We start from the raw sequence: 57,533 nt of genomic DNA, 5'->3' as shown, positions 1-57,533 counted from the left end.
GAACGTGGTGGCCATAATCCGCTGGAAGCCATGGCCTTTGCCAAACCTGTGTTAAGCGGTCCGCATGTGTTTAATTTTGCCGTGCTGTTCAGCGCGCTGAAAAAACAGCAGGCGGTGCAATTTGCTGCCGATGCGCAAGCTATTGCAGCTGTTTTAACAGAGTGGCAGCAGCAGCCAGAGCAGGCTGTACAACTGGGGCAAACCGGTTACCAGCTGTTTTGTAAAGAGCAGGGCGTGGTCACCAGGCTGCTGCAACGCAGTCAGCAGTTACTTGAGCAGCAAGCTTTTGTTTGCCAGGAAAAAAGCTCTAATGTTATTTGGGCGGATGCGAAGTTTTTCTCCGAACTTTCTGCCGACGGTTTGCTGGCCAATAAAACGGAAATAAATGCCGATTTGCTCAGGCCGCACTTCTGGCAACAGCAACAGGCGGTGGTGGGTAGCAGCAAAGGTCGTAATACCGTTTGGTTTGTCAAAGCCGCTGGTCGCGAATGGGTGCTGCGGCATTATTACCGCGGCGGTTTGGTCGGCAAACTGAATAAAGACTGGTTTTGCCCTGTGCCTGTGACACAAAGCCGGGCCATGGCGGAATTTCGCTTATTACGCCAGATGCATCAAGCCGGTTTACCTGTACCTTTACCTGGGCTGGCGTTGTTTCAGCGCCGGGGCTTTGGCTACAGTGCCGATATCTTGTTGCAGCGCATTGAAGGCGCTCAGGATTTAAGCCAGCTGCTGCAACAGCGCGCACTGACAGCGGCTGAATGGCAGCAGGTAGGCGCGATGATCCGTGCCTTTCATCAGCAGCAAATCTGGCACTCAGACCTGAACTGCCACAATATTTTGTATGCCGCGGGCCAGTTTTACCTGATTGATTTTGATAAGTGCGGTCAGCGTGGCGGCCAGCAGTGGAAAGCGGCAACTTTGGCCCGCCTGCTGCGCAGTTTACGCAAAGAGCAGCAGCAACTACCGCAATTTCACTGGCAGGATGCCGATTTCCAGGCCCTGATGCTGGGCTATGATTTAACGCAAAACCCGACAGAGCACAGCTCTTCGAACCAAAATTAAGGCAGACAGCGGTGCAGGAATTTGATGTGATTGTGCTGGGCGCAGGGGCGGCCGGTTTATTTTGTGCCATTGAAGCGGCTAAACGTGGCCGTAAAACCCTGGTGCTGGACAACGGCAAACGCATAGGTCGCAAAATCCTGATGTCAGGGGGCGGTCGTTGTAACTTCACCAATATGTACGCCAGTCCGGCCAACTACCTGTCCAACAACCCACATTTTTGTAAATCGGCGTTAAGCCGTTACACCCAATGGGACTTTATTGCGCTGGTGCAGCAATACGGCATTGCGTACCACGAAAAAACGCTGGGCCAGCTGTTTTGTGACGACAGCGCCAAAGACATTGTCGATATGTTGCAGCAGGAATGTAATAAAGCCGGGGTGCAGATCGCCTTGCAGCAGGACATTACGGCGGTAAAGGCGTTGGAGCAAGGCGGTTATCAACTGGATACGGTCGCTGTATCACGCCGCTGCCACAGTTTGGTGGTGGCAACAGGTGGCCTCAGCCTGCCTAATTTAGGCGCCACCGCCTTTGGTTTTCAGCTGGCTGAACAGTTTGGCCTGAACGTGCTGCCGGTGCGGGCCGGTTTAGTGCCACTGACCTGGCAACCGGCTGACAAAGCGGTGTTTGAAGAAATCAGTGGGGTGTCATTGCCTGTCACTGCTGAAGCCAACGATGTCGTATTCCCGGAAGATATGTTGTTCACCCACCGTGGCTTAAGCGGCCCGGCTATTTTGCAAATCTCCAGCTTCTGGCAACCCGGTGATGATCTGATTATTAACCTGTCACCACAGCAAGACCTGCATGGCTTTTTGCAGGAGCAGCAGCAACAACACCCGGACCAGGAGTTAAAAACCATTTTGTCCCGCCTGCTGCCAAAACGCCTGGTGGAAAAGCTGCTGGAAGTAAAGGTGTTTACCAATCAGCCAATTAAAGCCTTGCAGGGCAAAGCACTGCAAAAGCTGGCCGACAGCCTGACCCATTATGTGTTTAAACCCAACGGCACCGAAGGCTACCGCACCGCCGAAGTCACTTTGGGCGGCGTTGACACCAACGAGTTATCCTCCAAAACCATGGAAGCGAAAAAGCAGCCAGGCCTGTATTTTATCGGCGAAGTGGTGGACGTAACCGGCTGGCTAGGAGGCTACAATTTCCAATGGGCCTGGGCTTCTGGCTGGGTAGCCGGGCAGTACTGCTAGTTGACAAGACTTAATTACAGCGAACAAATTCTGAATTGTGCGAACAGATTTCGCGAAGGTGATACAGAGGCAGTGCATCAGCTTTGGTAAAAGAACCACTTTATGCTGGCTAACGAGCAAAATCCTGCGACTGCACTGGGTTATGAAAGAGGTAGTGAGTGATCTTCCATTGCACTAAAAAGCTGTATACAAAGTTACCTGTTAACACCACAATAAATGCACCGATGCCAACAAGTATTGACTTGCAGGCAAAGTGGCTAAACTGGCACGCTAACCTCATCACAATCCAACGCAGACAATGCGTGATCGCCGTGCATGACGCCACGCGCTACGCCGTGTTTATCTCCTGTTTAACAAAGTCAGACTTTGCCAAGCTGCAATGGCATTTTGAAGATGTGTTTATAAACAGCTTACTGAAAAGTGGTTTACCGCATGAGCTGGTCGTAACCGCCACGCAGCATTTGGCAACGTTACAGTTCGACACCGAATGTAACCGCTCTGTGCAGGGTACAATGAACCAAATAGCGCAAGATATTGATTATGGCCTAGGTTACACCAACACTGCCGTATCAGATATTAGCCCATACCGTTACAGTGCCGAGTTAAGCCATAGGCCATGCACCATCAAAGGGCTAAAAGACTACCAATGGCCAGACAAAGCCATGGCGGAATTACTATCTAACTTACAAAACAAAGGTTAACGCTATAGTGAGTTAATTCGTTCAGGAATGATTTACTAAGGAATCGTTATCCAAATGAAGCCTCTTATCTGCAGCAAGTGTGTGACGCCTGCGATTTATTGTTGGCAGAGGCGGAGCAATATGGCGGCCGACTGCTGGCGCTGAATATTCACCCCTGGTTATTGGGGCAGCCGCACCGCATTGCTTATTTTGAGCAGCTGCTTGCTTACCTCACCAGCAAGCAAGACATTTGGCTGGCCAGTGCCAGCGATATTTATTCGGCGTTTAGCGGGCAGTCCGAGTAGACTGCTGAAGGCCTTTACCAGCCAAAGGCCTGTTGTTTCCTTCTTCAGACGAGCACTTTGCATGAAAACGGTATTTTTGGATCGCGACACTTTTAGCCCTGGCATTCACTTTTCAGCTATCGAAAAGCAAGCTAGCAGCCTGACCTGCTACGGCATCACTCAGCCAACCGAAGTGGTAGAACGCTGCCGCGACGCCGACGTTATTATCTCCAATAAAGTGCTGTTAAACGCCGACACCTTAAAGCAATTACCCCAGCTGAAACTGGTGTGTATTGCCGCCACCGGCACCAACAATATCGATTTAAAAGCGGCGCAGCAGCTTGGCATTGCAGTCACCAATGTGGCCGGTTACGCCCGCCACACTGTGCCGCAGTATGTGTTTGCACAAATACTGGCGCACTACAGCCAAACCGAACACCACAACCAAAACACCGCCAAAGGCCTGTGGCCACAAAGCCCGACTTTTGTGGTGCTGGGCAACCCGATGTATCAGCTGGCAGATAAAACCCTGGGTTTAGTCGGCTACGGCGCTTTGGCCAAAGGCGTGGAGAAAATCGCTTTGTCTTTTGATATGAAAGTAATTATTAGCGAACACGCAGGCGCGACAGAGATCCGTCCGGGCCGCGTTAGCTTCGACGAGCTGCTCGCAACATCTGACATTATCAGCCTGCACTGCCCACAAACGCCGGACACTGTTGGGTTAATCAATGCTGCTGCGCTTTCAAAAATGAAACCAACCGCCATGCTGATCAACACAGCCCGCGGCGCTTTGGTTGACAACCAGGCGTTACTGAGCGCCTTGCAAAGCAAGCAAATTGGCTACGCCGTGCTGGACGTTTTAGAGCAAGAACCGCCACCAGCCGAGCATATTCTGCTAAACGCCAAACTGGATAATCTAAAAATCACCGCCCATATCGCTTGGGCCTGCCAGGAAGCCCAGCAAGATCTGGTCAATATTATTGGCCGCAATATCCAAAGCTTTAAAGCCGGCGAGCGGGATAATCGAGTGGTGTAGGGGAAAGTTGTTTCCGGAATTTAAGTACGGTGGCTGGGAAACCAGCCAAAGGCAACTACTGCGTTCGCCCGTTCGCACCTCCCGCGCTCACTTTTATATCGCTCACTACGCAGTTACCACTGTCTGTTTTGCTGGTGGCTGCTTTGTACCAAAAGTGGAAATTCACAGAGATTCGATTCAATCGGTGCTTTTCACTGAAAACGGACTTGCTTGAAAACCAACAAATCACTGTTCTCGAAAATTTCGAGACGTCAAAGCATTGCCAGAACGTTAAAAAACGTACCTTATCCATGTCATGATATTGCCAGATACCAGTATTCAGACGACAACCATGTGGCCAAATTCGGTGTGCCAGCCGAAGGCGAACATTTTTTCAGTAGAAACAACCATAAGCGCAATCAGGCTAAGTTGTCACCAGCCAATTGACAGCATCAAGCCAGAGCAAAACCACGACAAAACCACGACAAGCTTTGCATTAACTTCAGGTTTTTGAAGGAGACATTTATGCAAAAGTTAATACAAAGATTCGCCACATATCTCATCATCCTCTGTGCGCTATGCTTGGGAGCTTGCACTCAATCACATCTGCAAATATTCCCGGAGCTGGCAAATCCGGCTTTGCCGCAGCAACCACTCAGCGTTGCACAGATGCACGCCGATATCGATCATTTGCTTGAGGTTGTCGTTGCCTGGCATCCAGAGCTTAGCGAATACGCCGATCTGGCGCAGATAGAACAACACGCAGAGCTATTAAAGCAGCAGATTAACAAACCACTGCTGCGTACTGAGTTTTACCAATTGATTGCGCGGTTAAATCAGACGTTTAATGATGGCCATACCCTGTTGTTGTGGCCCTATCCCGAGTACCGGCAATTGCAGTCGCAAGGCCATTTCTTTTTCCCCTGGCAGCTCAAGCTGGCCGAAAATGACAGTTTGTTGCTGCAGCATAGCTACCAGTTAGCCGACGGTTCGAAGGTCAGCGCCGGTAGTGAAATTCTGAGCATCAACCAAGTGCCCGTTACTCAATTACTCGATACATTACAAGCCTATGGCAATGGTGAAACTGCAGCGTTGCGCCAGGAAATGCTAGTGTCACGTTTTGGCCTGAGTTTGTGGGCGTCGCTTGGCTGGAAAGATCAGTTTGAAGTGACACTCAAACCCATGCATCAGCCAGTGCAGACCTTGCAATTGCAACTGGGACAAGATTGGCAAATGGTTGACGCAGAGTGGCAGGATTATGCTTACAAGCAAATTCGGCCTGGGGTAGGTTTATTGCAACTCAACACTTTTGACCTGGATGAAGACGAGTTTGCTGATTTTCTTGATCAAAGTTTTGCTACGATGAAACAGCAACAGGTGCATTCGCTATTGATTGATTTGCGGCAAAATACTGGCGGCAATACCGATACAGTCAACTATCTGAGCCGCTATTTAAGCGTTAAACCCTTTCGTTTAGCCTCGCAGGTGCGAGAAAAACTTAACCCACACAATAACGGTTGGTTTGGTTATAAAGGCCAAACCGGTACGCTGCTGCAGCAAGACTGGAATGAATGGGAACAACCTTTTGCGGTCAATAAGCGTTTTGCCGGGAAAAGTTACCTGTTGATTGGCCCACGGACTTATTCTGCCGCCATCGTGTTTGCTACTGCCGCTCAGGATCAACAATTTGCCACGCTGCTCGGCAGTCCGACTGAAGGTTTTGCCAATCAGACGGCGCAAGGGAATTTATTTAATCTGCCACATTCGCAATTGCGGGCTTATGTCGCAACACGTATCTTGGTCAGGCCTAATGGCAAACTGCATCGTCACAGTGTTGAGCCAGATGTCCGTTTCGACGATAAAGCGTTAGCAATGCTGAGCGTCGATGACACCGACCCTGCGTTGCAGCAGAGCCTGCAACTGATTGAACAGCGACAGCAAACCGCTCAGTGAGCTATTAATCTCAAGTAAAGAAAGACGATGAATGAAAAACTGCATGTTTTAGTGGTAGAAGACAATGCCGTGCTGGCGACGCAGCTGCTGGACTTTTTGCAGGCGAAGGGCCTGGTCACCGATTATGCTGCCACCGGCCAGCTGGCGCAGTTGCTGATGCAACAGCAGCAGTTTGATTTGATGATCCTCGACTTAACCTTACCGGATCTGGATGGTTTAGTGCTGTGTCGGCAATTCAAACAAAGCGCTTATAACCCGCCGGTGTTGATGCTGACGGCCCGCGATAGCCTGCAGGATAAAATCAGCGGTTTTGAAGTAGGCACCGATGATTACCTGACCAAACCTTTTGCACTGGAAGAAGTGTATTTCCGGGTACTGGCTTTGTGTCGTCGCCATCGGTTGCATCAAAGCCCGACGCTGTTGTTGGGCGATTTAACCATCGACCGCGCAGCGCGGCAGGCCAGTCGATGCGGAGTGCCGCTCAACTTATCTGCCACTGACTTTAGCCTGTTGCAACTGCTGGCCGAAGCGTATCCGCATGCGGTCAGTAAGCGACAACTCAATGCTAAACTCTGGGGCGACGACGCTCCGGAAAGTGATGCAGTGCGCAGTCATATCTACACCTTGCGCAATGCGCTGGACAAACCTTTTGCCAGCGCTTTGCTTAAAACTGTGCATGGCATTGGCTTTCGGCTGGAGTTACCTGATGCCGGACATTAGGCCAATCCGCTCGCCTCATTCCATTCGCGTGGCGTTGTTAAAGCTGGTCACCGGCCTGGTGTTGCTGCTGACTCTGGGCTACAGCCTGTTGGTGCTGGTGTATGCCTGGGTGGTGGAGGACAATATTTTTAACCGGCTGGTCAGCGAAGAAGCCGCGTATCTGCAACAACATTATCAGCAATCCGGCATGGTAAACCCGCCAAGACCGGCCTTTATGCAGTTGTATCAGGGTTGGCAAGCACTACCCGAGACTTTGTATCAAAGTTACCTGCGTGAACCCATGCGGGTGGAATATCGGCTGGAGGAAGGCAAAACAGTGCATTTGCAGGTGCTGCAGTTGGGTGGGCAACCCTATGTGTTACTGGCGGATGTCGCGGCTTTTGAAGTGAGCCGCGAGTTATCGCCACTGTTAGCCGGTGCTTTGCTGTTATTGTTGTTGTTATGTTTGCTGGTCGTGCTGCCGGTCGCGCTGCTGTTAGCCAGACAGATTACCGATCCGGTGCTGCGCCTGGCCACGGCGGTGCAGGATCCGGCTTTACCGGTGCTGGCGCCCGGATTTGCCAGCCAGTTTCCAAAGAATGAAATCGGTACTCTGGCGCAGGCGATTGCCGACAATCAACAGTTTTTGCAGCAGGCCTTGTCGCGTGAAAGTAACTTTACCAAAGACATCAGCCATGAAATCCGCACACCGCTCAGCGTGCTGAAAAATCTACTGTCTGATCCCTCAGCTGGTACTGCGCTATCTGTGCCAGAGCAGCAGGCCTTTGCGCAAGCAGTGTTGACGCTGGAACAAACCAATGAAACTTTATTGGCTTTGGCAAGGGCTGAATCGGTACCGCAGCAGCGGTTTAATCTGACCGAGCTGCTGGAGCAAACCCTGCTCCAAAATTTTGCTTTAAATCACAGTGATGCCGGCCAGCGCTTACAGCTAGATTTAGAGCTTGCCGGAGAGGTCTGGGTTGTCGCTAACCCCAGCCTGTGTCAGATGTTGCTGCAAAACCTGCTAACTAATTTGCTGCAGTATGCGTCAGAACCCGAAGTCGGCATTAAACTCAGCGCGATGCAATTGGTGATCAGCAATTGCTTTAGCTTGCCGTTACCAAGCGATCCACTGCGAAGTGGCCAGCGCACTACGGCGAGTAAAGGTATTGGCCAGGGATTGAGCCTGATCCAGCGCATTTGTGAGGTTCAACATTGGCAATTGCAGCTTGCGGACGATGGGCAAAAATTCGAAATCACCATCCGGTTTGATGCAAATTCAACCCTTGTCTGAGCGGTTGCCGAAAAATACGTAAAGCATTTTCACTAACTCTCTGGAAAAACAGCGCTTCACAAAAACACGACAAGCACCAAGGTAACTTCAACTTGAATCAACACCAAGGAGTAGAAGATGAAGTTACCATTGATGATATTCGGCTTGATAGTGGGCATATTCTTGGCGCCAGCCAAAGCAATACAACAGCCTGCGACGCAGCCTGTCAGCAACCATAAAGTTGCCTTGCTGATTTCCGGTTATGGCAAGCAAGGCGATCCAGCCATCAGTTATGATTTGGAAGAGCTGGCCCAGGCTTATCTGGTGCTGCAACAAAATGGTTTGAGTCTGGATATCTTGTCACCCAAAGGCGGCACCGTACCAGTGCACAACCGCAAAGACGATTTGCCCTATATGCAGCAATTTAAGCAGCAGACGCCAGCGCTCAGGCAACTGAAACAGACCTTAGCTCCAACCGCTGAACTTGCCACTCAGTATGAGGCGGTATTTATTATTGGCGGTGATGGCGCCATGTTTGATTTGCCGGTAGATGCTGGCACGCAGCAGTTTCTGCAGGCGATGGTGCAACAAAAAAAACGGATTGCCGCGGTTTGTCATGGTTCGGCGGCACTGGTCAATCTGAAAAATCCGGATGGCAGTTATTGGGTTGCAGGCAAAGAAATGAACAGTTTTACGCTACGCGAAGAGCAGGCTTTTAGTGCTGAGCTGCTGGATAAGTTCCCTTTTATCCTCGAAACCCGTTTACGCGAACTTGGTGCCTTGTTTGTCGCGAACCAACCGATGTTACCTTTTGTGGCGCATGACGAGCTGTTGATCACGGCGCAAAACCCAATGTCTGTGCCTGCCGCAGCTGATCTCTTAGCGCTGCAACTGGGTCAAACACCCCGCACCCGCACGCCTTTTCCGGAGGAAGCGACGATGACGTTGCTGGCAACCGCTCGCAGCAACGGGGTTGCCCATATTGATATCGCTCTGGCGCAACAGCCCGGTCTTTATGATCTGAACTATCTGGCTTTGTATGGCATGTACAGTTATCGTCTGGCGCAAACGCCCGCCGACAAAATCACCGAATTGCGGTTGATGGCAAAAATTGCTGAACATTTTCAGCATCCACAATATCAGCTAGCGTTATTGCAAGCCTACCTGGCTGAGCAACAGCTGACACCTGCGCGGGCTTTGTATCTGGAGCTGCAAGAGCAAGCACCAAAATTACTGGAACAGGCAGGCATCAGCAGCTTTTGACGAGCAAGGGTGAAAACCTATCTTTTTAGCGGATATAGGAAGAACAATGCCACATTTTATTGTCGATTGCTCGGTTGAGATACTGGATAGTCACTCTGAGGAATATATTGCGGAGCAAATTCATTTGGTTGCTGTAGCCTCTGATTTGTTTGATATCGGTGATATTAAAGTTCGGATAAATCCCTACAATAAGTATTTGGTGGGCGCGAAGCGAGAGCTTTTCATCCACGTTTTTTCGAGCCTTATGCAAGGCCGCACTACTGAGCAGCGAGCAAAATTGTCACGGTCGGTTGTTGAGAGGTTAGTAGCCATGTTTCCGCATGTTCCAAATATTGCTATGAATGTCAGTGAGTTTGAAAAGGCAACTTACTGTAATCGGACTATGCTTTGACCAACATTGCTAACAAGGCAAGTCAGCATCGCACCTTCGGTGCTGGACTCGCTAACGCTCGCCGCTGCTTGCGGCGTTATGAGTTTTGAATATGCGAACCCCAACGGCCGTTGAAGCTCGAATCCTAAACGAGCTATTTTTGCGTGCAGATCTAGCGTATGACGCAAAATCGTTACAAGTGGAATCAATGGATGATGGCAAGATGGGGAGCTTAAAGATTGGAATCAATCATTCAGAGCGTAGCTTTGGCTCAGCTTGCGCAGAGTTTGAACTAACCGATGATGACGGAAAACCAGTGCTATTTTCGCTGTATCTTGATAAAGAAGGCGAACCTTATGAATTGGATGCATTCAAGAGTGATTTTAGTGAAACAATCCTGCTGCAAAACAACTCATAAAAAACTCGGGGTATGGCCTTGCTCCGTACCTCCACTCGTTGGAATTTCGTAAAACACATTTGAAACAGGGGGGGGGGCACATCTCTCTGATTTGGCAGGCACGAATATATTCACCAATAACGGTGAATATAGTGCTGTAGTGGCGGATTTCGTTAATTAATCACCGATAGTGGTGAATAATTGATTGCTCATGCGGGCTCAAAATAACAAAGGGGCCAAACGGCCCCTGCAATCTCAAGCTCTACTAAAACACCACTCAATCACCATACCTCAGCAACACTCCATCACTCCACCAGCAGCGATTCGCGTACGCAGTTGAGCATGCCGCGTTCCATGATAAAGGCTTTGGCTTTGACGGGGTCGGCGGCGGTTTGCATAAAGTGTTGCTGGCGCTGCTGTTGAATGTCGGGGTCGGTCGGTAATCATTCCGCAAGTTGATTTTGCTCCATTCGTTGAAAAATTGCGAAAAGCAGCCGTTCGAGAATGGAAGCAAGATTCCAGTGAAGGGCATTCGGTTTACTTTTTGGATCCGGATGGAAATAAACTTGAAGTGCACAGCGGTAACTTAGAATCCCGCTTAACTTCGTTAAAAACCAAACCTTATGCAGGTTTGATTTGGCTGTGATCCAAATCTGGCTGGTTCGCCTGTCGCAGAGTAGGGCAGTGCTGAGGTAGAAAAATTAAGGGAGCCTTGGCTCCCTTTATCTTCAGAAAAAATGCTGCTGGACCCTCAGCAAGCCCTAGTTCAGCGCTGCCAAAACATGCTCAGGGTCGCGCTCAATAGCTCGCAACAAGGCTTTTGCCGGACCTGTAGGCTCACGACGGCCCTGCTCCCAATTACGCAGCGTGCCTAGCTGAACATCAATCAGCTCCGCAAAGGCCGCTTGGGTCAGGTTAGTTTTCTGCCTGATTTCTTTCACCTTCACTGCCGCAACAAAAGTCTCTCGGGAAGGTTGGCGTTCGCCGCGAACAATTTCATCCATTTGTTGCACGCTTTCCAGCAGCTCATTAAACAGGCTGTCTTTCATATCACCACCTCTCAACAATATTTCTCAATAACTTCAGTTGTTTATCTGTCAGGTTGTCTTGCTCGCTTTTCGCGTAAATCAGCAGTAGCCTTATATGACTATCAGGTTCCACATAATAATAAATGACCCTCGCACCACTGCTTTTGCCGTGAGAACCGAGGGGCGTACGTATTTTCCGTAAACCACCGCTGTTTTTTATCAATTTCCCACTTTCTGGGTTATTCGCCAGAAACTGCTGAAATTCACGGTATTCATCGTCTAGCATCAATTCATTCAGGCGTTTCGTGAAAATGGATGTTTCGACAAATATCACGGGCTGCTCACTTTGAGTGCGTCATTGGCGTACTTTGTGATTCTTTCATAAGTACAAATAATCGTCAATTGCCAACTTCATTTTTTAAAATTGTGCGCAAGTTTTCAAATCCGCTTTCCAGCAAAATAGATAGGAGTAACTGCGTAGTGAACAATTTAAAAGTGAGCGCGCGAAGTGCGAACACAGTAGTTGGCGATGGCTGATTTACCCGCTACGGAATCCGTGTCTCAGTGAATAATGTCGAATGCCTGCAATAACGCTATTAATCAATAGACGTCAGATTTAGCTGCTGCTCGACCGGTTGGTCTGCAATCTGGAACGCAGCGTCTTTGTAGCTTGGTGGGCCCATGCTGCCTTTGGCGTTGTTGGAAGTGGCGACCGGTTCTTTCGGAATGCCTATCCAGTTGCTTTTCAGCTCTGCATTGCTGTCCAGATCCTGGAACAGGGAGATGGCGTAGTCACCGGCGGGTAGGTCCAGGCTGAGCTGGACGCTGGCGTCTTTCACCTGGCCTTGCAGCGGAAAACTCTGTTGTTTGAAGATTTCATCGGCTTTGTCAGACAGCCAGTGTTTTTTGTTGTTGTACACCCGCACCACCAACTGGCCTTGTTCGGATTTCACCCCGGACAAGTGGATGGTCAGGTTTTGTGCTGAGGCAGCGCCCGCAGCGCAGGTGGCGGCGAGCAGGCAGATGGCTGGCAGACTGGCGAGTTTTACGGTCATATCACTTCCATGACAAAAGGTTAAATGGCCGCAAGGCTGCAGAATGCCAGCACTGCGGGGTTATTTCATCGAAAATTCCATCTCGAACTGGTATTGGTCCGGACGGTACACAGCGTACATATGGTCGAACAGTTCGCCGTTCTTGTCGTACATAGAGCGGTCCAGCACCAACAATGGTTTGCCGGTTGGAATGCCCAGGTGCATGGCGGTATCCACGTTCGACAGGGTGGCGGTGACCGACTGTTTCACTTTGCCTAAATGCAGTTCAATGCCAGCCATGCGGAAAATATCCATACGCGACATCTTCAGCAGGTTTTCTTCGCTGTACATATCGCCAATATCGCGGGTCCAGCTGCCGTAATAACCAAAAGGGATGCCGTCAGACAAACGCACCCGTTGCGACTGGATCAGCTGCGTGTTGCCATCAATGCCAAAACGCTCCTGAATATCCAGTGGCGGAATGGTTTTGCGGAACATCAGCGACTGTACCTGCGTTTCACGGCCCATAATGGCCAGGCTTTCCAGTAACCCTATAACGGGAATGTTCAGTTGTTCAGCACGGTGCTTGTAGGTGACGTGCGAGCCTTTGCCGCGGTGACGGCTGATATAGCCTTGTTCCGCCAGATCGTCCATTGCCCGTTTAGCGGTAATTCTGGACACACCGAACACATCGGACAGCTGATGTTCTGTCGGCATTTTTTCACCGTAAGGAATTTCGCCTGAGTGAATTTTTTCCTTCAGAAATAAATACACCTGATGGTACAGCGGTGTGGGGACATCACTGGCTAAAGCGTGTTTTAACCGGGGATCAGCTAACAGTTGTTCAAATGTCATAAGCTCTTGTGGTTTTAAGGGTTCCCATCAGTACCACGGAGCGTAGCCTGGTGTACCTGACTTTGGGAAAGCGCTGTAAGAAATAACCATGTCCTATGGTATAGAGTTAGAACAATCATAACAAACCTTTTACCTTGCTCAAACCTGGGGACTGCTAGGTTCGGGCTGTTTAACAGCAAAAGCATTGCAGCTGATTGTGCCGGTTCGGACTTTAGACAACGTTGTCAAATGACTGTCATACAATGCAGGTAGGCTTGGCAGAACACTGGAATACTGGGGCCTTTATGTCTACCGCAGAAAAGCCAAATCAACAGCTAAGCCAGGGGTTGGAAAACTCCGGGTCGCTGGCCCGCTATCTGGAGCGTAATGCCAGCAAGGCCGATGCTGCCGATATTTTTCAGGAATCCATTACCCGGGTACTGGAGCAGTCGCGACAGCAGCCTATTCAGAACCCTTTAGCCTATGCCTTTACCGTGGCCCGCCATATGCTGATGCGGCTAAAAGCCACAGCAGCCGATCCGGTGGACGAACTGATTTGTCAGCGAGCCAACCCGGAAGAGCAGGTCAGTCAGCAGCAAACTGTGGCCCTGCTGGAGCAAGCGCTGCAACAGATGCCTGCGTTGCGGCGGGAAGCTTTTGTGCTGTGCCGGATGGAAGGCAAAAGTCGCAGTGAAATTGCAAGAGCAATGCAGATTAGTGATGATGCAGTGTCGAAACATGTAAGCAGGGCGCTGGCCGATATTCAGCGCCTGATTGATCAACACCGCAGCAGGTGAGTAGCAGACTTGACTGATTACCAACGAACAGAACCGGACATCTACGAGCAGGCCGCCAGCTGGGTAGAAAAACTCGCTGCGGGCGAATTGGACAGCCTGAGCAAACGACGATTCAGCCATTGGCTGGACGCTGATCCTCAACACCGAGCCGTGCTGATTGCGATGGTGGAAACCTGGAACGACCCAGCCTTAAACCAGCTATTGGCGCGTTACCCGTCCCGCAGCCTGAACCGCCTGAACACAAAGTGGCCGCAAATTGGTTTTGCCAGCGCCGCCGCATTCAGCCTGGTGCTGCTGGCCGGACTTTATCTGGGTGTGGCCTGGCGACCCGCTACTGCACCTTACGAATTACATACCGCCAAAGCCGAAAGTCGTCAGCAACAACTGACCGATGGCTCAGTGCTGGATATGGCTCCAGACACCCAGTTGACGGTGAATTTCACCACCAGCAAGCGCCAGGTGGTGCAAGGCTTGGGCGCTGCTTACTTTGCGGTGGAAAAAGACAAACAACGGCCTTTCGAAGTGCGACTGGGCCAGGCCAGCGTGGTGGCGGTTGGCACTGAATTTACTATTGACCAGGACCCGGACCTGATTGATATCACTGTGTATGAAGGCGCGGTGCAGGTGCAGGCCAGTGCGGCCGGCCCCAACCTGTTACTGAAAGCCGGTGAGCAGGTGCGGATCAGCAATCACCAATTGTCGGACGTACGCAAAGTGAACCTGCAGCAATTGGTAGACTGGCGCTCCGGTTGGATTGAAATTGAAAACGAGTCGCTGGCTTATCTGCTGCACCGGCTCAACCGTTCTGGCTCTACCACAGTCAGTGCCGGGCCTGGGCTGGACCAACTGCGGGTAGCCGGTCGTTTTGAGCTGGCCAATATCAGCCAGACCCTGCAAGCCTTACAGCAAACCTATGATTTGCAACTGGAAAGGTCTGCTCAGGGTGTGCGGCTGGTGCGCTCACCCTGACGTCAGATGAAGCGGATGTTCAGGCTGATCCATCCCTGGCTTGCATTCACAGCCGCTGTCAGCCTGAGTGTGTTGGCTGAGCCTGCCGGTGCAGCCCGCCAGCAAGATTTTGATTTACCTGCGCAGCCGCTTGCTGCGGCTCTATTACAGTTTGCCCGCCAGGTGAACCAACCCCTGTTGTTTGACCCGGCCTTGCTGTCGGGCTTGCAGGCGCCGGCGCTACGGGGCCGTTTTGCCCCTGAGCAGTTGTTGCAACTGCTGTTGCAAGGCCAGCCGCTGCAGGCGATCCCCAAAGCGCAGGGTTGGCTGATTAAAGCCAGAGCCGAGCCGCCGGCCCCTGCGCCGCTTATAGCCAGCAACAAAAATGCCAGTAAAGCTGCAGTCGAAGTGATCGCCATTCGGGCCAGCGGCAACCTGGCCGACAGCCAGACAGACCCGGCATTGTGGCCAGCGCGACTGCAGCTAAAACGCCAGGCGCTTGGTGTACAGGATTCATTGGTGGCAGCAGACATGGCCGACTGGCCGGATTTAAACCTGGCGGACTCACTGCAGCGGGTGCCTGGAATATCCATTACCCGTGAAGGCGGCGAAGGCCGGCAGATTTCATTACGCGGCTTAGGGCCGGATTTCAGCCGGGTGCAGGTGAACGGCATGGAAGCATTGGGCACTTCGTCGTCACCAATGGACTCGCGCGGGGGCGTATCCCGCTCGCGGGCCTTTGATTTTAATATTTTTGCGTCAGAGCTGTTCAACCAGATTGATGTCAAAAAGTCGTATTCGGCCGACCAGGAAGAAGGTGGCATTGCCGGCACGGTGAATTTACATACCGCCCAACCTTTCGATTACGAAAGCAGGCAGGCGACGCTGTCGGTCCAGCTGGGCACCAACAGCAATACCGACAGCACTGACCCTCGTATCGCGGCTTTATTGTCTAATACCTGGGGCGATGTTGGAGCGCTGGTGTCTGTGGCTTACAGCAACAGAGCAACCAAAGAATACGGCAGCAACACCACTCGCTGGCGGCGCGAGACAGGAAAAAAAGCAGCGGATGCCAGCGACACCGAACTGCAGGCGCTGCTGGATTCAGGCGAGTTGTGGTTCCCGCGTGGCCACCGCTATTCGGTCTGGCAGAATGACCAAAGCCGTTTAGGTGTTACCGCGGCTTTGCAGTACAAACCCAGTGCCGATTTCAGCCTGGCGCTGGACCTGATGCACGGCACACTGGAGAACCAGCTGTCAGAGCATCATCTGGCGGTGAAGGACAACTCCACCGTCAACAGCCTGGTATGGCGAGGCAGTTCTGGCCAGCAGACTGGCGACAAAGAAGTTGTTTACGCTGACTACAAAAACGCCAGCTGGCGCAATGAGAACCGGCAGGATTACAACGAGTCTGTGTTTAACCAGCTGAGCCTGAGTGCCGACTGGCGCTTGAATGAGAGCTGGCAACTGACGGCGCTGCTGGGGCACAGCAGCTCGGACTACGAGCAGCCGCAGGTGACCAAGCTGAATATTGAAGCCAGTAAACAGGTGAACATTATCACTGACTTTACCCAGGACGCCTTTTACGGCCACAGCTATTCACCTGACTTTGATATCACCAGCCTGGATGGTTACAGAGTGAAAGATTTGTACTTTCAGTCGAACTTTATTTATTCAGACTTCGATCATGCCCGGCTGGACCTGCATTACCAGCTGAATGACAACGCGAGTTTAAGTGTTGGCGTGAACTATAAGACATTCAGCAACTCTGGGTATGAGCGGATGGCGCAGGACTTTCCGAACCATGTGGCGACGCCGCAGAATCAGGGCGTAAAAACCTTGACGGCCGACAGGGTGCGGCTGTTTAGCGGGCATCCGGACCAAAGCTGGCTGGTAGGCAATTTAACCAGCATGTTGCCATTTTATGGGTTGCAGGACTTTGTACTGACTGACCACTACCTGGTGAAAAACTCTGCTTATGATCTGACCGAACAGATCAAGGCGTTTTACCTGCAACCCCATTGGCAAGGAGTGGTGGCCGGGCGTCTGCTGAAACTGGATCTGGGCCTGCGTTATTTCAACACCACACTGAGTTCACAAGGCTACCCGTCGGGTGAGTTGGTCAGCCTGCAGCGCCGTTATGCCGACTACCTGCCAAGCCTGAACCTGGTGTATGAACTGACGGACAATCTGCTCTGGCGCAGTGGCCTGAGCCAGAATATCACCCGGCCTTCGCCCACCGATATGTCGCTGTCGGCCGCCGTCAGCCAGACCTTGCAGAATGAGCAGGACAACGGCAACGTCAACCGTGGTAACCCGAACCTGAAACCCTTTGCGTCCAACAACCTGGATACGGCACTGGAATGGTACTTTGACGAGGTGGGCCTGGCGTCGGTGGCGCTGTTTTACAAAGATATCAGCAACTTGATTGTCACCGAGACGCAGCAGCTGCTGTACAGCGAACTGGGCCTGCCTGCTGAGTTGTTGCCAAAAGGCAAAACCATCAACGATATCTTTAATGTGTCATCGCCGCAAAACGCGGGTTCCTCCAGCATTAAAGGCTTTGAGCTGGCCTTGCAGCGCGGGCTGGACTTTTTACCCGCCCCTTTCAACCACTTTGGGGTGATGGCCAACTACACCTGGGCAGACGGCAAAACCTTGTACCGCAATGTGCAGAACTCGGGTGAGGATGCTGTAAAAGCTTTTCCTGGCTTATCCAGACAGAGTTACAACTTCACCTTGTATTACGACACAGAGCAGTGGGGCGCGCGGCTGGCAGCAGCCCACCGCAGCCGTTACATCACGGCGGTCGAAAGCGGCTCCATCGACGATGATGAGCGGGGTTACCATGCCAGCACCACAGTGGATTTTTCAGCCTTTTATCAGCTGAATGACCAGGTAAAGCTGAACATTGAAGGCATAAACCTGACCAATGTGCGGGATGAATCCTACAGTGATTCCAGCGACAGAGCCTATAACACGACCTTGAGTGGAAGGACTTTTATGGCCGGTGTGACAGTGCAGTTCTAACGGTCGCCTTCGTACTTGAAGCTGCGGTTTTGTTGACTGCGAACTATGGTTTCAATTGGAGGCGGGCGGGGCAAGCTCAGCTCCGGAAGCGGGTCTTCGATTTTGACCAAAAGAGCGAAGCACCCTAAGATGGCCCTCATTGAATTCACTAAAGCGAACCCCTTATGAAAATTCTGTTAGCCATTCTGGCCATTGCCTGCGTCGCCTGGTACTTCTACAACAATGCCAATAACCAGAAAATTGCCGCGCTGAACCTGGAAAAAGGCGCGGCCTTTTTAGCGGAAAACGCGAAAAAAGCCGGAGTGACCACCACCGCATCTGGCCTGCAGTACGAGGTATTGCAAAGCGGCAGTGGCGAAACTCACCCAACGGCCAGCAGCACAGTGCGGGTGCATTACCACGGCACTTTAATAGACGGCACAGTATTCGACTCCTCAGTCGAGCGTGGTGAAACTATTTCTTTCCCACTCAACCGCGTGATCCCCGGCTGGACCGAAGGGGTGCAGTTAATGAAAGTGGGCGATAAATTCCGCTTTTATATTCCGTCTAATCTGGGCTACGGCGAGCGCAGCGCAGGTAAAATCCCACCTGGGTCAGTGCTGATCTTTGATGTGGAGTTGTTTGAGATCAACTAACACAACAGGGCGGGCGTAAGGCTTAATGCCAGTCAGTTAAGCTGACTGGCATTATTTTTTATGGTGCAGTATCGGAATTTACCTTCACTAAGACAGTGAAGCGGATAAGTCCGTCCAGGGCGAGGAAAGGCAGAGAACTAAGCAGACCCTGTGAGGCATGGATGCCGAACAGGAGCCTATAGGGATATATCCACGGCGGGTCTGCGTGGGCTTTGCCTTTTCCGCTGCAGCTGAACCAACTCGAGAATAGATAAGCAGTTTTTGCATAAAAACTGCTTATCTGATCGGTATTAGGGCGTAAGGCCCGCTTTTTTGTCGTGCTAAAACCACCGCTACAGTCCACTGGCAGGCCGTAAAAAAACCTTCATAAATCTTTCTGTCCGGAAATTGCTGCTCATTGCTCTTTAGGGGAGTCGCTGTGCTTTTGCGCAGTTGTTTTACTCAACTTACAGGATGCAATGGAATAATTATGAAGACGAATCTTCGCAAGAGTCATCTGGCTTTGGCCGTGCTGGCTGCACTACCAGCGTTATATAGCCCTGTCTTACTTGCTCAATCTGCTTCAGAAGCTAAAGCTCAGGAAACTGAAGTAATTGAAGTCAAAGGCTTTCGCAGCTCTATTATCAAAGCCAAAGATCTGAAACGCGAAGCCATGATTGCGCAGGACTCGATAGTGGCTGAAGACATTGCAGACTTTCCGGATTTAAACCTGGCCGACTCACTGCAGCGGGTGCCTGGTGTCACTATTACCCGTGAAGGTGGTGAAGGCCGGCAGATTTCATTACGCGGCTTAGGGCCGGATTTTACCCGTGTTCAGGTGAATGGCATGGAAGCTTTGGGCACCTCGTCGTCGCCTATGGATGCGCGTGGCGCTGTATCCCGTACCCGGGCTTTTGACTTTAATATTTTTGCCTCAGAGCTGTTTAACCAGATTGATGTGAAAAAATCTTACTCTGCTGATCAGGAAGAAGGTGGCATCGCTGGTACGGTGAATTTACGCACCGCCAAACCTTTTGATTACGACGGCGCACAGGCTGCTGTTTCTGCTCAGGCAGGCACCAACAGCAATACCGACAGCACAGACCCTCGTATCGCGGCTTTATTGTCTAATACCTGGGGCGATGTAGGTGCTCTGGTGTCTGTGGCCTATAGCGACAGAGCCACCAACGAATACGGCACCAACACCACGCGCTGGCGCCGTGAAACTGGCAAAAAAGCGGCGGATGCCAGCGACACTGAACTGCAGGCCCTGCTGAACTCGGGTGAGTTGTGGTTTCCGCGGGGTCACCGCTATTCGGTCTGGGAAAACGAGCAAAACCGTTTAGGTATTACCGCGGCGTTGCAGTACAAACCCAGTGCCGACTTCAGCCTGGTACTGGACCTGATGCATGGCAAGCTGGAGAACCAGCTGTCTGAGCACCATATGGCGGTGAAGGACAACTCGACGGTGAACAGCCTGGTGTGGCGCGACAATAACGGCAGCAAAGAAGTGGTGTATGCCGATTACAAAAACGCCACCTGGCGTAATGAAAACCGGCAAGACTACAACGAGTCGGTGTTGGATCAGGTCAGCTTAACCGCAGACTGGACTCTGACCGACGATTTGAAAATGAGCGCTATGATTGGCCACAGCTCGTCGGATTATGAACAGCCGCGTGTGAATAAGCTGAATATCGAAGCCAGTAAAAAAGTGAACATTATTACCGATTTCACCCAGGACGCTTTTTACGGCCACAGCTATTCGCCGAGCTTTGATGTGACCCAACTCGACGGTTACACAGTGAAAGATTTGTACTTCCAGTCCAACTTTATCTACTCCGACTTTGACAATGCCAAACTGGATTTTGACTATGGCTTAACCGACAGCTCCAGCCTGAAATTTGGCCTGAACTATAAAAAATTCACCAATACAGGTTTTGAGCGGGTGGCGCAGGATTTCCCCAGTAATGCGGCGACACCACAGAACCAGGGCGTCAAAACCCTGACTGCAGAGCAGGTTGAAGTCTTTAACGGTCACCCGGACCAGAGCTGGTTACAAGGTGATATGGCCGCCTTACAGGCCTTTTATGGCCTGACCGATTTCACCTTAACAGATGCCTACACAGTGGAAAGTTCGGCCTATGATTTGGCCGAAGAAACTCAGGCGGCTTATCTGGTGTACGACACTGAATACGATGTGGCGGGCATGCCGCTGCGTGCCAATCTTGGTGTGCGTTATTTCACTACAGAGTTAACGTCAAAAGGCTTGTCCAAAGGCATTCCAACCGAAATGGTGCGTGATTATTCAGACTATTTGCCAAGCCTGAATATTGCCTACGAATTTGCTGAAGATGTGATCTGGCGTACTGGCCTGAGCAAAAACATGACCCGTCCTTCATTGGGGGCTATGGCGTTTTCGGCCAATGTCAGCCAAACCTCTTTGGGTGAAAACGACATAGGCCAGATTTCTGTGGGTAACCCACATCTGCAACCATTTGAGTCGGATAACTTTGATACGGCGTTGGAATGGTATTTTGAAGACGTAGGTTTGTTGTCTGCCGCTGTGTTTTACAAAGATATTAATAACTTTATCGTCACTGAAACCCAGCAAATTGTGTACAGCGAATTAGGTTTACCGGCCGAGTTACTGCCAAAAGGCAAAACCGTCGATGACATTTTTAATGTGTCGTCGCCGCAAAACTCCGATTCGTCCACCATCAAAGGCTTTGAACTGGCGATGCAACGGGATCTGGATTTCCTGCCTGCGCCTTTTAACAACTTAGGTGTGATCGCCAACTACACCTGGGCAGATGGCAATACCTTGTATCGCAACGTGGAAAACTCCGGCGAAGATCAAATTAAAGCCTTCCCAGGTTTATCCAAACAGAGTTACAACTTCACCCTGTATTACGAAACTGAGCAGTGGGGCGCCCGTGTGGCCGCGGCATACCGCAGCCGTTACATCACTGCAGTGGAAAGTGGCTCTATTGACGATGACGAGCGCGGTTACCATGCCACCACCAACGTTGATTTCTCAGCGTTCTACCGTGTTAGCGACAACGTAAAACTGAACCTGGAAGCGATAAACCTGACCAATGTGCGGGATGAGTTGTACAGTGACTCCAGTGACCGGGCTTATAACACCACCTTTAGTGGCAGGACTTATATGGCTGGGGTAACAGTACAGTTCTAACGGTCGCCTTCGTACTTGAAGCTGCAGCTTTGTTGACTGTGCTCTTTCGCCCCAGTCACATAGGTTGACTATGCTCCTGGGGTCTCAAGTGCTTGCCGCCTTGCTGCGGTTTTGTTTTTAATTCGAGACGGGTAGGGGCAAGCCCCACCCCGACGGTGGTCTTTCTTAGATGTAAGGTGTAGTGAGTGAAAACTTTGGTAGTGAATAAAAAGCAGATTGGTCTGGCTGGTATCGCGACTTTGCTAATGGCGTCCTGCCAACAGGTTCAGCCGGTAGCTAAGACTGAACCAGGCAAAAGCTGGCTGGCCGGTGACCACCATGTGCATACGCACTACAGTGTGAAATGGGATAACTCAGTATTTCCGCCCGCCCCAATTCTGGGTGGCGACGCCAAGTATTCGATCCCGCTAAATGCCCAAATGGCATCGCACTACGGCCTGAGCTGGATGGTGATCACCGACCACGGTGGGCCAAACCGTGCCAAGCTGGCACTGGAACAGGCCTATCCTGAACTGGTGGCTTCACGCAAAGCCTTACCGCAGATTTTGCAGTTTTACGGTATGGAGTTTGATGTGCCGGGCAATAGCCCAGGCGGTCGCCATGCCAGTTTGATTATGCCGCACCGACCTTCAGAAGCTGAGCAGCTGTACCAGATAGAAAGCCGCTACAACGGCCGTCAGGGCGTGCCGCCCGGGCCGGAAAAAGCCGAAGACGCCTTTATGCTGCAGGCGTTAAAAGCGATGGACGCCTTAGCCGACAAACCTCTGCTGTTTGTGAATCATCCGGCGCGGTTAGCCAGCGGGTTTCGCCAGTACAATAAAGTCACCCCAGCGCAATTACGCGACTGGCAGGACGCTGCGCCTGAGGTGGTGGTGGGCATGAGTGGTGCCGAAGGCCATCAGGCGGCGACGTTAAATCCGGATGGCAGCGCAGACCTGAATGCGATTCGGGGTGAGTACCCGGGGTATCCGACTATGGGCGGCTACGACCAGATGACTGCCCGTTTAGGCGGGGTTTGGGATAGTTTACTCAGCGAAGGCCGTCGCTGGTGGGTGACTGGCGTGTCCGACAGCCATGGGCATTACACAGACGGCTGGGCCGATTTCTGGCCGGGCCAATACGCCAAAACTTATGTTTATGCCGATAAAAACTACGACAGTGTTTTTTCGGCGCTCAAAGCCGGGCAAGTCTTTGTCACGACCGGCGATTTAATCGATGCGCTCTTTGTTGACGTGGCAGTAAATGGCTCAGCCAGAACCGCCTCAGCGGGTCAGACACTTACAGTCACACCTGATGATGAGCTGGTGCTTCGTGTGCGCTTTCGTGACCCCGACAGCACTAACGGCGGTGGTTTTAACCCACAAGTGGCGCGGGTGGATCTGATCCAGGGCATGATCACTGGGGCTGTGGCCAATCGCAACAGTGACGAAACAGCGGATACCAAAGTCAGCCAACGTTTTTACTCAACCGACTGGCGCATCAAAGACGGCTATAGCACCTTTGAGTTACCGCTTGGCAAAGTCAGCAAAAGCCAGTATCTGCGCCTGCGTGGCACCAATCAGGCGGCTGAACTTGAACCTCAGCCTGACCCGAAAGGCGAAGATCCCTGGCAGGATCTGTGGTTTTACAGCAACCCGGTGTTTATTGAGGTCAGTGCCAGCCAAAGTTGAACCAACGAAGCTCAGGCTGAACCAGACAGACAAAAAAGAGCCGGCATGTGCCGGCTCTTCGCTGCAAGGCTACTTAACCTTTTTCGACGGTCAGCTTGTCCACCACATCGGTGACGTCTTTGGTGTTTTTCGCTTTGGCCACCGCCAGGTCACGTTCAGCGTCTGATTTCACTTCACCGCTCAGCGTCACTACGCTGTTTTTCACATCGACATCAATACTGGTGCCGCTGGTTTCTGGTTCAAACAACAAGCCAGTTTTTACCACTGTGGCAATTTTGGCGTCGGTTAACGCACTGCCCACCTTTTGATCGGTGTTTTTGTAACGCTGGCCTGGTTTCACGGCCAACAGGTTTTCCACTTCGGTCACACCGTCCAGGCCTTCAATCAGTTCAGCGGCCAGCGCTTTGTCGACTGCATTTTCCACTTCGCCTGTTAAGGTCACTTTGCCGTCCTTCACATCGGTATTAATGGCAAAGGAATTCAGGTTGCCGTTCAGCAACAGGGTGGTTTCCGCTTTACCGTCAATCCAGGCGTCTTTCGCTTTGTCTTCCCAGCTGTTGGCCGCTACTGCAGACGCCGAAACCAGAGCCAGGGTGATCAGAGTTAATTGAATGGTTTTCATCATGTCGCTCCTTTTTAGTGAGACCCTTAGGCTATTGCCAGAACAATGCCAAAACTTAACTGATTGATTTTTATGTGTTTAGCTTATTTATTCATGAGGTGTTAATTTTTTGTATGTAAAATTTCCCTGTGCTGCCGGTAAAAGTTTCAGTGGTGCAGACGCAGCGCCAGCTGGTCGGTGGCCATCTGCAGGCTGGCGGTAAAATGCAGCAGCACAGTGTGACAGCAGCCCAGCTGCTGATTGCGTAATAAAGACTTTTGCCAGTGCAGTTGTTTATTCAGTTGCAGTTTGAGTTGCGAAAGGCATGCAGGGCTGCAGATCTCCGTGCTGCTGTTCTGGTAAAACTGCTGCAGCGTGGCCAGGCGCTGGTCATCCGCGTTGGCGGCAGGCTCAGTCGCAGGTAGCAGCAATAACACCTGCTGATGCAACTGCTGCAATTGCTGGAACTGGCGACGCAGGTTGCCACTCTGGCTCTGCTGCGCCTGCTGCTGAAAATACTGCTGAGCCATCGCAAGCAACTGTTGCAGTGCATAGAGCTCCTGGTGCGCAGGCGGCGTTGAGTTGTGGGTCAATGAAGACTGCATATCGACTCTCCTGTGGTCTTGATGGTCTGCAGTTCATTATCAATTCATGTACCAGAATGTAATTTAATGATTTCGTTGTGGTTTTAAGCCTGGCTCCGGTGCTAAACAGTTGTTTTACCGGTAAGTCTTACCGGGCACCCTGTTAAATTTACAGTCGGCTTTGCCGGCTGAAACCAAACAAAGAGGTGTGAAATGAACCAGGCCCGATTGTTTTTACATCTGCACAGCGCTGAGTTGAGTACTCAGTTGCTGTGCGCCGAGCAGGCGAAAGGTTTTGTGCTCTGCCAGAGTGAGCTGAGCCAGCCCTGGGTTGAGCAGCTGCAAGCCAGTCAGGCTGACTTGGCGCTGATTGAATACCATCAGGCAGAGGCTGAGCAGTATCAGCTATTGCAGCAGACTGAGCTGCTGAGCAGCACTGAATTTATCTTTGTCAGCCAGGGTGTGCCGGACCCGGCACTGGACCAACTGATGCGCAAAGGCGCCTGTTATCATTTTCGCCAGCCTCTGGATTTACCGGTATTGCTTGATGTATTGCAGGACTTTAAACAGCAGTTCAGCAGTGCTGCGGTAAAACCAAAGCCGCTGTGCAGCGAGCTGGATCAATTCGGTTTGCTGGTGGGCTCGTCGCCACAGATGCTGCAGCTGTACCGTACCTTACGCAAAGTCGCGCCCAGTAAGAGTAATGTGCTGATTATTGGTGAAAGTGGCGCCGGCAAAGAACTGGTTGCCAACACTCTGCATCTGGCCAGCGCACAGGCCCATCAGCCTTTTGTGGCGATTAACTGTGGCGCTTTAAGTCCGGAGTTGGTCGACAGTGAGCTGTTTGGTCATGTGAAAGGCTCGTTTACCGGAGCGCTGCGCGACCATCAGGGCGTATTCGCGCAGGCCAAAGGAGGCACTTTGTTTTTGGATGAAATTACCGAAATGCCGCTGGAGCAGCAGGTCAAACTGCTGCGGGTGCTGGAAACTGGCGAGTACCGGCCTGTGGGCAGCAATAAAACGGAGCTGGCAGAGGTGAGGGTGGTGGCGGCGACCAACAGAGATCCGCAGCAGGCCATTGCCGACGGCATGTTCAGAGAAGATTTGTATTTCCGGCTGGCGCAGTTCCCGCTGCAAGTGCCGTCATTAAGGCAACGCCAGGGCGATATTGCTGGTTTGGCACGCCATTTCCTCGCTTATTGCAACAGCAGGGAACAGCAACACAAAGCCTTGTCCACTCAGGCTGAGCAGGCCATTTTGCGTTATGACTGGCCGGGCAATGTGCGGGAATTAAAACATGCGATAGAGCGGGCTTTTATTCTAGCCGACAATGAGCTGAAGACTGAGCATCTGTTCCCGGCCGCAGTGGCTGCTGGTGCCACTGTGCCTGAACTGCCGGTGATGCCACTGGAACAGCTGGAAAAAGTCGCTATTCTGGCTGCATTGGAGCGCAACCAGGGCAATAAAACCGACACTGCCCAGCAGCTCGGTATCAGCATTAAAACCTTGTACAACAAACTGGAAAAGTACCAGCAAGCAAGTTAAAGCAATTGGGGGTCAGGTCTTGTATTTTGCGTTTCAATGCAAAATACAAGACCTGACCCCAAGGGTTAGCAGTTTTTATCTTCGGCGTCGACTTTCTCTTTGGCTGCTTCACAGGCTTCTTTCAGCTTTTGCGCGGCAGCTTCAGCGGTTTCTTCTGCTTTGTCGCCAGCGGCTTCGGCTTTGTCGGCCAAATCGTCTTTCAGTTCAGCGGCTGTATCACCAGCCTGCTCAGCTTTTTCTTCCATATCAGCTTTCAGTTCAGCGGCCTTTTGCTCAACCTGTTCGGCTTTTTCTGCCAGTTGAGACTTCAGTTGCTCCGCTTTATCTTCTGCTTCTTTGGCGCTGTCATCGCTGCAGGCTGCCACCAGGGTTGCCAGGGTGACGGCTAACAGTAATGGCAGATGCTTCTTTACTTTATTCATGGTTTCAATCCTCTGATGTTGGTAAGCAATGGGCGTCAGTGCCCGGTGTTTTAAAGTTTTGGTGTCTTGCCACGTAATGCACCGCTTAATAACGAAATCAGCAGTAACACCAAAAAAATTACAAAAATCAGCTTGGCTATCCAGGCTGCTGTACCGGCGATACCGCCAAATCCCAGCACACCGGCAATAATGGCGACGACCAAAAAGGTTAAAGCCCAACCTAACATACAAGCTCCTCAGTGCCTTGGCACAATTAATTGGACCTTGGTACTGAAGCGAAACTTATGCCAGGTTAAAAAATAATCTGTAACTTGCTGATATGTAGATGATTATGCCAGTTGAGGCTGAATGCTCACTGAAGCGAAGCGCGGATGAAAGCAGTAAAATTTACCTGATCACTGTAAGTCTTTCAGTGATCATCCTGCAGGGCGTAGACTGTCGGCAGGTAAATTTCCTCACCGGCTTTGTGTTTCATTTCGGCAAAATCGAAGAAATTTTTGACTGAGACCCCAAAGACTTTTTGGGTATTAAATTGTGGGGCCAGCTTTTCGACAAAGTCTTCGCTGAGGTTATGCGCATGGCGGATCAGCTGTAAGTCGGCATCATCGCCATGTTCAAAGTACAGCTTGATAAAAGTATGCAAGCCGGCGATTTTAAACACTGTGCGCATAATACCAGGGTGCCAGAACTTAAAATCCATCAGCGGGTGGCCAACTAAATCAAAGTCGAACTCCTTGTTGCCTTTCCAGGGGATGCAATGCACTTCAAAGCCATGTGGCGTAAAAACTTTATAGATAGACAAGCGTGGTTTGTCAGGGCAAATAACAGTCCCTAACCCATCATCAGTACCACCAAGCAGTTTCACATTCCAGTTTTGCTGATTGGTCAGAATATCCAAAGAATTGTCAAAGCCATACTTAAACATACCTTCCGCCATGCCCAACGAGGTGGCGACAGAATGGTAAAAAGGCGGAATGTTGCCAAAGCAGAGTTTGCGTTTGAGGCGGTTGATTTCGCGGAGCTGGCTGCTTTCCTGTGCAGCAGAAGTACTGTTAGCTGTCATGGACTGTCCCTGTCGTATTTGCGTTACCAGCAAGAGCATACCAGCTTGAGGCAAAAACCACAGCCGTATTTATCTGGACCAGCACTGCATTGGCCGGATAGGGTAGAATCAGCCTATCTGCAATTTGTAAGAACAAACCCATGAAAAAACTTTCTGCGGTACAGCTAAAGCAACAGGCCGCCGTCATGGCTGCTGTCACTACACTGGAACAACAAGCGCAAAGCGAGCTGACGGGGATGCTGCAATGCTGGTTTAGCCTGGAGTATGAAGCCTTTCCAGGCTCTTTATTGGTTCGCCTGCAATTTACCGATGATGCTGCGCTGGAAAGTGCCCAGCCAAACCTGTTGCACTGGCAAAAGAAGCTCAGTGGCCTGCTGCTGAAAAAAGGCATAGTACTGAAAGAGATGCGCAGACATTTGGTGATGACCACTCAAGGGCCGGATGATTAGAAAAAGCTGCAGCCAAAACTGGTTTCCGGCTGCAGCTGTACGGTTTCTAAAGCTCAGTCACCTGATACACAGTGACAGAACCAGACACTTCGTTACCAATAATCAGCAGCGGGTTGCCGTTCGGGCTGTTGCTGGCTGAAACAAACTTCACGCTTTCCGGGCCTAAGTCGCCGGTTTGTGGCACTTCAGTACAATCCATGCCTTCTGCCGGGTCACAGGGGTTGGCCAGTTCGTCGTCCAGTTCAAATTCAGTGTCAAAATCACGGTTGACGTAATGCGTGACAAAACTGGCTTTGAACGGGTTGGTCACGTCGTACACAAAGAGATCGCTGGTGCGCTCTTGCGCCACAAAGGCGTAAGTACGGCCATTGATGCTGCCGACATCGACTGCTTCCGGCTCTCCGCCTTTGTCGTCAGAGCGGTTATCGCCGCTGTTTTCGGTGTGTGCATTGTTAAAGTTGTTGCCTAATACTGCTGCACCAATACGTTCGAAATCAGAGCCTGAATCAAACACCAGGTTGCCTTTTTGATCCCAGATTGAGAAGGAACGGGCACCGTAGGCATACAGCTTGTCGACCACACCATCATTGTCCGGGTCGACCAGCGCTGAGGTCACTTTCAGCCGGCCTAAACCATTTTTGCCGCCGGTTTCGTCGTACAGCACCTGCAGCGCCGGGGTAAAGGTTTTATTCAGTTTGCTGGTACTGATCACGTCAGCCACCCGAATATCTTCCGAATAGGCTTCCCAGTCGCGTGAATCGCCTTCGTTGGCAGACACCACAAAAGTCGCGCCTTGCCACTGGTATGAAGCCAGCGTATCGGGCTGATACATGCCATAAACGCCCGGCAGGGTGCGCAGTGCCGGCTGTTTGTCTTCGTTGGTGTAGTCGATTGGCGTGGTACCCCAGTCTTTAAAGCCCAGCGCTTTGACTTCAATAGTGCCTTTTTCAAGGTCAATCAGACCAATGGCATTGGCTTCCTGAATAGAGACCCAGGCCAGTTTGCCGTCGGCAGATACAGTGATGTACTCAGGTTCTAAATCCTGCGCCACTGTGGTGCCAGCAGGGCCGGCAAACTTCACTCCTGCTTTGCTTAGCAGAGTGCGGCGTTTAGCGTCTGTGTCATAGTCTGTTGCTTTCAGTAAGCCAGAGCTGAACGCCATATTGCTGGTCAGGTTGATGCTGCTGGCCAGGTCGGCCGGCACTCCATTGGCCACTGCAATGACGGAAATGCTGCCTTCCGGGTCCACCAGATAATCGGTATCTGGTTCGCCTTCATTGGCGACCACCACTTTGCTGCCATCCGGCGTGAAGGTCAGCATATCCGGCAGTGCACCGGCTTCTACCGCTTTAATAAAGGTGCCTGCACCTGTCGCATTTAAGCTGTAAAACAACACAGCACCGTTGTCGGTTTTATTCGGCGACTGCACGGCAATGGCCAGTAAGTCATTGTGAATGGCAATGGAGTTGGCGCCGCCCAGCGCCAGGGTTTTGTCGTTACCCAGGCTGTCTTTTACGGTGACAGAAGCTGGGAAAGTGAAAGGCACAGAGGTTAAGCTGTTGTCGGTAATGCCATTGCCGACGCCAGCAGCAGGCAGATTGGTCAGCTTAATCACTTCAATTTTGTTTTCGGCGCTGTTCACTGCAAATACAGAGGCAGAGCTTTTATGGAACTGCACAATCTCTGCAGCGGCACGACCATAAATACCCGTGTTAAAACGACCAACCACTTCGATGCTCAGATCCCGCGGCGCATCCTGACCATTGCTGCCGTCGGCACCATCGGCGCCATCCGCACCGTCCTGGCCATTGCTTCCGGCAGGGCCTGTAGCACCATCGGCGCCATCATCGCCTTCCAACACACAGCCGCTTAATGCAGCCAGCAAGGAAATAGTCATCAAGGTACGTTTTAACATGTCGATTAAGCTCCTGAAGTTATTGAAATTCATTGTAAAACTTCAGGGTATGTCGAATTTGTGGCGGGAAAATGGCAACTTGATGACAACTTCGTGACGTGGCTATGCGGGAGCCTACTCCAGACTGGACACACAAAAGTTGCTTGAGCAAGGGCTGTCGGCTGAAGGAAAAGTGGCCGAAGAAACAGTGATGATCCTCAATCACAAAGATGCGATCCAGTTTCTGATTGAAAATGCTGAAGAAATTACGAACAGTGCTTTTACGGTGCGGAATATTCATTTTTTATTGTCTCAGGATCTGCTGGCCAACCCTAAATCCTGTGGCAGCATCCGGCAGACCGAAGTCCGCATTGGTAAGTCTGCTTATGTGCCACTGCACAATCCGCATCAGTTAGAAGGTTATTTCACCTTGTTACTGCGTAAGGCTGCACAAATTGAAGACCCTTTTGAGCAAAGCTTTTTTCTGCTGTTGCATTTGTCTTATCTGCAAGCCTTTGAAGATGTGAATAAAAGCACAGCACGGTTGTGCTGCATTATGCCTTTTATCCGGCACAACCTGTGCCCGTTAAGTTTTATTGATGTGCCTGAACAGCATTACGTGAAGGCTATGTTGTTGTTTTATGAAACCAATGAGCTGCAACCGGCACTAGAACTTTTTGCATGGGCTTATTTACGCTCATGCCAGCATTATGAGGTGGTAAAAGCAGCCATGGGTGAAATTGACAGCTACAGAATTCAATACAGGGCAGAGCGAAAATTGGCCATGGGGCAGGTGATTCGTGAAAACCTGCATGGCCAGGCAGCGGAGCAATACCTGGAACAGTTTTGCGTTGGGCAAGCCATTCCTGCGGCAGATAAATTTATCAGCATGACGTTAAACGATTTAACTCAGCTGCATGAGGGAGGCATTATTGGCTTGGGTATTACTGAAAGCATGTTTAAAAAATGGCAGGCTAGTCGGTAAAAAGGGTCAGAGTGCGACTCTGACCCTCAAACATTAAGCTTTTACCCGTCGGGCCAACCCTGCCACAGCCAGCACTAGCATCATCCACCAGCCCACGGAACCACCGCCGCCCCCCGAATCACCAGCGCCGGTGTCCGGATTGGTTGTTGCCGTGGAGTCATTGATAGTGATCACTATCTCGTTTGTATAGCCTATTGTACCCGCTGTTGCTCTGGAGAGGGCAGCATAGAAGAACCTGCTCCCATTATCGCCAGTGCGCTTTAACGTGTTCACAGTTACAGATGCAGTGCTTTGACCTGCTGCAAAGGTAAGTGGTTGGTCAATAGATGTGAAATCGGTGCCCGACGCCGCTGTGCCGGAAACAGTCCGTAGCTGCACTGTTAAATCGCCTTCTGTGCCATCTGTTCTTTGAACTGTCAGTTTGATTGAATCTCCCTCAGTCACTGAAGCTACAGGGCTGGAAAAATTCAGTTTTCCCGGTTCTGTAGCATCGTCGATGTTGACTCTGGTGGTGGTTAACTCTCCCAGAATGGCTCCATCGCTAACGGCTGTTAAGTTCAAGGTGAGGTGACGGCGGCCTTGTTTGCCTGCAATCATTGAAGTATCAACTTCAACAGTAGTCTCAGATTCGCCATCCCTGATTGTCCGTGTTCCGCTCCAAAACTCATAGTCGGTGCCTGCTTTTGCTGTTCCGTCTGTAGCGAGCAGGGTGTACTGAATATAACCATCCTGGCCATTTAACCGGTTAATTCTTACCTGTAACTGATTCCCTTCGATGATGGTGGCTGACTCTGTCGCAAATTGCACTGTGCCTGGCACCAGTGGCTTATCGCTGAGAATATTAATTGTTGGCCCTTCAGTCGGGAAGGTCGCACCAATAGCGCCGTGAATTTGCAGTGACAATTCAGTGTCGGCATGGCGCTTTGCGCGTGGCAGCAAAGTCAGTGTGACGGTTTTTTCGCTTTCGCCTGCGGCAAAAGCCACTTCCTTAAAGCCAAAATCAAAATCACGACCCTCCCAGGCGCTGCCATCTTTCGCTGTCATCGACAGGTACGCGGCTTCTGAGGTATCGCCGGTGCGCTTCAGCGTAATGCTGACCGTGCCTTCGGCGCGGGTCACGCTGTAGCTGTCCAGTGCAAATTGAATTTGTGAGGTGGCCGCACGCATGGTTTTATTCAGGGCAACCAAAGGCGCATTCTCTTTCACCACCCGCAGGTTGTTGGCTTCGCCAACCACGCCACAGGCGTCACCATCGACCACTGTATCGGGGTCTGAGTAGAAGCGGTGGGTTTCATCCGTCAACCAGCCGCCATTCGCCCACAAAGCTGTTGGTTTTTTGTCAGTGTCCCAGCTGCGGCGTGGGTCTTTCTTGCCGCAGGCAAATGCACGGTTGTCGTTCCCGTCTGCTGGTTCACCACTCCAGACATTATGCATGCCGCCAAACACATGGCCGAACTCATGCGTCAACGTCGACGCGTTCACATGGCCGAAACGTAGGCTATTCATATCATCGCTGGTATACAGATTTTCGCCTGCTGCGTTGGACTCCTTAATAATCCCGACGCCTCCTCGATAGGCATCAAAGATTGCCACACCTTGGAAAAAGCCGCCAAGTCCTCCTGTGCTTTGCCCATCTTTGACTTCGCGCACATAATGCATGACGTCCGCAGAACCGTTAGTAATATCGCTAATCCTGAATAAGCCTTGCGATTCACACAGCTCTTGATTCCCGTTGTTAATCTCCACCCATTTCGGATTCATCACGCAGTTGTAAACCGTCGCGTATTCATTCGCCAAGTCCAAATACTCTACTCCAGACTCCAGCGTATTTTCAGTCTGAGCAAAGTACACTGGCCGGAATACCACGGGCACTTTCTGCAGTTTCAACGATTCGTTGAAATAGGCGTACTGGGCTTTAATCCGCTCCACTGCAAACTGAGCGCCGTTCTCGTAGTATTTGCCGTTGGCGTCTTGAGTCAACTTGTCTTTCATTGCCTCAATCCATGTAGTGTGCATCAGCACTGCCACATCAATCACTGCAGGATTATCCATCGTTGCGCTGGCGTAGACGCCTTGCGTGCTACGCTGCACCAGTAGTTGTTTTTGCGCTAACTTCTTTGCCGTGATGCCTTCTGCACTGATAAATGAATCACCGTGTAAAGGGCAGCTCTGGCCTTCAATGTGTAGATGTGTAGCCGTAGCAAAAACCGCAGCGCTAAAAGCAGCAGCCATAGCTGCGGTGATGAAAGAGATCCGTATCACTATCGGTTCCTCAAGTTGTGAAAGGCAGTATATGTAAGCGACTACAATGGGATATTACTGAACTTAACCCCTTTGGTTTCGCCCTGATTAAAGTGGTCAAAATGCAGGCGTAATAAATCCAGCTGCCCGATAGCGGAATTGTTCAGTTCAAACACAAGGGTGACAGGTCGTTTAATGTTTTTGGCTAAATCAAAGCTGTCGCGTGGGCCATATTTCTTTTCACCCACTAACAATGCCTTCAGCTGCAGTGCATTGCCTTGCGGGTCAAAGGCACTGGTTTTGCTGTGAAACGCAAAGTCGGCATCTTTACCCTGGTTGATTAGCTCAAGACGACAGGCCAGCTCGGTCAATTGTTTAAAGCAACCGGAAAACTGAATATTCAGCGATGCCAGGCTGACAATACGTTGGCCGGTCAGATTGCTGGACGCATTTTCTTTGTACAGCGGTGCTTGATAGGTTTGCTGAAACACTGGGTTGTCGAAGTAATAGCCAAAGGAAAACATCAGACTGCCAAACCCAAGCAGGCTTAAAGGCAATAGGGTATGACGGACCCAGACGTTGACTCTTTGCAAAAAGGCATAAGCCATTAGCATGCAGAGTGACAAGGCTGTTGCTAATACCACCACTAAGTTCTGCCAGTTTAACCAGCTTAAACCCAAACTTGATGGGTCAGGCAATAGGTAGGTAATTAACGCCTAAAAGGCCGAAATTAAGGTACCTATTGCCGCCAACAACCAACCGGTAAATTTTTGTAGTTTTGTACTTGCGGTCACTAACGTAAATCCGTGGTCAGTGATGGGGTACCAAAACCTTCCAGGCTGGCACCGGCTTGCTCAAAGTACTGGCTCCAGAATTGCTGCAGGCTTTGAATCACCTTGCCGGATCGGTAGCCGTGTTTTACCTGGTTAGGAACCAAAGCGGCAGCATGCACATAAACCCGCACCTCACTGAAATTGGCGTTCAGCTGGTTTTTTTCAATGATGGCGAGCTCTTTGGCCACATCCAGCGTTTTGATTTGGTTGTTCTGATAAAAGCTGGTGAACTCAGAGTTTTCCAGCATATCGGACACCATAAACAGCACCTTCTCGCTGGCTTTACTCTGTTGCCAGTCTTTACCTATTTGTTGCAGGCTATAAAAAATTTCGCTTTTGGCGATGTTTTTTTCGGTGTCGCCAAAACTGGCCGCCAGACGTTTCGCTATTTGGGTCTGGAAAAACTGGTTCTGTTTTACCAGGCAGCTGTCGAGCTGGCGTAACGAGTTTTGACCTGTGCTGTCACGTTGCTCTTGTGATAACTGAGTTTCCAACTGCCCGGCAAACACCAGTGCCATATGGCTGTCTGGCAGGTAAGCAGAGAAGCGGTACAGTTTGACGGCATCGCCTGCCTGCACAAAACGTAATAGGTGGCTTAACGCCTCTTTTTTCAGCTCTTTAGTCAGTTGGGTGGTTTCGTCGATCACCATCACCAACTCGCGGCCAGAAGAGGCCGGAGCTTGTAGTTTCAGGTGCTGGTAACAACTTTTTATATCATTGCGCTCAGCGCTGTAAGCCAGGCAGCTGCCTAGCAGGCAGCAGCTCAGCACAACCAGTTTTAAGTTCATCAGGCGTTCCTGGCTTTGTTTTTAATCTGAGCCAGCCGCTGTTGTTTCTTCAGCCAGATCAAATCCAGTTTGTATTCTTCAGCCAGCAACTCTAAATCGGCGTCTTGTAAGGTGGTCAAATCCAAGCCCTCCAGATCGGCAGGCAGAGTATGCCCTGTCGCATCCACCAATTCAGCGGCTTTTTCCGGCACAGCCACTAATACGGCAGGTGAACTGGGGACTTCTGCAGCTGCAGCTGTTGCTTTGATTGGCGCCGTTTGAGCTGAGCTGGCCAGTTGTGCTGCGCTGATTTGTTTTTTCTGTTCGTGCTGCACCAGATAATGGTGGAAGGTACGATCACTGCTGCCGGATTGCAGAGCTTCACGGTCGTTCGACGAAATGACGGCGCGGCGACTCATTTTCTCCCGTAGGCGCTGCAAATAAGCCTCTGCTTGCGCTGCAATTAAATCTTTCTTCAGTTGCAACCATTCATTCAGCTCTTCGGCACTGTTAAAGTCTTTGGTGTAGTTAAAGGCTTTTTCCGATTCTTTACCGGCAAAGCTGAAGGCAAAACCAAAGTAAATACCGACCACCTGAATCATCACAAAAATAACCGACAAGATCACGAACGTGACTTTGCTGGCGCTGGTACGGGCTTGAGTGGCTTCGTTGGCTGCTTTCTGATCCGCAGTGGCATTCACTTCGGCCAGTTCTGCCGGCAGAGCTATGGCATCGTCTGTTGTGCTGGTTTCCGCGCTGCTTTGCTCCAACAGCGCAAATGGGTCAGTGCCTGCTGCCTGCTCAAACACCATGCCCTGATTCACCATTTCGGTATTGTCTGCATCCAGGGTGTAGCTGCGCACTAAATAAGCGCCTACCGCCAGGAAACAGATATAAAGCAGGGTGATCACCGTGGTTTTGTAACTGGGCGTGACCAGTGCATTAGCTGACAGCCGGTTTAACACCTGCAGGTATTTTGGGCTCTGGTTATCCTGGTACGTTTTTTCTATGCTGATGTCTTTTTCTGGCATCAGATTGGATTGTTTGCCTTCAATTTCCCACCAGCCACGAATTTTGTTGATCAGGCTGTTTTTATGCCATTCCTTACCAGTCAGTTCCGTCAGTAAGACGGCGGCAATCGACAGCAGAAAGGCGACAAACCAGGCCAACATGGTTTGTTCATTGCTTGAGGCATTCTTCGCCATAAAAGGCGCCAGCACATAAGCAAACCCTACGGCTTCCAGTAAAATCAGGCCGATGATCAGTAACCAGAGAAACGGCCCCTTTTTTTTCCGACCACTTTCTTCAACTTTATTCAGATAATCGGCACATTTTTCGTAATAGTCCGGGCTTTGATTAAAGTCTTTGTAGTGCACATAAAAATCATGGCAGACCTGTTTTTCAATAGGGTACCAGCCATCATTGCCCAGTTTGTGGTCTTTGCCAGCTGCGCGCGACAAGCGGCCAGCCAAAGGCAGAGACCAGCCGGTACGCATAAACAAATACCGTACTTCCTGCCACCAAACCTTGATGGCCAGCACCAGCAGCATAAAGCCAACAAAAGCACTGACTAACTGCCAGTACGAGGCTAAGAATAATTTCAACTCATCCATTTTTACTTCCTTGATCAGACACCGGTTCTGGCCGGTTTATAGTCTGTGACAAACACTTGATTATTTTTGGGGTAATACAGCTGTCCTGCCATCGCAGAGTTGCCGCCATAAGGCAGCAACACGTCCAGGCATTGAATGGGTGCGGACTGATCGGCAATAAAGACCCGCATCAGCAGATTATCTTTACCGCGATACAAGCTGGCCTGGCCCTGGTATTTCGCCGTAATTTTATTGTGGCTGGCACTGTAGTCTTTGGTAAAGGCAACCTGAGGTTGTTGAGCAATGGCGTAGTCGTGATTCAGAACAGCAACCGGGTTGATGTAAACCACGTGCCCATTGACTTTAGATGCCCAGACTTTGCCGTTCATACCAGGTAAAAACTCGTTGGTTCTATAGGCCGTGAGTGGTTTGCCTGCCAGGTTTTTTACTTCACCAATGACAGGCATTTCATCTTCCGCGCAAGCGCGGATAGGCGCATCACTGGCCACTGCGGAACTAAACAAACCAGTTGCTGAGCTGTAATCCGGAGAGAAGCGTGATGCCAATGCCCATTGTCCCGCCAGCGCAGGGCTGCCGCCAAAATCAATTCCAGTCGCCGTAGCTGTCTTGCTTACGACAGGGGAGGTTTTTGCTGTGCTGGAGCTGGCTTTCGGTTTGGCAGTCGTCGAAGCATCCGGTCTATAAGGCACCTGAGCAAGATGAGCGGCGGATTTCTGGATATAACGAGGGTTTTGCTGCTCGGCGGCGATGCGTTGTTGCAACATCTGCTCGTCTTTCAGTTCAACCAGCTCTACCCGGCGGTTCATGCCGCGCCCAGCGGTATTGGTGTTGTCGGCTATAGGGCGACCTTCGCCAGCCCCCTGAAAAAACAACTGATCACGGGCAAAGCCTTTGGCCGCTAACACTTCAACGACGGTTTTGGCGCGCTGCTCAGAAAGCTTTTGGTTATAGTCAGCGCTGCCGGTATTGTCGGTATGCCCTATGACCAGAATAGGGGTATTTTCTGTGCCTTCCTCTTTGCGTGCTGAGCTTAAAATTTGAGCCAGTTTATCCAGCTGCCGCTGACCTGCTGCGGTCAGCTCAGCGCTGCTGCTGTTAAACATGGCGCTGTCTTCAATTTGAGCTACAACCCCGACAGTTGTCGGTTGTTCCTGTGCAGTTTTTGTCTTTTGTTCAGGTGTGCTGTCAGCGGTTTGCGGCGCTTGATAAACACGCTCAAGCTGGATTTTCATCTGCTCTTCCTGGGCCAGCTTTTTCAGCTCTTGTTCCCGTTTGTCCCAGAGATGTCCTGCCACACAGCCAACAGCCAAACCCGCGGCAGCTCCTTTCGCTGCGCCATCCCGTCCGCCCAACAAAGCGCCAGCCAGGCCGCCAATCAGAGTGCCGCCGACACAACCGACAAAAGTGCGGCCATGTTTTTCGCCGAGATTATTGGCGGTTTGACAGGAAGAAAGCGTGATGGTCAGTGCTGCGACTAATGCTGTGGTTTTGAATTGTTTCATACGATGCGGAGACGACATACCAAATCCTTTTAGTAACACTGCGAACCTAAAAATCATACAGGCTGATAGGATCTGGTCAATAACAATTTTTGCAGCTTTGGCCGTTGCTGAATTTGAGGTAGCATAACGCCCATTTGTGTCAGAAAAATTCGTCGTTATGTCGCTTGAGTTTGAGTTTCCGGTGTCATCGGAGCAACTGCAGTTATGGTTTCATCCCGCCACTTTTCATAAGGCCCGCGCCTATTTCCTGGCGGGCAAAGTGGTGCAGCTGGACTATGAGCCTGATTTTTCACAGGTCCGTGCTCAGGTCTGGGGCGACGGTTTTAGCCCCTTTAAGCAACTGCTGGTATTGAGCCAGGATGACGCCGGTCAGTGGCAACTGACCGATTCCTGCACCTGTCCGGAAGGACCGCGCTGCAAACATGCGTTGGCGGCCTTACTGAAACTGCGGCATCAACTGGAACAACAAGCACAAAAAAACCAGCAGCAACCGCTGAAGCTGCTGAACCAGTGGTTTAACGACGCCCAGCAACAACAGCAGGCCGATGAACACAGCGACGATCTGGTGTTGTACGAATTGCGACCGGCACCTGTCGGTCTGCAGCTGGCTCCCAAACGGGTGAAGCAAGCCGCCAACGGCAATTACAGCAAAGGCAAAATCATCAGCCCGGGCGAGTTGTTGGGGCAGGCGCGTCCGGCCTGGATGCCGGAAGCCGACTATCGGTTACTGCAGCAGTTTTTCGCTTTTGACGCCAAACGTCATTCCGTGCTGGAAGACGAATGGGGTTATCAGGTACTGCAGCAAGTGCTGGCCACAGGCCGGGCTGTGCTGGATGAAGAGCGGCGTGAGCTGCAGTGGCGCGAGCCGAAAGATCTGCAGCTGCGCTGGCTAAAAACCAAAGTGGGCTGGCAGTTGTTGCAGCAGCCTCAAGCCGACGGTGAACTGGAGCTGGTGTTTACTGAACCGCCTTGTTATCTGGATGCGCTGAATAACCAGCTGGGCCATTTGCAGTCACCGCTGTCAGGCCGTGAACTCAAGCTGCTGATGCGGCTGCCGCCTGTGCCAGCTGCCGTGCTGGAAGACAGCCTGAAAAAACTGCAGCAGCTGTTTCCGGCTATGCCGTTACCTGTGCCGGACGCCAGCGCCATTCAGAAGCTGGAATTAAAAGCGCAACCTGTGCTGCAGTTACAGCTGCAAAGCCAACGACAAAAGCAGCCGCAGGCGGTGGCCAAACTGCTGATGCAATACGGCGATTACCGGCTGCCACTGGCATTGCAGCAGGCACAGACGCAGTTGCAGCAGGGTGATAAAACCCTGTTTATCCGCCGTGACCGCACGCTGGAAACCGCGGTGCTGAACCAACTCATTCAGTACGGGCTGCGCGCCGTGGCGGACAAAGACCAGCCCTTTGCCTGGTTTGATTGTGGTGACGGCCCGGATAACCCGCTGTTGTGGCAGCCGTTGCTCAATGCCTTGCCCGAGTTACAGCAACAGGGTTGGCTGGTGGAACAGGACAACGCTTTTAACCAGGCGGTGCTGGACGCCAAGCCTTATATTGAGCTGAACGACAAAGCCAACGGCGGTTTTGGCCTGGCCATTCAGGTGGATGTCGAAGGTCAGCAGTTACCGCTGCTCCCACTGATCAGTCAGTGGCTACGCAGTTACGGTTTACCTGCGGCGCAGGACACCCTTTGGCTTAGCCTGCCGCAAGGCAAAGTGGCGTTGCCATTTAGCCTGATCCAGCCGGTGATCGACACCATAGTCGAACTATTGAACCTGAAAAAACCACCGCTGGAGCTGGAGTTACCAGCCTATAAAGCAGCCTTGTTGCCAGAACCCGGCGCCGAACAAATTAATTATCTGAACGCAGGCCGCTTGCAGACGCTGGTCAGCCAGTTGCAGCATTTTCAGGGTATTGAAGCTGTGGCGGCTCCGGCTGGTCTGCTGGCAACCTTGCGGCCCTATCAGCAGCAAGGCCTGAACTGGCTGGTGTTTTTGCAGCGTTTTGGTCTGGCTGGTGTGCTGGCCGACGATATGGGCCTGGGCAAAACCCTGCAGACCCTGGCGTTTATACTGCACCAGAAAGCAGAAGGCCAGTTGCAGCAACCGGCCCTGATTGTCTGCCCCACCAGTTTATTGGGCAACTGGCATAACGAAGCCCGCCGCTTCGCGCCGGATTTAAAGGTACTGACCTTGTATGGCCCGAAGCGGCAGCAGTATTTTGAGCAGCTGGCCGACTACGATTTAATTGTGACCAGCTACCCGCTGTTGGTGCGGGACGCCGCCTTGTATTTGCATCAGCAGTTCAGCGCTGTGGTGCTGGACGAAGCACAGCATATTAAAAACTCGGCCAGCCAGGCGTCGCAACTGGTGCGTCAACTGAAAGCCGGTTTCCGGCTGGCGCTGACCGGCACGCCGCTGGAAAATCATCTGGGCGAGCTGAAAGCCCTGTTTGATTTTGTGCTGCCGGGGTTGCTTGGCACTGAAGCGCATTTTCAGCAGGTGTACCGTAAACCGATTGAAAAATCGGCCGACGCTGAACGCGCCGCCGCGCTGCGTGCCCGTATTGCGCCTTTTATTTTGCGCCGTACCAAAAAACAAGTGGCGACAGAGCTGCCGGATAAAATTGAAATTCTGCAGCTGCTGGAGCTGGAAAGCGACCAGCGCAATTTGTACGAAAGCATCCGGTTGGTGATGGAAACCAAAGTTCGGGAGTTGTTTGCCCGCAAAGGGGTGGCCGCCAGCCAGATTGAATACCTGGACGCCTTGCTGAAACTGCGCCAGGCCTGCTGCGACGCGCGGCTGGTGCCTATTGAACAGGCACAGTCGGTGCAGCACAACGCCAAACTGGAATGGTTGCGCGACACCTTGCCGGAGATGGTCGACGAAGGCCGAAAAATTCTGATCTTCAGTCAGTTCTCCTCTATGCTCGGCCTGATCGAGCAGGAGCTGGTGTACCTGGGCATCAGTTACAGCAAACTGACCGGCCAGACCAAAAAGCGCCAGGAGCAGATAGACGCCTTCCAGCTTGGCGACAATTCGGTGTTTTTAATCAGCTTAAAAGCCGGTGGCACCGGGCTGAACCTGACCGCAGCGGACACAGTGATCCACTATGACCCCTGGTGGAACCCGGCGGCGGAGCAGCAGGCGACTGACCGCGCTTACCGTATTGGTCAGGACAAGCAGGTGTTTGTGTATAAGCTGATCACTGCCAATACGGTGGAAGAAAAAGTGCAGCAGTTACAAAGCTACAAGCAGGGTCTGGCTGACCAGATGTTTGCCTTTGGCCAGCAACAGGCCTGGCAGGGCGACATGCAGGATTTGCTGGAGTTATTTCACAGTTAATTCATCGGATTATCATTAATTTCATGTTGTCACTCTCCTGTGTTCAACAGTAAGCTGGGCAAAGCGGCGTTGTTGTCGCAATTTGCAGTTAACATGGAGTGAAAGATGTCAAAGCTCGCCCAATTTATTGAAGAACTGGCTACCAATACCGACCTTCAGCAACAATATCTCGCAGACGCTGCAGGCACTATGCAAGCTTACGGCTTGGCTCAGAATGAAATCGATGCTGTGCTGTCAGGCGATAAAGCTCAGGTGGAGCAGTTGACTGGCAAATCGGTCAAGGCTGTTATGTTCTATCACATTCCTTAATGTATTTCGCATTTGTTCGGTCTCTGCTTTACTCGGGCCTGTTGATACTCTGCGGGCCAGTTTTTGCTGAACAATACGACTCACCGGAGCAGCAGTTGCACGCGGCTCAACAATTAAGAACCTCTAATCCAGTTTTGGCTGAGCAGTTGGTTCGGGAGCTGGACACCCGATTTGCTTCTCTTTCTGCACAGCAGCAACATCACCTACTTTATTTGAAAGCATATTTAAAAGCGATAAAAGGTCAGTTGAACGAAGCTGTCGATTTGATGCTTCCTCTGACGTCCAGCCCGTTTCCGGTAGAACGAATTCGCGCAAATCTGTTATTGGCAAATATTCAGGAAACCCTGAAAGATTATGACGCTGCGTATAGCTACTTGTTTAGCAGCCTTCAGTTAGTCAACCGTATCACGGATAAAGAGCTACTTTCCAACATTTATACAGTCGCAATTCAGTTACATGTCAGCGCCGGGGCTTATCAGAGAGCGGCTCAGTTTGTGGATAATCTGCAGCGCTATGCTGTGGACGACAGGCAAAAATGTATTGCTCAAGTGCTGAATATTCATGTTCAGCTAAAGCTTGGAAACTACAAGGATCAAGTGTTGGCAGAACAAGCCAGAGCTGTGTGCCAAAAAGCGAACGAACGCTTGATGACTGCGAGCTTGGCTCTTTACCTTGCGGAGTCTCGACTACTGACAGGGGAGTCTTTGCTGCTTGTTGAGATGACTGCTTTGTTGCGCGAGCTAGAACAAATCGGGTTTCCTCCGGCAATTCTGCAGGCACGATTTTTTTTAGCTCAAGTCTACATTCAACAAAACCGACCTTTGGATGCTGAGCAGATTTTGCTCATGGTCCAACAACAGGCGCATCAGTTGAAAGACCTGGAGGTTGGGAATAAGGCATTGTTATTGCTAGCAAAAATTTACCATGATGAGGGTAAGGTAGCTCAGTCGCTGATGGCGTATCAGGAATATAGCCAGGTGCAACAGGCTTATTTTGATGACTACAAAGCCAGAAATATTGCGTATCACCAGGCACAAATAAATCTGCTGGAAAGTGAAAATGCGCTGGCATTGTTGAAGAACCAAAATGACTTGTTGCGACTGGAACGGGATGTCCAAACCAATGACAAGTTGGTGATGATTTTTGCTGGTATGGCGTTGGTCACATTGTTACTGCTGGCGTTATATGTGGTGAATGGCAAGCGGCGGGATTTGCATCGACTGGCCACTACAGATTATCTGACCCATTTATTAAACCGGCGGCATTTTACAGAACTGGTTTCATCCCAGTTACAAAGCCGGCGTCTGGCAGAGCAACAAAGTTTGATTATGTTGGATATCGACCACTTTAAACTGCTGAATGATCAGTACGGTCATGCCAGCGGAGATTATGTGTTGCGTCAGGTTGCCAAACTCTGTCAGTCGGCGCTGCGTAAGCAGGATGTACTGGCCCGAATGGGCGGTGAAGAGTTTGCGATTTTTTTGCCGGGCTGTGACGCTGAACACGCGTTAAAACTGGCTGAAAACTGCCGTTGCCGTATCGCTGAACGTCAATTTAAACTCAAAGGCAAAGCAGTACAGGTGACCGCCAGTTTTGGTGTCGCCACTGCATTACCAGGCCAGAGCTTTGATCAACTGCTGCAACAAGCGGATGAGGCTTTATATATGGCCAAAGCCGCTGGCCGTAATTATTGTCAGGCTTTTGAGATGGAATCTGGGTATGAGATCTGAGGGCCAGCTATTTTGCATTGGCCTGGGTATTATGCTTGGCAGCCAGCTCACTGAGCTGGCGCGGGCCAGATTGGCAGCAGCCGATCTGGTGTTTTTCCATAGCAACAGCCACTATCTGACAGGTTTTCTGCAGAAAATTAATCCGAATCTGGTCGATTTACAGCCGTTTTATCAGCCAGGTCAGTCAAGACTCGACAGTTACGAAGCCATGATTACTGCGGTGATGGCGGCTGTGCAACAAGGCAAACAGGTGGTCTGGGCCTGCTATGGTCACCCCGGTGTAGCCAGCTGGCCACCACATGAGGTGATCCGACGCTTAACCGCCTTGGGCTATCGGGCGACAATGGAAGCCGGTATTTCGGCGGATGCCTGCCTGTATGCTGATCTGGGCATAGACCCTATGGCGCAGGGCTGTGCACAGTTTGAAGCCAGCCAGTTTTTGTTTTACCGCCGCACTGTGGATACCTCGGCCTATCTTATTTTGTGGCAGGCTGCCATTGCGGGTGACTTTAGCTTAAAACGGCTGGAGCAAAACCAGACGGGTACACTGGCATTGCAACAACGCTTACTGCAAATTTACCCGGCCGATCATCAGGTGCTGTTGTACGAAGCGGCCGATTTGCCTATCTGGCAACCCCGCATTGAGTCGATAGTGCTAAAAGATTTAGATAAAGCCTTGTTAAACCAAATTACCACCTTGGTGGTGCCACCAGCGTGTGACAAAACACCTGATGTGCAGATGTTGGACTTACTCGGTGTCCCTGCCGGGCATCCACTGCGTCTGGCCTGAGTCTGGTGGGCTGGTGACTAAGCACACTTTACCTTAAAGTGGGTTATCTGCCGCTACAGGGCCACTTCATGCGTTACTTCTTGCTGTTGTTTTTCAGTTTGCCGCTTTGGGCTCAGCCGGGTCTGGATGCCGGGCGCTTGCAGCCACTTGACCAGTTGATGCAACAGGCCATTGCCGCTGGCCAGACGCCGGGCGCGGTGCTGCTGGTAGGGCAAGGCGATAAGGTGGTGTACCACAAAGCCTTTGGTCGTTTTAGCACTGCCGACAGCCCGGCCGTGCAGCCAGACAGTATTTATGATTGGGCCTCATTAACCAAACCTCTCACCGCCAGCTTAATTTTGCGCTTGCAGGAGCAGGGCAAGCTTAGCCTGAGTGACCCTATTGGCGGCTACTTGCCTGAACTGACCGACGCGGCGGTGAAAGCGCTGACCATCCGCCAGCTGTTAACCCATAGTTCCGGCTTGCCGCCGAGCTTCGATCTCAGCTCCGACTGGTCTGCCGCAGAGGGTTTTGCCGCACAACTGGCGGCTCTGCGTTTAACTCAGCCGTCCGGTCAGTTTGTCTATTCCGATATCGGTTTTGTGCTGTTGGGGCTGATTGCTGAGCGGGCTGCGGCCACGCCGTTGCATGAGCTGATGCAGCACTGGGTGTTGAAACCTTTGGGTATGCACGACACCCGCTATCTGCCGCTCTGTCAGCCGCTTTGCCCGCTGCCAGCCCAAATTGCACGCCGTCTGGTGCCGACTGCGTTGCGCACTAGTCATCCAGCCTATCAGCGCTTACCGGCCGGAGTGGATCAACTGCAAGGCATAGTGCATGACCCGACTGCCCAGCGGCTGAATGGGGTGGCAGGGCACGCCGGTTTATTTGGTTCTGCTGCGGATTTAGCGCTTTGGCTGCAAATGCTGCAGCAGGCACTGCAAGGTCAAATGACAGCTGTGTTATCGCCTGCCAGCGCCCAATTGATGATTAGCCCGCATTGGTCTGGCACCAAACAGGGCGCTGTAACCCGTGGCCTGGGGCTGGATATCAGCTCGGCTTTTGCATCGGTACGTGGCGAGTTGTTTCCGGTAGGCTCAGTCGGCCACTCCGGCTATACAGGCACCAGCTTCTGGCTGGACCCTCAAAGTGGCACCTATCTGGTGTTACTCAGCAACAGAACCTACCCGAACGACAGCGCCAGTATCCGCCAGCTTCGAGCCCGGTTGGCCACTGTGGTGGCCGCAGCCGTGACCGGGGTTAGCCTGCAGCAACGCCAGCAGGCGGCCCGCTATTATCTGCAGCCAATGGTTGAGTGAAAGCCAGCGCCTGCTATAGTAAAACCAGACAAAACAAGGGGATAGAAGCATGAAAACCGGAGCTCAATTGGCGGCAGAAGCCAAAGCTAAAATTCAGGAGCTGTCAGTGGAACAGCTGGCGGCCTTAGTGAAAACCACCGAGCCTCGTGTGATTGATGTGCGTGAGCCGGCTGAATTTGCCGCAGGCCATATTCCGAATGCGGTCAGCATGCCACGTGGTGTGCTGGAAATGCAGTTGCACAGCCATCCGGCGGTGGCTGCGGAAAAAGACGCCGTGCTGGCGCTGACTGAGTTGGCGAAACAGCCGCTGTACCTGATTTGCCGTTCGGGCGCACGCTCGGCTTTGGCTGCTGAGTCACTGCACCGGATGGGCTTTCATGAAGTCTATTCCATTGCCGGTGGCATGACGGCCTGGCAGGACGCTGGTTTACCTGTTCGGCAGGCGTAACCGACTTAGACTTTAGTCGTGGTCGAAAGGCCAGTGTTTGACACCCGCTGTCGAAAAGTTAAACACTGGTTTTTACAACTATAAGATTGCGGGGTAGACATGACGATGAAATCCGTGCTGGTTTTGTGTGGATTCTTACTGGCGCAACTGGTCTGGTGGTGGTTTGGCTGGCCAGTCTGGTTACTTGCGTTGCTCAGCACAGCTGGCTTGGCTTATCTGCTTTTGCGTCAGCAACAACCTGTCCAGACGACTGCTGTTGCGCAAACCCCGGCATTGAGTGAAAAAGCCGATGCGATTACCAAAGCCACCTCGAAAATGGCCATTGGCTCTGCCGAAGTCTCTTTTTATATTGATGGCTTGATCAAAGATATTCAGGGCAGCAACGACGACACCAGCCGCATTAGTGAAGCGACAGCGCAGCTGGCCGACAGCAGTGGCCGCCTGACGGATAACCTGCAGCAGATCAGCCGCAGCCTGATGCACACTGCCACTGCCTGCGAGCAGTCCGATATTAGCCTGCAGCAAGGCGTCTCCACGATCAGCGAGCTGACCCAGGCGGTGGCTCATACTGCCACTGAGCTGGAGCGGCTGAAAAACAGCGCCGACAGTATTCAGCGTATTACTGAAGTCATTACCGGGGTGGCAAACCAGACCAATCTGCTGGCGCTCAATGCTGCTATTGAAGCTGCCCGGGCCGGTGAGCAAGGCCGGGGTTTTGCGGTGGTGGCGGATGAAGTGCGGGCGCTTGCCGGTAAAACCTCAGAAGCAACTGCAGACATTGCCGCCATGCTGACCGATATCCGTCAGCAAACCGAACAAAATGCCTCGTTAATGCAAAAGCTGGTCAGTTTAAGCGCCACTGTGCAGCAGCAGTTGGGTGCAGTGGCAGCCGGCTTCAGCGGCATTAATGATGAGGTGAATCAGGTGTCGGCGGCATTGCAGCAAATTGAGCAGGTCAGTACCGGACTGGAACACAACAGTGGCCAGATTGACCATGCCATGCAAGCCATTCACCAGTCCTTGTCCGCGGTGGAGCACAAAGGCAAAACGGTCGCCGACCAGGCCATTGAGTTGTCGGTGGAAACCGAAAGTATTTACCGCGAACTCAGCACAGTCTCCAGCCATAGCTTTTATGCGCCCATTCTACAGGAAGCCCGCCAGGCTGCGACCAGCATTGCCGCCTTGTTTGAACAGGCGTTGCAAGACGGCCGTTTGAGCGAAAACCAGCTGTTCAGTGAGCAGTATACAGCGATTGCCAATACCAACCCGCCCAAATACAACACGCCTTACGACAGTTTTACTGATCAGCATTTTCCGGCCATACAGGAGCCGGTGTTGCAACGCCATGCCATAGTGCTGTACGCCGGTGCTGTCGACAAAAAAGGTTATTTCCCGACCCACAATAAAAAGTACAGCCAACCCCTGACCGGCGATTATCAGAAAGACTTGCTGCAAAACCGCACCAAGCGGATTTTCAGCGACAGAACCGGCAGTCGTTGTGGCAGCAACACCGAGACCATGTTATTGCAAACCTACAAGAGGGACACCGGCGAGATACTACACGACCTGTCGGTGCCTATTTGGGTGCGGGGCCGCCACTGGGGCGGCTTCCGGATCGGCTTTAAACGACCTTAAGCAGACTTAGAAGGTATAACGCACGCCCAGTGCGGCAGAGTTGTCGTCCTGGGTTTGTAAATCAAACTGCGAAATCATGGTGTAAATGGCCAGCTCTTTGCTGTAACCATACTCCAGCCCGGCTGACCACATTTTGCCTTCCTCTGAATGACGGGTTTTGCTGTCGTCTTTTTGCCACTGCAGTTTGTAGATAAAGTTGTTGCGGTCATAGGACAGCTCGGCCAGCAGTGCGTCACCTTTCAGTGGGCGGGTTTGGTGTTCGCTGTGCTGATACATCAGGCCGCCGGAGACCACGCCACCGGCTAGCTCCGTTAATTTGGCATGCACCAACACCCGCTGCGCATCCAGGTTGTTCAGTTCATGGGTCTGGCCATAGGCCACGTAGTAGCTGGCGGTTTTAAAGGCGGCATCTCCATAACTCAGGGTCCAGTCGTAACCGCCAGCCGTTTCGTCACTGGCGCCGGTCTGATAAGTGGCGGCCATTTGGAAACCAGCAAAGGATGGACTGGTGTAAACCACCACGTTTTCCAGCCGGTCCTGACCTGGCGTCAGCTGGGCCATGTCGTTCAGGGTTTCGTTAAATAAGTCAATTTTGCCTTCGGACTTTTTAAAACGGGTGTCGTTTTTACCAAACACCAGTTCACCCCAGCTTTTGCCGGCAAAGCCAATGTAGGCATTACGCATACCGTAACGGTCCGCTTTGTTGGCCTGATCCAGACCATTGACCTGATACTCAAACACCGAGACCAGGGTGAGTTCGTCATGGAATGAATGCTTGGCTTTGACACCAAGGCGGCTGAATGGCGATTCAATTTGCCAGCCCTGGTCGGCGTAACGGTAGAGATCATTTTCGGTATAGAGGCCCTGCAATTCTAATTTGCCGTAAAAGTCCCAATCAAACGCAGCAGCCTGTCCACTGGCAGTAATGGCGATGCCAACTGCAGCTAACTTCATGCGAAATAAGGATGATTTCATAACTGTACTCGATATCTGGAAGGTGGCTAAACGCCTCTATTGTGGCAGTATTTTTGCAGAATGCCAAAAAACATTTTTTCATATTTATCAAAATTATCATATTTTACTTGATATACTTTTTTCAGGTCTTACTGGGCTTTAGTTGGGGTGAACAGAAAGACTGTTGCTGTGAAGGGAATCAGTGATGTCCTGACGACGTTTTTGAAAGTTATGATTTTTCAGCCACACTACTCAGTACTTGAAAGTCCTGATGTTCACTAAGGGGTTACCTATGTTCGGGCAGATGTCCATTAAAAACATGATTTTTTCGGTGCTAGTCCTTTTTGTCGCTGCTCTTATCGCACTAAGTTCGTACTCCTGGTGGACCGCCAAAGCCAGTGAACAGGGCATGTCAGATCTCTACGATCTATCAGTGTTACAGGTAAACCCTGTCAGCGATATTTATGGTTTGACGCTACGCAGCCGGATGGCTCTGGCTGGCGGTTTTATTGAGTTGCAAGCCAATGAAACTGACAAAGCGAAAGTCAGTGCCCAGCGTGCAGCTAAATTCCTGAAAGAAGCTCGTGAAAAGTTTGCTGAGGTGGTGAAAGTGGGTTCCACCAGTGAGCACAAGGCTTTGGTTGCAGAGCTGGACAAAGCTTTTCAGATTTATTTTGCCGCCGTTGACCAAACGACGGTCGAGCTGGAAAGTGGTGATCAGGCCAAATACATCAGCGCCAACCTGGATGCCCGCAATGCCAATGCGGCGGTTTATGACTTGATGATTAAATTTATGGAGCAAGCGCGCTTATCAACCAATGCCCATATGGACGATGCGTCGTCACGCTACAGCACCACCGCAGTGATGAGCCTGGTTATTGTGGTGCTGGCGATTGCTGCCTTAGCGGCGGTCTGGATGTTAATGAAGACCAATCTGATCAACCCGCTTGTGGTGGCTGGTCAGCATTTTGATCAGATGGCAAAAGGTGATTTGTCTGCCCGTATTGAGGTGACCAGTGATAACGAGGTTGGCAAGCTGTTTGCTGGTTTAAAACGTTTGCAGCAAAGCCAACGTGAAACCATAGGTGAGATTAATGGTACTGCGACGCAACTGGCCTCAGCTGCCGAAGAGCTGAGTGTGGTCACAGCGGAAAGCTCTAATGGACTGGACTTACAAAACGCGGAGTTGCATCAGGCGGCGACTGCGGTGAATGAAATGACCGCTGCAGTGGAGGAGGTGGCCCGCAATGCGCTCAGCACCTCTGAAGCGTCCAAAGCCTCGAATGATTTAGCCAGCCGTAGTCTGGATGAAATGAAACTGACGATTCGCCAGACACAGAGCATGGCGTCAGAAATGAAAGTGTCGGCGGATTTAGTGCAGGACTTGTCGCTGCAGGCCAAAAACATTGGCCAGGTGCTGGACGTGATCCGCGCTGTGGCTGAACAAACCAATTTACTGGCATTAAACGCGGCGATTGAAGCGGCGCGTGCTGGTGAGGCCGGTCGAGGTTTTGCGGTGGTGGCCGATGAAGTCCGGGCGCTGGCGCACCGCACGCAGAATTCCACCCGTGAAATTGAACAGTTGATCAATACCATTCAGCAGGGAACCACCCAGGCGGTGCAGTCCATTGAATCCAGCACCTCGATGGCGTCCGGTACTGTGGAGATGGCCAATAAAGCCGGTCAGGCCTTTGAGCAGATTTGCAGCTCGGTCAGTGAGATTAATGACCGCAACCTGCTGATTGCTACCGCGTCTGAAGAGCAGGCGCATGTGGCAAGGGATGTAGACCGTAGCCTGGTTGCGATACGGGACCTGGCGCTGCAAAGCTCGGCTGGGGCCAATCAGACCAATGCCGCCAGTCAGGAGCTGACGGCCATGGCCAACCGTTTAATGGCTATGGTGAAAAAATTCAGGTTGTAACCGCAGCTGGCAGCGGAAACTTTTTCAGCTGCCAGTGGTGTGCATCCAGTTGCCATAAAGCCGCTGCTGCACTGGGCTGCAGTAGCTGCTGCAGCAATACAGTAGCCTGCCAGTGACCGATCAGCGCTGGCAGCGGCGCCAGTACACCCAGGCTGGCGCAATTCCCGCTTTGGTCGGTTAAGTCCTGAAACAACTGGTGGTAACTGGGCTCGCTGTGCTGCCGGTGGGGCCAGAGCATTAACTGGCCCTGCAGACCAATCACCGCTGCGCTGAGCAGGTTCACCTTGTGCTGCTGACAAGCGCGGCTTAAAGCCACACGGCTAACAAAATTGTCGGTGCCATCGAGTACCCAGTCGATACCCGCCAGCAACGCAGCGGCGTTTGCTGCGCTAAAGGCTTCAGGCAGTACCTCTGCCCGGCAATGCGGGTTCAGCTGGCTTAACGCATCGGCCGCTACCGCCACTTTGGCGCGGCCAATATCCTGGCTACGGAACAGCAGCTGGCGCTGCAGATTAGACAGCTCAACTTTGTCGGCGTCGACCAGCCTCAGCAAACCCACACCTGCTGCGCAGAGCGCAGCCGCACTGGCACAGCCGAGGCCGCCAACCCCCACCACTAACACCCGGCTTTGCTTGAGTATCTGCTGAGCGGCCTCGCCAAACTCTGGCAGCATCAGTTGCCTGCTGTAACGCAAAAACTCCTGATCAGTCAGCATGTGGAAACTCCTCTATCAACTGCTGCAGCTGGCGCACAAAGGCGGGTTTATACTCTGCCTGCACAAAGGCACTGACCAGCGCCAGATGGCGGATGCCGGTGCTGAGCACTGCCGCCGCATTCTGTGGCGTGATGCCGCCTATCGCCACCAATGGCCGCTGCCGGAACAGTTGGCGGTACAGTGGCAGTTTGTCCAACCCCTGCAGCTTGCCACTCATATCTTTGGTCTGGGTGGCAAACACAGCACCTATCGCCAGGTAACTCGGTTGTAGCTGCTCGGCGCGCAGCAATTTGTACAGGCCATGGCAGGACAAGCCAAGGCGCAAACCAGCATGGGCTATGGCCTGAAGATTGGCCTGATCGACATCTTCCTGTCCCAGATGCACGCCATAAGCGCCAAGCTCAATGGCCAGTTGCCAGTGATCATTAATAAACAGCTGCACCTGATGCTGCCGACATAAGGTTATCGCCGCACTGATTTGGCGGCGTAGTTCAACATCGGTTTGCTGTTTAAGTCGCAGCTGCACTGTTTTCGCACCCGCCGCCACAGCCAGCGCCAGGGTGGCGTAATCCGGCAGCACCAGATAAAGCCCCAAAGGCGCACTGAGTGGTGGGAAGCTAAGCGGTTGGGCTGGCACGGCACAATGCAGTTGGGGTAGCGTCGAGCTGGCGTCCACAGCCCGGTGGCCATTATGGCAGTAGTTGCCCAGTTGCACCGCCTGCTGAATACCTTGCTGGATATACACTTTGGCCAGCACAAAAGCGTCTTCCAGTGCAAAGCCTTGTGCCAGTGCACCAGCCAAAGCCGCAGACAAGACACAACCCGTGCCATGCCGGTTACCGGCCAGTTTTGGGCTGGCGAGTGTCACCTGTTGCGGGTAGGCCGGAAAACCTCGATATCGAAAAGCCGGGTTGATGCGCAGCTGGTCTTGCGCCAGCGCCGAGTCGCTATGACCGCCTTTGATCAGTACCGCCTTGACCCCTTGCTGCAGCAACCAATCGGCTGCTGTGGCCGGATTGGTCTGGCTGCTTAAGTACTGTAATTCAGGCAGGTTCGGTGTCAGTACGTCAACATAAGGCCAGAACCGCTGCCAGTGCTGCGGCTGCAGCTCACTGAGCTCGCCACCGCTGCTGCACTGTTTTACCGGATCACAGACCACCAGCAGCTGTGGATTCTGTTGTTTGAGTTGCTGCACCAGGCCGATCACCCAGTCCAGCTGCTGCGGGTTGCAGAGTAAGCCGGTTTTAATCACCGCAGGGGCATGTTCTGGCAGCAGGCTTTGCGCCTGTTGTTGCAGCAGTCTGACATCGACGCTCTGGCAGGCAATTAAACCGGCTGGACCCTGGGCTGTGACCGCAGTGACCAGGGTGCACAGGTGCAGTGGCGCCAGGGCACCAAGCTGGCTGATCGTCTGCAGGTCGGCCTGAATACCGGCACCGCCGCTGTTGTCGGAGCCGGCGATACTCCAGATCACGGCAGTCATGGCTGTTCCTGCAACCAGAACGGCGTATCTGGTAATGGCGTGGACGGACAGGCCAGTTCAGTGGCTGGCATCACACCGGCAAGAAAAGCCTGACGGCCCGCTTGCACCGCCTGAGCAAAAGCGCAGGCCATTTGCACCGGGTCTCGGGCTTTGGCGACGGCGCTGTTCAGCAGTACGGCGTCAAAGCCCCATTCCATCACCTGACAGGCCTGGCTGGGTTTGCCAAGGCCAGCATCAATCACCAGCGTCGCATCCGGTAAGCGCTCCCGTAAGGTGCGAAGCGCATAAGGGTTCAGCGGGCCAAGGCCTGTTCCTATCGGCGCGGCCCAAGGCATCAGCACCTGACAGCCCAGCTGATAAAGCCGTTTGCACAGCACTAAATCGTCGGTGCAATAAGGCAACACCGCAAAACCTTCCGCCAGCAGCAGTTCGACGGCCTGCAGCAACAACAAGGGCTCGGGCTGCAGGTTGTAGTCATCGCCGGTCAGCTCCAGCTTGATCCACTGAGTTTGAAACAGCTCGCGGCTCATCCGGGCTAAGGTCAGCACTTGCTGCACTGTATGGCAGCCGGAGGTATTGGGCAGTAATGGCAGGCCAAGCTGCTGCAACTGCTGCCAGAACTGCTGGCCGCCTTGTTGCTCTGGTGCCTGTCGGCGCAGGCTTAAGGTGATCACTCCGGCCTGGCTTTGTCGCAGTGCCTGGCTCAGTTGCGCCAGGCTCGGGTACTGGGCGCTGCCAAGCCACAAGCGACTTTCGACCTCAGTGCCGTAAATCGATAGTCTGTCCATATTAACCTCCGGCAATCGGGCGCAGCAGTTCCAGCCGGTCGCCGGGTTGCAGCCTGGTGTGGCCATAGTCAGAGGCGCTCAGGTAGTGGCCATTGAGCGCCAGCACAAAACTGCCACTGAGCTGCTGTTGCTGGATAAAGTCCGCCACTGTCGTGGCTGTACTGTGCACCGGCTGGTCGTTCAGCCAAAGTTGAGCTGGTGAAGTCATTGTGAGTCCTTCTGTGGGAGTGTGGCACTTAGCTGCACAGCGGGGGCGGCTTGGGGCGCTGGCCTCTGGTGTAATTGCTGCCAGGCCAGTTCAGCCAGTTGTTTGGCGTAACAAGGGCCCAGCAGATAGCCGTGGCGGGACAGGCCGTTTAGTTGCAGCAAGCCAGGCTGCTGGCGGATTTCAGGCTGAGCTGTGGCCAGAGTGGGTCGGGCTGAGGCCTGAATGCTCAGTACCTCTGCTTCAGCAAAACCCGGATGCACCGCATACAAGGCCGACAGCAGTTCCAGCACGGAGCGCACCGCAGGCCCATGCTGACTGGCCGATTCCAGTTCTGTGGCACCGACCACATACTGATGCTCAGGTTTCGGTGCTATATACAGGCTGTACCTCGGGTGAAAAAACCGTACCGGGCGGCGCAGCTGCACTTCCGGGCAATACAGCCGGATCACTTCGCCGCGAACCGGGCGAAGCTCAGGCCAGACGGCGCTGGCGCCCAGGCCGCGACAGTCCAGCACCAGATTGGCCTGCTGCCGCTGGCCACTAAGGCTGAGGTTGCTGCCATCCAGCGTAGCTTCGGATACCGCCTGCAGCTGCACACCGCGGGCTTGCAACAACGCGCTGCTGTGGCTGAAAAAGCTTTCCGTCTGGGTCTGGCCATCGTCCGGGCACCACCAACCCTGGCTAAAGCGTCCGGCCAGTTCGGGTTCCAGCGCGGCCAGGTCGCGGCTGTTCAGTGGTTCGGCGCTGGCCTGCGGGTTTTGTGCAATGCAGCGAACCTGGTGCTGTAATTGCTCCAGTTGACTGGTATGGGCCAGCAAAATGCAGCCTTGTTGTTGTAGCCATAAACCGGGCATCTGCTGTTGCAGCTCACGCCAAAGCTGGATGCTTTGACGGGCTTGTGGCCATAGCTCTGGTGGTAGCACGGCTGATTCCGCGCTTGCGCACAGCATGGCCGCCGCCACTTTGCCGGCTGTGGGTTCAAAGCGGTTTGCCTGAACCTGCTGGTCCAGCAATCTGAGTTGCAGCGGTTTGGCCCAGCGGCGGGCCGGGTCGGTCAGATACAGCGCAGTCAGCCGGCCAGCCAGGCCAGCGCCAACAATTGTCAGGTGATAGGGCATGCCTTACTCCGGGCTGTGGTACAGCTCACTGCCAGCAGCGCGAAATTCGGCTGACTTTTGCTGCATGTGCTGCTGTGCCTGCTGCTGAATGTCCTGGCTGATTTTCATCGAGCAGAACTTGGGCCCACACATGGAGCAAAAGTGCGCCACTTTGCCGGACTCCTGTGGCAAGGTCTGGTCGTGGTAGGCCAGCGCCCGCTCCGGGTCCAGACTGAGGTGGAACTGATCGCGCCAGCGAAATTCAAAACGGGCTTTGGAGAGCGCGTCATCACGAATTTGCGCCCCCGGGTGGCCTTTGGCCAAATCGGCGGCATGGGCGGCAATTTTGTAGGCGATAAGGCCTTCTTTTACATCGTGTTTGTCCGGTAAACCCAAATGCTCTTTTGGCGTGACATAACAAAGCATGGCGCATCCGTACCAGCCAATTTGCGCCGCGCCAATGGCCGAGGTCAGATGGTCGTAACCCGGCGCTATGTCGGTGGTTAAGGGGCCTAAGGTGTAAAACGGCGCTTCAGCGCAGTGTTCCAGCTGCAGTTGCATGTTTTCACGAATGAGCTGCATTGGCACATGGCCCGGGCCTTCCACCATCACCTGCACCTCTTTGGCCCAGGCGCGGTGGGTCAGTTCGCCGAGGGTACGCAGTTCGGCAAACTGGGCTTCGTCATTGGCGTCGGCAATGGAACCAGGCCTCAGGCCATCACCCAGGCTGAAACTGACGTCGTAGCTACGCATAATGTCGCAAATCTCGTCAAAGTGCTGGTACAGGAAGTTTTCCTGGTGATGTGCCAGACACCATTTGGCCATAATGGAACCACCGCGCGACACAATGCCGGTCAGCCGTTTGGCGGTCAGCGGAATATAGGCCAGCCGTACACCGGCATGAATAGTAAAATAATCCACCCCTTGTTCGGCCTGTTCTATCAGGGTGTCGCGGAACAGCTCCCAGCTCAAGTCTTCGGCAATGCCTCCGGCTTTTTCCAGTGCCTGGTACAAAGGCACAGTGCCAATAGGCACAGGGCTGTTGCGTAAAATCCATTCGCGGGTTTGGTGAATATAACGGCCGGTCGACAGGTCCATCACCGTATCGGCGCCCCAGCGGGTCGCCCACAACAGTTTTTCCAGCTCTTGCTCAATGCTGGAGCTGACCGACGAGTTGCCGATATTGGCGTTCACTTTCACCAGAAAATTGCGGCCGATAATCATCGGCTCGGCTTCGGGGTGGTTGATATTGGCGGGCAAAATGGCGCGGCCTGCCGCAATTTCCTGCCGGACAAATTCGCCGTTGATTTCTGCTGGGATCTGCGCACCAAAGCTCTGGCCCGGATGCTGGGTTTTGGCGTCAGCTGCTGCGGCCAGGTTGGCACGCTGCATATTTTCGCGGATCGCCACGTACTCCATTTCCGCTGTCACTATGCCACGACGGGCGTAGGCCAGCTGAGTGACGGCCACGCCGGGGCGGCCACGGCGCACTGATGGCGCACGCGGAAAACGGATATCGTCCAGACTCAGGTCGCGTTGTTGCGCCTGGGCATAAGCCGACTGCAAAGCACTGAACAAGTCGGTGTCGTCGCGTTGTTCTATCCAGTGTTGGCGCAGTGGTGGCAGGCCTTGCTCAATGTTCAGTTGACTGTCCGGGCAACTGTAAGGCCCGCTGGTGTCATACACCCGCACTGGCGCATTGGGCTGGAATAATGGCTGCTCTTTGCTGCCGCCAGCCAGACTGGGCGACAGTTCAATTTCGCGCATGCCAACCCGCACACCGGGCTGGCTGCCTTCGATATAAATTTTCCGGCTGGCCGGGTAAGGCTGGCCTTGTAATTGCTGTAAAAATTCGGCCGCTTCGGCCCGGGCTAAACGTTGAGGTTTTTGCATAACTCACTCCGTGAAATAGTTAAAAATTTCAACAGAGCTTGAGGTGACGTGGACTGTGACTGACGCAAAACGGCCAGCATAACAGGCAGCCGCATAAGCCAGACTGCTGCCAGAAAGCAGGCAGACAGCGGCTTAGCGCTCTTGTTCCCTCCGCAGGTATTATCCTGTTCAGGTTCCACGGATTCCGCCAAAGGCGGTCTCAGCTGACAGTTTCCTGTGCAGCACTCCGACAAGCTAAGTGAGCGCAGTGTAAACAGATTCTGTCGCCGGACTCAAGCAATCCGCTGCAGAAAGTTTTTGTGATAAGGTGCGCGGCATTACAAAAACATCAGGTGCTGACTGTGCACAGACGAGAATTTTTTAGCCAGAGTGCAGCCTGGCTGACCGCCACTGCCGCGTTGCAGTTAACCGGCTGTCAGCTCAAGCCGGCACTGCCTGAAACGGCCGACTGGCAACAACTGCGTCAGGGCTTTAAAGGCCAGTTGTTGTTTCCGGCCGACCCGCTATTCAGCCGCTTTGCCAAAGCGGCCAACTCGCGGTTTGATGCCATTCAACCAGCGTTGATTGCCCGGCCCGTGCATGCCAGTGATGTGCAGCTGGTGCTGGCCTTTGCCTGGCAGTTTCAATTGCCGCTGGTGGGCCGTTGTGGTGGCCATAACTATGCCGGTTACTCCAGTACCCAAGGCGTATTGCTCGATTTTGCGCTGATGGATCAAATTGAGCTGCAAGGTGAAACCGCCTGGATTGGCGCTGGCGCCAAACTGGGGGATGTGTATTTTCAGCTCAGCCAACAGGGTCGTTCCATTCCGGCTGGTAGCTGTGTGGGCGTGGGCATCAGTGGCCTGACGCTGGGCGGCGGTATGGGCATGGCGGATCGTAAATACGGCCTGACCTGTGATGCTTTGCTGGAAGCCGAACTGGTGACGGCGACGGGTGAGCTGCTGCGCTGCTCAGCACAACAAAACTCAGAGCTGTTTTGGGGATTGCGGGGTGGCGGCGGAGGCCAGTTTGGTTTGGTCACCCGGCTTAAATTTCGTACCTTTGCCACGGCGGAAGTGCTGAGCTGTCATGCTTATTTT

The 57,533-nt window shown here is 52.4% G+C and carries 51 protein-coding genes, 1 pseudogene and 1 riboswitch (2 of these 53 only partly in view); of the genes and pseudogenes, 30 read left to right on the top strand and 22 right to left on the bottom strand.

Features of this window, described 5'->3' with window-relative positions; translation table 11 throughout:
* The 12 genes and pseudogenes from waaA to ACFO3I_RS03910 all read left to right on the top strand — a co-directional run.
* On the top strand, positions 1-1,062 hold the 3' portion of the coding sequence (gene waaA / locus ACFO3I_RS03965) for a lipid IV(A) 3-deoxy-D-manno-octulosonic acid transferase (protein ID WP_377331943.1). It extends 990 nt beyond the left edge of the window; only the last 1,062 of its 2,052 coding nucleotides appear in the window; the start codon falls outside the window, past its left edge; it ends in the stop codon at positions 1,060-1,062.
* A gap of 11 nt (positions 1,063-1,073) precedes the next feature.
* On the top strand, positions 1,074-2,258 hold the full coding sequence (locus ACFO3I_RS03960) for a BaiN/RdsA family NAD(P)/FAD-dependent oxidoreductase (RefSeq protein ID WP_377331941.1): 1,185 nt from the start codon (positions 1,074-1,076) through the stop codon (positions 2,256-2,258).
* A gap of 158 nt (positions 2,259-2,416) precedes the next feature.
* On the top strand, positions 2,417-2,959 hold the full coding sequence (locus ACFO3I_RS03955) for a DUF6933 domain-containing protein (RefSeq protein ID WP_377331939.1): 543 nt from the start codon (positions 2,417-2,419) through the stop codon (positions 2,957-2,959).
* Positions 2,960-3,036: 77 nt separating this feature from the next.
* Positions 3,037-3,243, top strand: coding sequence for a polysaccharide deacetylase family protein (locus tag ACFO3I_RS03950; protein ID WP_377331938.1), 207 nt, complete (start codon positions 3,037-3,039; stop codon positions 3,241-3,243).
* Positions 3,244-3,304: 61 nt separating this feature from the next.
* Positions 3,305-4,258, top strand: coding sequence for a D-2-hydroxyacid dehydrogenase (locus ACFO3I_RS03945; RefSeq protein ID WP_377331936.1), 954 nt, complete (start codon positions 3,305-3,307; stop codon positions 4,256-4,258).
* 504 nt (positions 4,259-4,762) lie between these two features.
* Complete coding sequence (locus ACFO3I_RS03940; RefSeq protein ID WP_377331935.1) at positions 4,763-6,190, top strand: S41 family peptidase; 1,428 nt, start codon at positions 4,763-4,765, stop codon at positions 6,188-6,190.
* 27 nt (positions 6,191-6,217) lie between these two features.
* Complete coding sequence (locus ACFO3I_RS03935) at positions 6,218-6,910, top strand: response regulator transcription factor (RefSeq protein ID WP_377331934.1); 693 nt, start codon at positions 6,218-6,220, stop codon at positions 6,908-6,910.
* Entirely contained in the window at positions 6,897-8,183 is a 1,287-nt protein-coding gene (locus ACFO3I_RS03930; RefSeq protein ID WP_377331933.1) for an ATP-binding protein, read from the top strand. The genes ACFO3I_RS03935 and ACFO3I_RS03930 overlap by 14 nt, the downstream gene beginning before the upstream one ends.
* Positions 8,184-8,300: 117 nt before the next feature.
* Positions 8,301-9,425, top strand: coding sequence for a type 1 glutamine amidotransferase domain-containing protein (locus ACFO3I_RS03925; protein ID WP_377331932.1), 1,125 nt, complete (start codon positions 8,301-8,303; stop codon positions 9,423-9,425).
* Between the two features lie 46 nt (positions 9,426-9,471).
* On the top strand, positions 9,472-9,816 hold the full coding sequence (locus ACFO3I_RS03920) for a 5-carboxymethyl-2-hydroxymuconate Delta-isomerase (RefSeq protein ID WP_377331930.1): 345 nt from the start codon (positions 9,472-9,474) through the stop codon (positions 9,814-9,816).
* Between the two features lie 91 nt (positions 9,817-9,907).
* Positions 9,908-10,213: a DUF6984 family protein gene (locus tag ACFO3I_RS03915; protein ID WP_377331928.1), complete on the top strand. Its 306-nt coding sequence runs from the start codon at positions 9,908-9,910 to the stop codon at positions 10,211-10,213.
* Positions 10,214-10,658: 445 nt separating this feature from the next.
* Positions 10,659-10,838 (top strand): annotated as a pseudogene (locus ACFO3I_RS03910) (VOC family protein); the annotation flags it as partial.
* Positions 10,839-10,953: 115 nt separating this feature from the next.
* Here the strand turns inward: ACFO3I_RS03910 and nadS are convergent.
* From nadS to ACFO3I_RS03890, 4 genes are all read right to left on the bottom strand, one after another.
* On the bottom strand, positions 10,954-11,241 hold the full coding sequence (gene nadS / locus ACFO3I_RS03905; RefSeq protein ID WP_377331927.1) for a NadS family protein: 288 nt from the start codon (positions 11,239-11,241) through the stop codon (positions 10,954-10,956).
* Between the two features lies 1 nt (position 11,242).
* Positions 11,243-11,554 (bottom strand): hypothetical protein, encoded by a 312-nt coding sequence (locus ACFO3I_RS03900; RefSeq protein WP_377331925.1) that lies wholly within the window; start codon positions 11,552-11,554, stop codon positions 11,243-11,245.
* Positions 11,555-11,816: 262 nt separating this feature from the next.
* Positions 11,817-12,275 carry a DUF2141 domain-containing protein gene (locus ACFO3I_RS03895; RefSeq protein WP_377331924.1) on the bottom strand — a complete coding sequence of 153 codons (459 nt, stop codon included), beginning with the start codon at positions 12,273-12,275 and terminating at the stop codon, positions 11,817-11,819.
* A 60-nt stretch (positions 12,276-12,335) separates the two neighbouring features.
* The gene (locus tag ACFO3I_RS03890) at positions 12,336-13,109 is read right to left on the bottom strand and encodes a GntR family transcriptional regulator (protein WP_377331922.1); all 774 of its coding nucleotides are present in this window, start codon (positions 13,107-13,109) and stop codon (positions 12,336-12,338) included.
* 284 nt (positions 13,110-13,393) lie between these two features.
* Between ACFO3I_RS03890 and ACFO3I_RS03885 the strand changes: the two genes are divergently transcribed.
* The 6 genes from ACFO3I_RS03885 to ACFO3I_RS03860 all read left to right on the top strand — a co-directional run bounded on the left by ACFO3I_RS03885 (position 13,394) and on the right by ACFO3I_RS03860 (position 23,340).
* Complete coding sequence (locus tag ACFO3I_RS03885) at positions 13,394-13,885, top strand: RNA polymerase sigma factor (protein ID WP_377331921.1); 492 nt, start codon at positions 13,394-13,396, stop codon at positions 13,883-13,885.
* Between the two features lie 9 nt (positions 13,886-13,894).
* Positions 13,895-14,854, top strand: coding sequence for a FecR family protein (locus tag ACFO3I_RS03880; RefSeq protein WP_377331919.1), 960 nt, complete (start codon positions 13,895-13,897; stop codon positions 14,852-14,854).
* A 6-nt stretch (positions 14,855-14,860) separates the two neighbouring features.
* Positions 14,861-17,863 carry a TonB-dependent receptor gene (locus ACFO3I_RS03875; RefSeq protein WP_377331918.1) on the top strand — a complete coding sequence of 1,001 codons (3,003 nt, stop codon included), beginning with the start codon at positions 14,861-14,863 and terminating at the stop codon, positions 17,861-17,863.
* 164 nt (positions 17,864-18,027) lie between these two features.
* Positions 18,028-18,498, top strand: a complete 471-nt coding sequence (locus tag ACFO3I_RS03870) for an FKBP-type peptidyl-prolyl cis-trans isomerase (RefSeq protein ID WP_465269130.1) — start codon at positions 18,028-18,030, stop codon at positions 18,496-18,498.
* A 469-nt stretch (positions 18,499-18,967) separates the two neighbouring features.
* On the top strand, positions 18,968-21,670 hold the full coding sequence (locus ACFO3I_RS03865) for a TonB-dependent receptor (protein ID WP_377331917.1): 2,703 nt from the start codon (positions 18,968-18,970) through the stop codon (positions 21,668-21,670).
* A gap of 185 nt (positions 21,671-21,855) precedes the next feature.
* Complete coding sequence (locus tag ACFO3I_RS03860; protein ID WP_377331915.1) at positions 21,856-23,340, top strand: CehA/McbA family metallohydrolase domain-containing protein; 1,485 nt, start codon at positions 21,856-21,858, stop codon at positions 23,338-23,340.
* 73 nt (positions 23,341-23,413) lie between these two features.
* Here ACFO3I_RS03860 and ACFO3I_RS03855 read toward each other — a convergent pair whose 3' ends face one another.
* Positions 23,414-23,962: a BON domain-containing protein gene (locus ACFO3I_RS03855; RefSeq protein ID WP_377331913.1), complete on the bottom strand. Its 549-nt coding sequence runs from the start codon at positions 23,960-23,962 to the stop codon at positions 23,414-23,416.
* Positions 23,963-24,108: 146 nt separating this feature from the next.
* Complete coding sequence (locus ACFO3I_RS03850; protein WP_377331911.1) at positions 24,109-24,546, bottom strand: hypothetical protein; 438 nt, start codon at positions 24,544-24,546, stop codon at positions 24,109-24,111.
* A gap of 192 nt (positions 24,547-24,738) precedes the next feature.
* On the opposite strand from ACFO3I_RS03850, the gene ACFO3I_RS03845 reads away from it, so the two are divergent.
* The gene (locus ACFO3I_RS03845) at positions 24,739-26,070 is read left to right on the top strand and encodes a sigma-54 interaction domain-containing protein (RefSeq protein ID WP_377331910.1); all 1,332 of its coding nucleotides are present in this window, start codon (positions 24,739-24,741) and stop codon (positions 26,068-26,070) included.
* 65 nt (positions 26,071-26,135) lie between these two features.
* Here the strand turns inward: ACFO3I_RS03845 and ACFO3I_RS03840 are convergent, their stop codons facing one another.
* The 3 genes from ACFO3I_RS03840 to ACFO3I_RS03830 all read right to left on the bottom strand — a co-directional run bounded on the left by ACFO3I_RS03840 (position 26,136) and on the right by ACFO3I_RS03830 (position 27,555).
* Entirely contained in the window at positions 26,136-26,492 is a 357-nt protein-coding gene (locus ACFO3I_RS03840) for a hypothetical protein (protein WP_377331909.1), read from the bottom strand.
* Positions 26,493-26,542: 50 nt separating this feature from the next.
* Positions 26,543-26,719 (bottom strand): DUF1328 domain-containing protein, encoded by a 177-nt coding sequence (locus ACFO3I_RS03835; protein WP_377331907.1) that lies wholly within the window; start codon positions 26,717-26,719, stop codon positions 26,543-26,545.
* Positions 26,720-26,901: 182 nt separating this feature from the next.
* Entirely contained in the window at positions 26,902-27,555 is a 654-nt protein-coding gene (locus tag ACFO3I_RS03830) for a hypothetical protein (RefSeq protein WP_377331905.1), read from the bottom strand.
* Positions 27,556-27,695: 140 nt separating this feature from the next.
* On the opposite strand from ACFO3I_RS03830, the gene ACFO3I_RS03825 reads away from it, so the two are divergent.
* Entirely contained in the window at positions 27,696-28,004 is a 309-nt protein-coding gene (locus ACFO3I_RS03825; protein WP_377331904.1) for a hypothetical protein, read from the top strand.
* Between the two features lie 46 nt (positions 28,005-28,050).
* Here ACFO3I_RS03825 and ACFO3I_RS03820 read toward each other — a convergent pair whose 3' ends face one another.
* On the bottom strand, positions 28,051-29,919 hold the full coding sequence (locus ACFO3I_RS03820; protein WP_377331903.1) for a choice-of-anchor I family protein: 1,869 nt from the start codon (positions 29,917-29,919) through the stop codon (positions 28,051-28,053).
* A gap of 139 nt (positions 29,920-30,058) precedes the next feature.
* Between ACFO3I_RS03820 and ACFO3I_RS03815 the strand changes: the two genes are divergently transcribed.
* Complete coding sequence (locus tag ACFO3I_RS03815; protein ID WP_377331902.1) at positions 30,059-30,883, top strand: Fic family protein; 825 nt, start codon at positions 30,059-30,061, stop codon at positions 30,881-30,883.
* Positions 30,884-30,916: 33 nt separating this feature from the next.
* Here the strand turns inward: ACFO3I_RS03815 and ACFO3I_RS03810 are convergent, their stop codons facing one another.
* The 5 genes from ACFO3I_RS03810 to ACFO3I_RS03790 all read right to left on the bottom strand — a co-directional run bounded on the left by ACFO3I_RS03810 (position 30,917) and on the right by ACFO3I_RS03790 (position 37,857).
* A complete protein-coding gene (locus ACFO3I_RS03810) occupies positions 30,917-33,145 on the bottom strand; it encodes a Calx-beta domain-containing protein (protein ID WP_377331900.1) in 2,229 nt (742 codons plus the stop codon).
* A gap of 41 nt (positions 33,146-33,186) precedes the next feature.
* On the bottom strand, positions 33,187-33,768 hold the full coding sequence (locus tag ACFO3I_RS03805) for a hypothetical protein (protein WP_377331899.1): 582 nt from the start codon (positions 33,766-33,768) through the stop codon (positions 33,187-33,189).
* Positions 33,769-33,917: 149 nt separating this feature from the next.
* Positions 33,918-34,745: a hypothetical protein gene (locus ACFO3I_RS03800; RefSeq protein WP_377331898.1), complete on the bottom strand. Its 828-nt coding sequence runs from the start codon at positions 34,743-34,745 to the stop codon at positions 33,918-33,920.
* Complete coding sequence (locus ACFO3I_RS03795) at positions 34,745-36,337, bottom strand: hypothetical protein (RefSeq protein ID WP_377331896.1); 1,593 nt, start codon at positions 36,335-36,337, stop codon at positions 34,745-34,747. Before ACFO3I_RS03795 ends, ACFO3I_RS03800 begins: the two co-directional genes overlap by 1 nt.
* 14 nt (positions 36,338-36,351) lie before the next feature.
* Positions 36,352-37,857 (bottom strand): OmpA family protein, encoded by a 1,506-nt coding sequence (locus ACFO3I_RS03790; RefSeq protein WP_377331895.1) that lies wholly within the window; start codon positions 37,855-37,857, stop codon positions 36,352-36,354.
* A gap of 139 nt (positions 37,858-37,996) precedes the next feature.
* On the opposite strand from ACFO3I_RS03790, the gene ACFO3I_RS03785 reads away from it, so the two are divergent.
* From ACFO3I_RS03785 to ACFO3I_RS03755, 7 genes are all read left to right on the top strand, one after another.
* Positions 37,997-41,185: a DEAD/DEAH box helicase gene (locus ACFO3I_RS03785; RefSeq protein WP_377331894.1), complete on the top strand. Its 3,189-nt coding sequence runs from the start codon at positions 37,997-37,999 to the stop codon at positions 41,183-41,185.
* Positions 41,186-41,290: 105 nt separating this feature from the next.
* The gene (locus ACFO3I_RS03780; RefSeq protein ID WP_377331893.1) at positions 41,291-41,494 is read left to right on the top strand and encodes a hypothetical protein; all 204 of its coding nucleotides are present in this window, start codon (positions 41,291-41,293) and stop codon (positions 41,492-41,494) included.
* 266 nt (positions 41,495-41,760) lie between these two features.
* Positions 41,761-43,224, top strand: a complete 1,464-nt coding sequence (locus tag ACFO3I_RS03775) for a GGDEF domain-containing protein (RefSeq protein ID WP_377331968.1) — start codon at positions 41,761-41,763, stop codon at positions 43,222-43,224.
* Complete coding sequence (locus tag ACFO3I_RS03770; RefSeq protein WP_377331891.1) at positions 43,214-44,014, top strand: SAM-dependent methyltransferase; 801 nt, start codon at positions 43,214-43,216, stop codon at positions 44,012-44,014. The genes ACFO3I_RS03775 and ACFO3I_RS03770 overlap by 11 nt, the downstream gene beginning before the upstream one ends.
* A gap of 68 nt (positions 44,015-44,082) precedes the next feature.
* Positions 44,083-45,312, top strand: coding sequence for a serine hydrolase domain-containing protein (locus ACFO3I_RS03765; protein WP_377331890.1), 1,230 nt, complete (start codon positions 44,083-44,085; stop codon positions 45,310-45,312).
* Between the two features lie 49 nt (positions 45,313-45,361).
* Positions 45,362-45,760 (top strand): rhodanese-like domain-containing protein, encoded by a 399-nt coding sequence (locus tag ACFO3I_RS03760; protein WP_377331889.1) that lies wholly within the window; start codon positions 45,362-45,364, stop codon positions 45,758-45,760.
* Between the two features lie 99 nt (positions 45,761-45,859).
* Positions 45,860-47,395 (top strand): methyl-accepting chemotaxis protein, encoded by a 1,536-nt coding sequence (locus tag ACFO3I_RS03755; protein WP_377331888.1) that lies wholly within the window; start codon positions 45,860-45,862, stop codon positions 47,393-47,395.
* Positions 47,396-47,401: 6 nt separating this feature from the next.
* On the opposite strand, the gene ACFO3I_RS03750 is transcribed toward ACFO3I_RS03755, so the two are convergent.
* On the bottom strand, positions 47,402-48,370 hold the full coding sequence (locus tag ACFO3I_RS03750; protein WP_377331886.1) for a porin: 969 nt from the start codon (positions 48,368-48,370) through the stop codon (positions 47,402-47,404).
* A 271-nt stretch (positions 48,371-48,641) separates the two neighbouring features.
* Between ACFO3I_RS03750 and ACFO3I_RS03745 the strand changes: the two genes are divergently transcribed.
* Positions 48,642-50,270 carry a methyl-accepting chemotaxis protein gene (locus ACFO3I_RS03745; protein ID WP_377331884.1) on the top strand — a complete coding sequence of 543 codons (1,629 nt, stop codon included), beginning with the start codon at positions 48,642-48,644 and terminating at the stop codon, positions 50,268-50,270.
* Here ACFO3I_RS03745 and ACFO3I_RS03740 read toward each other — a convergent pair.
* The 6 genes from ACFO3I_RS03740 to thiC are packed head-to-tail and all read right to left on the bottom strand — an operon-like array spanning position 50,260 to position 56,454.
* Complete coding sequence (locus ACFO3I_RS03740; RefSeq protein ID WP_377331882.1) at positions 50,260-50,985, bottom strand: HesA/MoeB/ThiF family protein; 726 nt, start codon at positions 50,983-50,985, stop codon at positions 50,260-50,262. The two genes, ACFO3I_RS03745 and ACFO3I_RS03740, sit on opposite strands and share 11 nt — an antisense overlap.
* Positions 50,975-52,468, bottom strand: coding sequence for a thiamine phosphate synthase (gene thiE, locus ACFO3I_RS03735; RefSeq protein ID WP_377331880.1), 1,494 nt, complete (start codon positions 52,466-52,468; stop codon positions 50,975-50,977). Before thiE ends, ACFO3I_RS03740 begins: the two co-directional genes overlap by 11 nt.
* Positions 52,465-53,256, bottom strand: coding sequence for a thiazole synthase (locus tag ACFO3I_RS03730; protein ID WP_377331878.1), 792 nt, complete (start codon positions 53,254-53,256; stop codon positions 52,465-52,467). Before ACFO3I_RS03730 ends, thiE begins: the two co-directional genes overlap by 4 nt.
* A 1-nt stretch (position 53,257) precedes the next feature.
* On the bottom strand, positions 53,258-53,464 hold the full coding sequence (gene thiS, locus ACFO3I_RS03725; RefSeq protein ID WP_377331876.1) for a sulfur carrier protein ThiS: 207 nt from the start codon (positions 53,462-53,464) through the stop codon (positions 53,258-53,260).
* Positions 53,461-54,582 carry an FAD-dependent oxidoreductase gene (locus ACFO3I_RS03720; RefSeq protein WP_377331874.1) on the bottom strand — a complete coding sequence of 374 codons (1,122 nt, stop codon included), beginning with the start codon at positions 54,580-54,582 and terminating at the stop codon, positions 53,461-53,463. Before ACFO3I_RS03720 ends, thiS begins: the two co-directional genes overlap by 4 nt.
* Before the next feature lie 3 nt (positions 54,583-54,585).
* Positions 54,586-56,454 (bottom strand): phosphomethylpyrimidine synthase ThiC, encoded by a 1,869-nt coding sequence (thiC, locus tag ACFO3I_RS03715; protein WP_377331872.1) that lies wholly within the window; start codon positions 56,452-56,454, stop codon positions 54,586-54,588.
* Positions 56,455-56,582: 128 nt separating this feature from the next.
* Positions 56,583-56,693: riboswitch (TPP riboswitch) on the bottom strand.
* Between the two features lie 102 nt (positions 56,694-56,795).
* On the opposite strand from thiC, the gene ACFO3I_RS03710 reads away from it, so the two are divergent.
* Positions 56,796-57,533, top strand: the beginning of a protein-coding gene (locus ACFO3I_RS03710; RefSeq protein WP_377331870.1) for an FAD-binding oxidoreductase. 774 nt of this gene lie beyond the right edge of the window; the window shows 738 of its 1,512 coding nt (coding positions 1-738); the start codon lies at positions 56,796-56,798; its stop codon lies beyond the right edge, outside the window.

This window comes from Rheinheimera marina (assembly GCF_042654345.1).
Lineage (GTDB): Bacteria > Pseudomonadota > Gammaproteobacteria > Enterobacterales > Alteromonadaceae > Pararheinheimera > Pararheinheimera marina.
Note: the sequence above shows the minus strand (reverse complement) of the source record. Positions and strands in the feature narration are given on the sequence as shown.

What these genes read in the sequence shown, in the direction of transcription:
- ACFO3I_RS03855 (WP_377331913.1), bottom strand. Translation starts at nt 23,962, where the DNA reads ATGAAAACCATTCAATTAACTCTGATCACCCTGGCTCTGGTTTCGGCG.
- ACFO3I_RS03845 (WP_377331910.1), top strand. Translation starts at nt 24,739, where the DNA reads ATGAACCAGGCCCGATTGTTTTTACATCTGCACAGCGCTGAGTTGAGT.
- ACFO3I_RS03755 (WP_377331888.1), top strand. Translation starts at nt 45,860, where the DNA reads ATGACGATGAAATCCGTGCTGGTTTTGTGTGGATTCTTACTGGCGCAA.
- nadS (WP_377331927.1), bottom strand. Translation starts at nt 11,241, where the DNA reads ATGAAAGACAGCCTGTTTAATGAGCTGCTGGAAAGCGTGCAACAAATG.
- thiS (WP_377331876.1), bottom strand. Translation starts at nt 53,464, where the DNA reads ATGACTTCACCAGCTCAACTTTGGCTGAACGACCAGCCGGTGCACAGT.
- ACFO3I_RS03935 (WP_377331934.1), top strand. Translation starts at nt 6,218, where the DNA reads ATGAATGAAAAACTGCATGTTTTAGTGGTAGAAGACAATGCCGTGCTG.
- ACFO3I_RS03920 (WP_377331930.1), top strand. Translation starts at nt 9,472, where the DNA reads ATGCCACATTTTATTGTCGATTGCTCGGTTGAGATACTGGATAGTCAC.
- ACFO3I_RS03765 (WP_377331890.1), top strand. Translation starts at nt 44,083, where the DNA reads ATGCGTTACTTCTTGCTGTTGTTTTTCAGTTTGCCGCTTTGGGCTCAG.
- ACFO3I_RS03835 (WP_377331907.1), bottom strand. Translation starts at nt 26,719, where the DNA reads ATGTTAGGTTGGGCTTTAACCTTTTTGGTCGTCGCCATTATTGCCGGT.
- ACFO3I_RS03780 (WP_377331893.1), top strand. Translation starts at nt 41,291, where the DNA reads ATGTCAAAGCTCGCCCAATTTATTGAAGAACTGGCTACCAATACCGAC.
- ACFO3I_RS03915 (WP_377331928.1), top strand. Translation starts at nt 9,908, where the DNA reads ATGCGAACCCCAACGGCCGTTGAAGCTCGAATCCTAAACGAGCTATTT.
- ACFO3I_RS03830 (WP_377331905.1), bottom strand. Translation starts at nt 27,555, where the DNA reads ATGACAGCTAACAGTACTTCTGCTGCACAGGAAAGCAGCCAGCTCCGC.
- thiC (WP_377331872.1), bottom strand. Translation starts at nt 56,454, where the DNA reads ATGCAAAAACCTCAACGTTTAGCCCGGGCCGAAGCGGCCGAATTTTTA.
- ACFO3I_RS03795 (WP_377331896.1), bottom strand. Translation starts at nt 36,337, where the DNA reads ATGGATGAGTTGAAATTATTCTTAGCCTCGTACTGGCAGTTAGTCAGT.
- ACFO3I_RS03730 (WP_377331878.1), bottom strand. Translation starts at nt 53,256, where the DNA reads ATGGACAGACTATCGATTTACGGCACTGAGGTCGAAAGTCGCTTGTGG.
- ACFO3I_RS03940 (WP_377331935.1), top strand. Translation starts at nt 4,763, where the DNA reads ATGCAAAAGTTAATACAAAGATTCGCCACATATCTCATCATCCTCTGT.
- ACFO3I_RS03760 (WP_377331889.1), top strand. Translation starts at nt 45,362, where the DNA reads ATGAAAACCGGAGCTCAATTGGCGGCAGAAGCCAAAGCTAAAATTCAG.
- ACFO3I_RS03925 (WP_377331932.1), top strand. Translation starts at nt 8,301, where the DNA reads ATGAAGTTACCATTGATGATATTCGGCTTGATAGTGGGCATATTCTTG.
- ACFO3I_RS03870 (WP_465269130.1), top strand. Translation starts at nt 18,028, where the DNA reads ATGAAAATTCTGTTAGCCATTCTGGCCATTGCCTGCGTCGCCTGGTAC.
- ACFO3I_RS03875 (WP_377331918.1), top strand. Translation starts at nt 14,861, where the DNA reads ATGAAGCGGATGTTCAGGCTGATCCATCCCTGGCTTGCATTCACAGCC.
- ACFO3I_RS03750 (WP_377331886.1), bottom strand. Translation starts at nt 48,370, where the DNA reads ATGAAATCATCCTTATTTCGCATGAAGTTAGCTGCAGTTGGCATCGCC.
- ACFO3I_RS03790 (WP_377331895.1), bottom strand. Translation starts at nt 37,857, where the DNA reads ATGTCGTCTCCGCATCGTATGAAACAATTCAAAACCACAGCATTAGTC.
- ACFO3I_RS03850 (WP_377331911.1), bottom strand. Translation starts at nt 24,546, where the DNA reads ATGCAGTCTTCATTGACCCACAACTCAACGCCGCCTGCGCACCAGGAG.
- ACFO3I_RS03745 (WP_377331884.1), top strand. Translation starts at nt 48,642, where the DNA reads ATGTTCGGGCAGATGTCCATTAAAAACATGATTTTTTCGGTGCTAGTC.
- ACFO3I_RS03720 (WP_377331874.1), bottom strand. Translation starts at nt 54,582, where the DNA reads ATGCCCTATCACCTGACAATTGTTGGCGCTGGCCTGGCTGGCCGGCTG.
- ACFO3I_RS03945 (WP_377331936.1), top strand. Translation starts at nt 3,305, where the DNA reads ATGAAAACGGTATTTTTGGATCGCGACACTTTTAGCCCTGGCATTCAC.
- ACFO3I_RS03895 (WP_377331924.1), bottom strand. Translation starts at nt 12,275, where the DNA reads ATGACCGTAAAACTCGCCAGTCTGCCAGCCATCTGCCTGCTCGCCGCC.
- ACFO3I_RS03800 (WP_377331898.1), bottom strand. Translation starts at nt 34,745, where the DNA reads ATGAACTTAAAACTGGTTGTGCTGAGCTGCTGCCTGCTAGGCAGCTGC.
- ACFO3I_RS03840 (WP_377331909.1), bottom strand. Translation starts at nt 26,492, where the DNA reads ATGAATAAAGTAAAGAAGCATCTGCCATTACTGTTAGCCGTCACCCTG.
- ACFO3I_RS03740 (WP_377331882.1), bottom strand. Translation starts at nt 50,985, where the DNA reads ATGCTGACTGATCAGGAGTTTTTGCGTTACAGCAGGCAACTGATGCTG.
- ACFO3I_RS03820 (WP_377331903.1), bottom strand. Translation starts at nt 29,919, where the DNA reads ATGTTAAAACGTACCTTGATGACTATTTCCTTGCTGGCTGCATTAAGC.
- thiE (WP_377331880.1), bottom strand. Translation starts at nt 52,468, where the DNA reads ATGACTGCCGTGATCTGGAGTATCGCCGGCTCCGACAACAGCGGCGGT.
- ACFO3I_RS03930 (WP_377331933.1), top strand. Translation starts at nt 6,897, where the DNA reads ATGCCGGACATTAGGCCAATCCGCTCGCCTCATTCCATTCGCGTGGCG.
- ACFO3I_RS03785 (WP_377331894.1), top strand. Translation starts at nt 37,997, where the DNA reads ATGTCGCTTGAGTTTGAGTTTCCGGTGTCATCGGAGCAACTGCAGTTA.
- ACFO3I_RS03775 (WP_377331968.1), top strand. Translation starts at nt 41,761, where the DNA reads ATGCTTCCTCTGACGTCCAGCCCGTTTCCGGTAGAACGAATTCGCGCA.
- ACFO3I_RS03885 (WP_377331921.1), top strand. Translation starts at nt 13,394, where the DNA reads ATGTCTACCGCAGAAAAGCCAAATCAACAGCTAAGCCAGGGGTTGGAA.
- ACFO3I_RS03770 (WP_377331891.1), top strand. Translation starts at nt 43,214, where the DNA reads ATGAGATCTGAGGGCCAGCTATTTTGCATTGGCCTGGGTATTATGCTT.
- ACFO3I_RS03890 (WP_377331922.1), bottom strand. Translation starts at nt 13,109, where the DNA reads ATGACATTTGAACAACTGTTAGCTGATCCCCGGTTAAAACACGCTTTA.
- ACFO3I_RS03865 (WP_377331917.1), top strand. Translation starts at nt 18,968, where the DNA reads ATGAAGACGAATCTTCGCAAGAGTCATCTGGCTTTGGCCGTGCTGGCT.
- ACFO3I_RS03825 (WP_377331904.1), top strand. Translation starts at nt 27,696, where the DNA reads ATGAAAAAACTTTCTGCGGTACAGCTAAAGCAACAGGCCGCCGTCATG.